Annotated in this window: 47 protein-coding genes and 1 rRNA gene; 22 read left to right on the top strand and 26 right to left on the bottom strand. The window is 74.3% G+C overall.

Annotated features, from left to right (window positions below; genetic code table 11):
- Positions 1-558, top strand: a 558-nt coding sequence (locus ACFRQN_RS11260) for a PAS domain-containing protein (RefSeq protein WP_380739867.1), incomplete at its 5' end; no start/stop codon positions are given.
- Between the two features lie 91 nt (positions 559-649).
- On the opposite strand, the gene ACFRQN_RS11255 is transcribed toward ACFRQN_RS11260, so the two are convergent.
- Complete coding sequence (locus ACFRQN_RS11255; protein WP_380739865.1) at positions 650-2,131, bottom strand: hypothetical protein; 1,482 nt, start codon at positions 2,129-2,131, stop codon at positions 650-652.
- Positions 2,132-2,655: 524 nt separating this feature from the next.
- Between ACFRQN_RS11255 and ACFRQN_RS11250 the strand changes: the two genes are divergently transcribed.
- Positions 2,656-3,900 (top strand): phosphotransferase, encoded by a 1,245-nt coding sequence (locus ACFRQN_RS11250; protein ID WP_380739863.1) that lies wholly within the window; start codon positions 2,656-2,658, stop codon positions 3,898-3,900.
- A gap of 65 nt (positions 3,901-3,965) precedes the next feature.
- Here the strand turns inward: ACFRQN_RS11250 and ACFRQN_RS11245 are convergent, their stop codons facing one another.
- The 4 genes from ACFRQN_RS11245 to ACFRQN_RS11230 form a co-directional block, all read right to left on the bottom strand.
- Positions 3,966-5,348 (bottom strand): acyl-CoA dehydrogenase family protein, encoded by a 1,383-nt coding sequence (locus tag ACFRQN_RS11245; protein ID WP_082345991.1) that lies wholly within the window; start codon positions 5,346-5,348, stop codon positions 3,966-3,968.
- Between the two features lie 168 nt (positions 5,349-5,516).
- Positions 5,517-5,600 carry a putative leader peptide gene (locus tag ACFRQN_RS11240; protein ID WP_350526312.1) on the bottom strand — a complete coding sequence of 28 codons (84 nt, stop codon included), beginning with the start codon at positions 5,598-5,600 and terminating at the stop codon, positions 5,517-5,519.
- 80 nt (positions 5,601-5,680) lie between these two features.
- Positions 5,681-6,175 (bottom strand): hypothetical protein, encoded by a 495-nt coding sequence (locus ACFRQN_RS11235; protein WP_049656052.1) that lies wholly within the window; start codon positions 6,173-6,175, stop codon positions 5,681-5,683.
- A gap of 759 nt (positions 6,176-6,934) precedes the next feature.
- Positions 6,935-7,162 carry a DUF397 domain-containing protein gene (locus ACFRQN_RS11230; RefSeq protein WP_234348556.1) on the bottom strand — a complete coding sequence of 76 codons (228 nt, stop codon included), beginning with the start codon at positions 7,160-7,162 and terminating at the stop codon, positions 6,935-6,937.
- Positions 7,163-7,517: 355 nt separating this feature from the next.
- On the opposite strand from ACFRQN_RS11230, the gene ACFRQN_RS11225 reads away from it, so the two are divergent.
- The gene (locus ACFRQN_RS11225) at positions 7,518-8,057 is read left to right on the top strand and encodes a PTS-dependent dihydroxyacetone kinase phosphotransferase subunit DhaM (RefSeq protein ID WP_082345992.1); all 540 of its coding nucleotides are present in this window, start codon (positions 7,518-7,520) and stop codon (positions 8,055-8,057) included.
- A gap of 58 nt (positions 8,058-8,115) precedes the next feature.
- On the opposite strand, the gene ACFRQN_RS11220 is transcribed toward ACFRQN_RS11225, so the two are convergent.
- The 3 genes from ACFRQN_RS11220 to ACFRQN_RS11210 all read right to left on the bottom strand — a co-directional run bounded on the left by ACFRQN_RS11220 (position 8,116) and on the right by ACFRQN_RS11210 (position 9,719).
- Positions 8,116-8,604, bottom strand: a complete 489-nt coding sequence (locus tag ACFRQN_RS11220) for an NUDIX domain-containing protein (protein WP_049656056.1) — start codon at positions 8,602-8,604, stop codon at positions 8,116-8,118.
- Between the two features lie 10 nt (positions 8,605-8,614).
- Positions 8,615-9,166: a sugar transferase gene (locus tag ACFRQN_RS11215; RefSeq protein ID WP_380739860.1), complete on the bottom strand. Its 552-nt coding sequence runs from the start codon at positions 9,164-9,166 to the stop codon at positions 8,615-8,617.
- Positions 9,167-9,446: 280 nt separating this feature from the next.
- Positions 9,447-9,719 (bottom strand): hypothetical protein, encoded by a 273-nt coding sequence (locus ACFRQN_RS11210; RefSeq protein ID WP_143204765.1) that lies wholly within the window; start codon positions 9,717-9,719, stop codon positions 9,447-9,449.
- Positions 9,720-10,090: 371 nt separating this feature from the next.
- On the opposite strand from ACFRQN_RS11210, the gene ACFRQN_RS11205 reads away from it, so the two are divergent.
- Positions 10,091-11,266 carry a polysaccharide deacetylase family protein gene (locus tag ACFRQN_RS11205; protein ID WP_380739858.1) on the top strand — a complete coding sequence of 392 codons (1,176 nt, stop codon included), beginning with the start codon at positions 10,091-10,093 and terminating at the stop codon, positions 11,264-11,266.
- Positions 11,267-12,275: 1,009 nt separating this feature from the next.
- Here ACFRQN_RS11205 and ACFRQN_RS11200 read toward each other — a convergent pair.
- The gene (locus tag ACFRQN_RS11200) at positions 12,276-13,046 is read right to left on the bottom strand and encodes a glutamate racemase (RefSeq protein WP_380739856.1); all 771 of its coding nucleotides are present in this window, start codon (positions 13,044-13,046) and stop codon (positions 12,276-12,278) included.
- A gap of 57 nt (positions 13,047-13,103) precedes the next feature.
- Between ACFRQN_RS11200 and ACFRQN_RS11195 the strand changes: the two genes are divergently transcribed.
- A complete protein-coding gene (locus ACFRQN_RS11195; protein WP_380739854.1) occupies positions 13,104-14,252 on the top strand; it encodes a glycosyltransferase in 1,149 nt (382 codons plus the stop codon).
- Positions 14,253-14,295: 43 nt separating this feature from the next.
- Positions 14,296-15,042 carry an SAM-dependent methyltransferase gene (locus ACFRQN_RS11190; RefSeq protein WP_380739852.1) on the top strand — a complete coding sequence of 249 codons (747 nt, stop codon included), beginning with the start codon at positions 14,296-14,298 and terminating at the stop codon, positions 15,040-15,042.
- A 72-nt stretch (positions 15,043-15,114) separates the two neighbouring features.
- Here the strand turns inward: ACFRQN_RS11190 and ACFRQN_RS11185 are convergent, their stop codons facing one another.
- From ACFRQN_RS11185 to ACFRQN_RS11175, 3 genes are all read right to left on the bottom strand, one after another.
- Complete coding sequence (locus ACFRQN_RS11185) at positions 15,115-15,990, bottom strand: alpha/beta fold hydrolase (RefSeq protein WP_380739850.1); 876 nt, start codon at positions 15,988-15,990, stop codon at positions 15,115-15,117.
- Between the two features lie 117 nt (positions 15,991-16,107).
- Positions 16,108-16,782, bottom strand: a complete 675-nt coding sequence (locus ACFRQN_RS11180; RefSeq protein WP_380739848.1) for a thiol:disulfide interchange protein DsbA/DsbL — start codon at positions 16,780-16,782, stop codon at positions 16,108-16,110.
- 173 nt (positions 16,783-16,955) lie between these two features.
- Positions 16,956-18,218 carry a glycosyltransferase family 4 protein gene (locus ACFRQN_RS11175; protein ID WP_380739846.1) on the bottom strand — a complete coding sequence of 421 codons (1,263 nt, stop codon included), beginning with the start codon at positions 18,216-18,218 and terminating at the stop codon, positions 16,956-16,958.
- 479 nt (positions 18,219-18,697) lie between these two features.
- Here ACFRQN_RS11175 and mscL point away from each other — a divergent pair, with 479 nt between their 5' ends.
- From mscL to ACFRQN_RS11150, 5 genes are all read left to right on the top strand, one after another.
- Positions 18,698-19,144, top strand: a complete 447-nt coding sequence (gene mscL / locus ACFRQN_RS11170) for a large conductance mechanosensitive channel protein MscL (RefSeq protein WP_049650971.1) — start codon at positions 18,698-18,700, stop codon at positions 19,142-19,144.
- Positions 19,145-19,570: 426 nt separating this feature from the next.
- On the top strand, positions 19,571-20,350 hold the full coding sequence (locus ACFRQN_RS11165; protein ID WP_074006368.1) for a DUF6643 family protein: 780 nt from the start codon (positions 19,571-19,573) through the stop codon (positions 20,348-20,350).
- A gap of 200 nt (positions 20,351-20,550) precedes the next feature.
- Positions 20,551-21,426 carry an MOSC domain-containing protein gene (locus tag ACFRQN_RS11160; protein WP_380739844.1) on the top strand — a complete coding sequence of 292 codons (876 nt, stop codon included), beginning with the start codon at positions 20,551-20,553 and terminating at the stop codon, positions 21,424-21,426.
- 390 nt (positions 21,427-21,816) lie between these two features.
- A complete protein-coding gene (locus ACFRQN_RS11155; RefSeq protein WP_380739842.1) occupies positions 21,817-24,306 on the top strand; it encodes a right-handed parallel beta-helix repeat-containing protein in 2,490 nt (829 codons plus the stop codon).
- A 79-nt stretch (positions 24,307-24,385) separates the two neighbouring features.
- Positions 24,386-24,724, top strand: a complete 339-nt coding sequence (locus tag ACFRQN_RS11150) for a DUF6191 domain-containing protein (RefSeq protein WP_380739840.1) — start codon at positions 24,386-24,388, stop codon at positions 24,722-24,724.
- Between the two features lie 95 nt (positions 24,725-24,819).
- On the opposite strand, the gene ACFRQN_RS11145 is transcribed toward ACFRQN_RS11150, so the two are convergent.
- Complete coding sequence (locus ACFRQN_RS11145) at positions 24,820-25,938, bottom strand: PLP-dependent cysteine synthase family protein (protein WP_380739838.1); 1,119 nt, start codon at positions 25,936-25,938, stop codon at positions 24,820-24,822.
- A 163-nt stretch (positions 25,939-26,101) separates the two neighbouring features.
- Positions 26,102-27,382 (bottom strand): ROK family protein, encoded by a 1,281-nt coding sequence (locus ACFRQN_RS11140; RefSeq protein WP_079272930.1) that lies wholly within the window; start codon positions 27,380-27,382, stop codon positions 26,102-26,104.
- Between the two features lie 122 nt (positions 27,383-27,504).
- Here ACFRQN_RS11140 and ACFRQN_RS11135 point away from each other — a divergent pair, with 122 nt between their 5' ends.
- Positions 27,505-28,689, top strand: a complete 1,185-nt coding sequence (locus ACFRQN_RS11135) for an MFS transporter (RefSeq protein ID WP_380739870.1) — start codon at positions 27,505-27,507, stop codon at positions 28,687-28,689.
- A gap of 108 nt (positions 28,690-28,797) precedes the next feature.
- On the top strand, positions 28,798-29,415 hold the full coding sequence (locus ACFRQN_RS11130; RefSeq protein WP_380739836.1) for a HutD family protein: 618 nt from the start codon (positions 28,798-28,800) through the stop codon (positions 29,413-29,415).
- Positions 29,416-29,497: 82 nt separating this feature from the next.
- Here the strand turns inward: ACFRQN_RS11130 and ACFRQN_RS11125 are convergent, their stop codons facing one another.
- Positions 29,498-30,409 (bottom strand): esterase/lipase family protein, encoded by a 912-nt coding sequence (locus ACFRQN_RS11125; RefSeq protein WP_375876713.1) that lies wholly within the window; start codon positions 30,407-30,409, stop codon positions 29,498-29,500.
- A 182-nt stretch (positions 30,410-30,591) separates the two neighbouring features.
- Between ACFRQN_RS11125 and ACFRQN_RS11120 the strand changes: the two genes are divergently transcribed.
- Positions 30,592-31,905: a PucR family transcriptional regulator gene (locus tag ACFRQN_RS11120; protein WP_380739834.1), complete on the top strand. Its 1,314-nt coding sequence runs from the start codon at positions 30,592-30,594 to the stop codon at positions 31,903-31,905.
- A 44-nt stretch (positions 31,906-31,949) separates the two neighbouring features.
- On the opposite strand, the gene ACFRQN_RS11115 is transcribed toward ACFRQN_RS11120, so the two are convergent.
- Entirely contained in the window at positions 31,950-32,705 is a 756-nt protein-coding gene (locus tag ACFRQN_RS11115; RefSeq protein WP_049650964.1) for a DapH/DapD/GlmU-related protein, read from the bottom strand.
- A 107-nt stretch (positions 32,706-32,812) separates the two neighbouring features.
- On the opposite strand from ACFRQN_RS11115, the gene ACFRQN_RS11110 reads away from it, so the two are divergent.
- Positions 32,813-33,577: a maleylpyruvate isomerase family mycothiol-dependent enzyme gene (locus ACFRQN_RS11110; protein ID WP_049650963.1), complete on the top strand. Its 765-nt coding sequence runs from the start codon at positions 32,813-32,815 to the stop codon at positions 33,575-33,577.
- An 88-nt stretch (positions 33,578-33,665) separates the two neighbouring features.
- Here the strand turns inward: ACFRQN_RS11110 and ACFRQN_RS11105 are convergent, their stop codons facing one another.
- Complete coding sequence (locus ACFRQN_RS11105; protein WP_380739832.1) at positions 33,666-34,439, bottom strand: enoyl-CoA hydratase family protein; 774 nt, start codon at positions 34,437-34,439, stop codon at positions 33,666-33,668.
- A gap of 175 nt (positions 34,440-34,614) precedes the next feature.
- Between ACFRQN_RS11105 and ACFRQN_RS11100 the strand changes: the two genes are divergently transcribed.
- Positions 34,615-35,019: a RidA family protein gene (locus tag ACFRQN_RS11100; RefSeq protein WP_049650961.1), complete on the top strand. Its 405-nt coding sequence runs from the start codon at positions 34,615-34,617 to the stop codon at positions 35,017-35,019.
- Positions 35,020-35,252: 233 nt separating this feature from the next.
- Positions 35,253-37,556, top strand: a complete 2,304-nt coding sequence (locus ACFRQN_RS11095; RefSeq protein WP_380739830.1) for a glycosyl hydrolase family 18 protein — start codon at positions 35,253-35,255, stop codon at positions 37,554-37,556.
- Between the two features lie 101 nt (positions 37,557-37,657).
- Here ACFRQN_RS11095 and ACFRQN_RS11090 read toward each other — a convergent pair whose 3' ends face one another.
- Positions 37,658-38,914 (bottom strand): geranylgeranyl reductase family protein, encoded by a 1,257-nt coding sequence (locus ACFRQN_RS11090; RefSeq protein WP_079272936.1) that lies wholly within the window; start codon positions 38,912-38,914, stop codon positions 37,658-37,660.
- 224 nt (positions 38,915-39,138) lie between these two features.
- Between ACFRQN_RS11090 and ACFRQN_RS11085 the strand changes: the two genes are divergently transcribed.
- Entirely contained in the window at positions 39,139-40,503 is a 1,365-nt protein-coding gene (locus tag ACFRQN_RS11085) for a dipeptidase (protein WP_380739828.1), read from the top strand.
- On the opposite strand, the gene ACFRQN_RS11080 is transcribed toward ACFRQN_RS11085, so the two are convergent.
- Together ACFRQN_RS11080 and ACFRQN_RS11075 are read right to left on the bottom strand one after the other, a co-directional pair.
- The gene (locus tag ACFRQN_RS11080; protein ID WP_380739826.1) at positions 40,479-41,339 is read right to left on the bottom strand and encodes a DUF4184 family protein; all 861 of its coding nucleotides are present in this window, start codon (positions 41,337-41,339) and stop codon (positions 40,479-40,481) included. The two genes, ACFRQN_RS11085 and ACFRQN_RS11080, sit on opposite strands and share 25 nt — an antisense overlap.
- A 94-nt stretch (positions 41,340-41,433) precedes the next feature.
- Positions 41,434-42,501 carry an NUDIX domain-containing protein gene (locus tag ACFRQN_RS11075; RefSeq protein ID WP_380739824.1) on the bottom strand — a complete coding sequence of 356 codons (1,068 nt, stop codon included), beginning with the start codon at positions 42,499-42,501 and terminating at the stop codon, positions 41,434-41,436.
- Between the two features lie 419 nt (positions 42,502-42,920).
- On the opposite strand from ACFRQN_RS11075, the gene ACFRQN_RS11070 reads away from it, so the two are divergent.
- Complete coding sequence (locus ACFRQN_RS11070) at positions 42,921-43,835, top strand: PfkB family carbohydrate kinase (RefSeq protein ID WP_117492486.1); 915 nt, start codon at positions 42,921-42,923, stop codon at positions 43,833-43,835.
- Between the two features lie 117 nt (positions 43,836-43,952).
- On the opposite strand, the gene ACFRQN_RS11065 is transcribed toward ACFRQN_RS11070, so the two are convergent.
- The 5 genes from ACFRQN_RS11065 to ACFRQN_RS11045 form a co-directional block, all read right to left on the bottom strand.
- A complete protein-coding gene (locus ACFRQN_RS11065; RefSeq protein ID WP_375876709.1) occupies positions 43,953-44,816 on the bottom strand; it encodes a C40 family peptidase in 864 nt (287 codons plus the stop codon).
- Between the two features lie 311 nt (positions 44,817-45,127).
- Positions 45,128-46,549: an acyl-CoA synthetase gene (locus ACFRQN_RS11060; protein WP_074006381.1), complete on the bottom strand. Its 1,422-nt coding sequence runs from the start codon at positions 46,547-46,549 to the stop codon at positions 45,128-45,130.
- A gap of 218 nt (positions 46,550-46,767) precedes the next feature.
- A complete protein-coding gene (locus ACFRQN_RS11055) occupies positions 46,768-47,730 on the bottom strand; it encodes an electron transfer flavoprotein subunit alpha/FixB family protein (RefSeq protein ID WP_380739821.1) in 963 nt (320 codons plus the stop codon).
- Positions 47,731-47,775: 45 nt separating this feature from the next.
- The gene (locus tag ACFRQN_RS11050; RefSeq protein ID WP_380739819.1) at positions 47,776-48,561 is read right to left on the bottom strand and encodes an electron transfer flavoprotein subunit beta/FixA family protein; all 786 of its coding nucleotides are present in this window, start codon (positions 48,559-48,561) and stop codon (positions 47,776-47,778) included.
- 252 nt (positions 48,562-48,813) lie between these two features.
- Positions 48,814-49,164 carry a thioredoxin family protein gene (locus ACFRQN_RS11045; RefSeq protein WP_049656479.1) on the bottom strand — a complete coding sequence of 117 codons (351 nt, stop codon included), beginning with the start codon at positions 49,162-49,164 and terminating at the stop codon, positions 48,814-48,816.
- 304 nt (positions 49,165-49,468) lie between these two features.
- Here ACFRQN_RS11045 and ACFRQN_RS11040 point away from each other — a divergent pair, with 304 nt between their 5' ends.
- The 3 genes from ACFRQN_RS11040 to ACFRQN_RS11030 all read left to right on the top strand — a co-directional run bounded on the left by ACFRQN_RS11040 (position 49,469) and on the right by ACFRQN_RS11030 (position 52,445).
- Complete coding sequence (locus ACFRQN_RS11040; protein WP_049656482.1) at positions 49,469-49,894, top strand: DUF4395 domain-containing protein; 426 nt, start codon at positions 49,469-49,471, stop codon at positions 49,892-49,894.
- Between the two features lie 222 nt (positions 49,895-50,116).
- Positions 50,117-50,887 carry a 1-acyl-sn-glycerol-3-phosphate acyltransferase gene (locus tag ACFRQN_RS11035; RefSeq protein WP_049656484.1) on the top strand — a complete coding sequence of 257 codons (771 nt, stop codon included), beginning with the start codon at positions 50,117-50,119 and terminating at the stop codon, positions 50,885-50,887.
- Positions 50,888-51,083: 196 nt separating this feature from the next.
- Entirely contained in the window at positions 51,084-52,445 is a 1,362-nt protein-coding gene (locus ACFRQN_RS11030; RefSeq protein ID WP_380739816.1) for a hypothetical protein, read from the top strand.
- 69 nt (positions 52,446-52,514) lie between these two features.
- Here the strand turns inward: ACFRQN_RS11030 and rrf are convergent.
- A 5S ribosomal RNA gene (rrf, locus tag ACFRQN_RS11025) occupies positions 52,515-52,595 on the bottom strand; the annotation flags it as partial.

The following is a 52,595-nucleotide window of genomic DNA, read 5'->3' as shown; positions in this document are numbered from 1 at the left end:
GGCGCCGCCCACGTGGACGGCGCCCCGGCGGGCGGGGGCGGTACGGCGAGCGCCGGGAGCGGCACGGCGAACGGCGTCACGGTCGGCGCCGGCGGCCCGGGCGGACACGGCACGGGCGACGGTACGGGCGACGCCGACAGCGGAACGGACGGCAGAGTGGACGGCACGGCCCAGGAGCCGACCGGCCCGTACCTCGGCGCCGGCGGCGACCACGACGCGATCACCGACGACGGCCCGATCGGCTCCGCGGAATGGGATCTGCTGACCGACGGGATCCAGTGGAGCCCGGAGGCCTACCTCCTCCTCGGCTGCGAGCCGGGCCACGGCCCGCTCAGCCTCGACCGGCTGCCCGACCGCCTCCCCGAGGCGGACCGGCCGCTGCTGCGGCGGATGATGACCGACGCCCTGGTGCACGGCCGCTGCGCCGCCGGCACCCTGCGGGTCCGCCGGCCCGACGGGCGCTACGACGGCGTCGAGTGCGCGGGCGAGCCCGTCCTCGGCACCGACGGCACGGTCGTCGCGCTGCGCATGCTGCTCCGCCCGGCCCCGCCGCACTGAGCGCACGGCCCCTCTCACCCCGAGCCCACAACCCCCGCCCCGCCGCACCGCGCCCGAAGGCCCGGCCCGGGCCCGTACGTCCGCGGGCCCGTCAGGTCAACCGGCGCCGGTTCTTGGCGTCCGCCGCCCGCAGCGCCCGGCCCAGCTCCTCCCGCAGCTCGTCCACCACGGGCAGCCCCCGGTACTGCGCGGTCAGCCGGTACATCTCGCGCAGCCGGTCCCAGGTCCGGTGCGAGGAGTTCTGGCCGATCAGGTTCATCACCATCTTGGCCTGGAACCGCGCCGCGTCCGGCTCGCCGGTGAGCAGGTGCACCGAGGCCAGGGTGATCCGGTCGAACAGCGCCGACCGCAGCTGCCCGGTCCCCTCCCGCAGGGTGATCACCCGCTCCGCGTGCCGACGGGCCTCGGGGGCCGCCCCCGGGTCGTGCTCGGAGAGCGTGCGCAGCACCAGGGCCTGCATGCCGCGCAGTTCGGCCTCGTCGAACACCTGCATCCACGAGGGCGGTGGCTCCGGCGCCTCCTCGGTGAACAGGTCCTCGGCCTCCCCGAGCAGACGGTAGGTGTCCTGGGAGTGCCCGATCGAGGCGTGCGCCCACGCCTCGACGGTGTTGAGCATGGCGCGCGTTCTGGGCAGCAGCCGTCCGCCGGCCGCCTTGGCCGCCGACATCAGGTCCAGCGCCTCGTCGGCCCGGCCCAGGTGCACCATCTGCCGCGCGGCCCGGGAGATCGCCTCGCCGGCCCGTGGCCGGTCGCCGGCCTCCTTGGCCGCGTCGGCCGCGATCATGAAGTACTTCTGGGCGGTGGGCTCCAGCCCCACGTCGTGCGACATCCAGCCCGCCAGCACCGCCAGGTTGGCCGCGACCAGCCACAGCCGCTGCTCCACCGCCGGTGCGTGCCGGTGCGTCAACAGGCCGCCGACCTCGTTCAGTTGACCGACCACCGCCTTGCGCTGCAACCCGCCGCCGCGGGCCGCGTCCCAGGCCCGGAACACCTGTACCGAGTGCTCCAGCGACTCCACCTCGTCGAGCCCGACCGGGCCCGCGTCGTACATGTCCGCCGCCGGGTGCGCTCCGCCCCCGGCGACCGCCTGTCGAGGCCCTGGGACGGAGGCCGCGTACGCGACCGCGTCCCCGCCCAGCCAGCCCTTCAGCGAGTCGGCGATGACCGCCCCGGCCGTGAGCGCGGCTCCGGCGCCCACCAATCCACGTCGGTTCAGCATGAGGTCCATTCCCGTGAACTCGGTGAGGACCGCGGCTGTTCGATCCGGCGACCACGGCACTGCTGCGGACGCGTCCGCTCCGGACCTGGTGGGCCGGTGTCGTTCCAGACCGAGGTCCTCAGTGGTGACGACACGGCCGAGCCGCTCCGTGAACACGGCCGCCAGCACCCTCGGCACCGGATCGCGCGGGATCTCCCCCTGCTCGATCCAACGCCGTACCCTCGACGTGTCGGTGGACAGCTGCAGCTGCCCCATCGCGGCACCCCGACGGTTGACCAGCCGCGCCAGCTCGCCCTTCGACCATCCGGTCAGGACGAACAGGTCGGCCAGTCGGGTGTTGGGTTCCCTGCTCAACGAAGCCCCCAGGTTCCTCGGCTGATCCGAGGCTAGAGGCTTGGGCAAGTGCCGGGCGAGCATTCGCCACCGTTCGCCAGGGCCCGCCAGACTACTAAGCCAGTGCCCGACGGGTGTGTTGTAGGGGTGCGCCACCTCGCCCCCCGGGTCGGGCGGTGTCCCACCAGCGTCGGGGCTGTCCCCCGACGGTGGCACGGGGCGCTCCCGGTCCTCACCCGAGGGGGTGGCGCGGCCGGGTGGCGCGGGAGCGCCGGGCACGGCCACGGCAGTCCGGCCGACCGCATTCCCCAGGGTGCGGACGGCCGGAGCACCGCCGACCAGGGGTTCCTGACCCCGCGTCCGTGCCCGGCGCCCGCGCACCACCGACCGCACCGCTACGGGGTACCGCGCGGAGCAGCGCACCGCACGACGTACCGCACCACCCGCAGGGCCGCCGTCACGCCAGGAAGCACACGGCACCGGCCCTCCCCCGCCCCCGCGGGGCAAGCACCCGCCGACGGACCGGAAGGGACCTCCCTCAGCCCATGTACTCCTCAGCGACGACCCCCACGCCCACCGCGACCCGCCCAGCGCTGCGCCCCCCCACCGCAGCCGCCGGCCGCACCGGCCCCAGGGCCGTGCCCCCGGCGAGCCGTCCCGCGGTCCCGCGCGGCGCCGAGGGCCGGGCCACGGACACCCGGGTCGTCCCGACCGGCCGTACGGCGCTGGGCCCCGCCGGCCGTACCGCGCTGGGCCTGCGCGCCCCCGAGACCGCCCTGCCGGGCGGCGGCCGGATGCCGCTGGCCCGGCAGGCCGACGGCCAGGTGCTGCGGGCCCGGCGGCCCGGCCTGCCCGTCGGCGGCGGCCCGGAGCGGATCGACCCGTCGGCGCTCCAGACCCCGGCGGTCCGGGCGGCGCTCGCGGGCGTCTCGCGGATATGTCCCGCGTTCACCCCGCGCCAGGTCCTGCGCGAGGGCAGCCGCCACATCCTGGTGGCGGGCACCATCGGGCGGGCTCCGGTGGTCGCCAAGTGCCTGGCGCCGCAGGCGGTGCGGAGTGAGTACTTCGAGCAGCTGGTGGCCGACTTCCACCACGAGGTGGCGGTCTACCGGGCGTTCGTCCGGCACCGTCCGCCGGTGCGGCTGCCCCGGCTGGTGGCGGCCGACCACGACCGGTGCGTGCTGGTCATGGAGCGTGTCCCGGGGCGCCCGGCGGCCCGCGAGCGCCACCCGGTCAACGCGCCCACCCCGGGCGAGGTGCGGGCGCTGCTCACCGCGGTCCGCACGCTGAACCTGTGGCGGCCGCCGACCGACGTCTTCCAGCCGCGCCTGGACTACCAGTTGGAGATCTCCCGCTACCACTCGGTGGGCCAGCTCACCGACCGGGACGCCGGCGACGTCCGCGGCCTGCTGCACGGCCTCGGCAGCACCCCGCTCCAGCTCTGCCACGGCGACGCCCTGCTCAGCAACATGCTGCTGGCGCCGTCCGGACCGGTGCTGGTCGACTGGGAGCAGGCCGGCTGGTACCTGCCCGGCTACGACCTGGCGGTGCTCTGGAGCGTCCTGTCCGGGGACACCGCGGCACGCCGCCAGATCAGCCAACTCGCCCAGAGCGGCGGCACGCTGGCCCGGGACGCGTTCCTGGTGAACCTGGTGCTGGTGCTGATGCGGGAGATCCGGCTGTACGACGTTCCGGGCGCCGGCGAGGAGCAGCGGATCATGATCCGCCGGCTCTACGACGACGCGGCGCTCGCCCGCCGGGCCGTCCGCGCCGCGGTCGGGACCCGCTGAGCCACCGCCGGGGCCCGTCGGACCGCCGTCAGGACCCGCCGGGCCCGGGAGTTCGACGACGGGCCCTACGGCCGGGCGCCCCGCTCCAGGGCGGCCCGGCCGGCGGCCTCCAGGACGGTCTCGTCGGGGGCCAGGTGCACCCGGCTGCTGAGCACGTCCCGCAGGTAGCGCTCCAGCGGGTGACGCCGGCTCAGGCCGGGGTTGCCGGTGAGGGCGACGGCCTGCTGGACCACCGCCGTCGCGGCCCGGGTGGCCAGCAGGTGGGCCGGACCGGTCCGGGCGACGGCCTCCTGGTCGCCCCGGTCCACCCGGGAGGCCAGGCCCTCGACCAGTTCCTCGGCCCCGATCAGCTGGGCCTCGATCTCGCCGAGGGCGGTCCGGTAGCGGGGCAGGGTGCCGAGCGGCTCGGTCAGATTGGCCGGGGTGCGCTGGTTGAGGAAGCGGATCAGCCACGCCTCGGCGGCCCGGGCGACCCCGATCGCCACGGCGGAGAGGGCCAGGTCGTGCCAGGCCGACGAGAGCTCGGCGTCGGCGTCGGCACTCTGACGGGCCGTCCGGCGACCGTTCGTCAGGCCGAGCGCGAGGTCGCCCGGCACCCGGACCCCGTCCAGCACCACGTCGTGGCTGGCGCTGGCCCGCAGCCCGAGCTGGTCCCAGGTCGGGTCGATCTCCAGGCCCTCGCTCTCGCCGCGGACCAGGAAGGTGCCGATCCGCGGCTCCTCCTCGTCGGTCCGCGCGGTCACCGCCATCCAGGCGAGCGCCTCGGCTCCCGTGCAGTACGTCTTCCGGCCCGTCAGCAGCCAGCCGTCACCGTCCCGTCGGGCGACCGTGCCGGGCAGCTCGCCCGCCCCGGCACCGGGCTCCGCCCGCAGCGTGTTGACCAGCGCCGGGCCGCGCCGGGACTCGGTGAGCAGCCGCCGGTAGCCGGCCGTCGGCCAGTCGGCCCGGCGGGCCTGCTCGGCGTGCTGGAGCAGGGTGAAGGCGGTGACCACGGCCACCGAGGCGTCGCCGCGGCCGAGTCGGGACAGCACCCGGACGGTGTCGGCGAGCGTTCCGCCCGGACCGCCGTACCGCTCGGAGACGGTGAGGGTGAGCAGTCCGGCCTCGTGGACGGCCTCGATCCCCTGGTACGGGAAGGTCGCGTCGCGGTCGTGCTCCTCGGCGCGGGCAGCCAGCAGGTCGACCACCCGGGGCAGTCCGGCGAGGGCGGTCTCGACCGCGCTCCGGTCGGGTGCCGCGCCGCCGGGGGCCGAACTTGTGGGTGTGGAACCGGTGGATTCGAGATGGCCGGAACCCGTCGGTTCGGAACCCGCCGCCGGAGCGGCGGTCCGCGAACGGCGTCCGGCGGACGCGCTCCTGGGCGAACGGTTGTCGGCGGGGCGGTCGTCGGACGCGTGGTCCTCGGACGAACGCTCGGCGGTCGAACGGTTGGCGGCGCGAGTGGTCATGATGCTGTGCCTCCGGGCGGCAACGTGGGCTCGGCAGGTGCGGGCGGCACGCCGTACGGGCGCGCGGTGGCGATCGGCGGCCCCGGAGGCCGGCTCACGGCCCGCCCCTGGTCCCGGCGCCGACCGGACACCCGGCCGATCGCCCGCCGCCGGGGGACGAATCCCCCCTCAGCGGCCCGGACACGCCGCGCTGGCGGTGCGCCGCAGGTCCAGATGCCTGCGACGGGTCAGCAACGGAAGGCGGCACGGCATGTTCGCGACTGTACGAACCGTTGATCGATACCGTCAAGCAGCGTCCGACCCCCGGGCGGAGCCGGCCGGCCCCGGCGGGATCAGCCCTGCTGGAACATGTCCGCGGGGAGCGGCTTCAGCAGCTGATACAGGTCGTCCGAAATCGGTCGGTCCCAGGACGCGACGGTGACCAGGACGCCGTCGCTGCGGCCGAACTGGGCGCAGAACACGCGCTCCTCGCTGACCTTGACCTTCTTCACGATCAGCAGGTCGTCCCCGAGCATCACCGGGAAGTCCTCGGCCGAGACGAACTCGACCGGCTCGTCGTTCTCCAGCGCCGCGAGCAGCTGCCGCACCTCGAAGGGCACCTCGTCGCCGGTCTCCCGGGCGGGCGAACCCTCGGGGAGGTTGCCGATGAACATCGCCGGACCTCTGCCGCCGAACAGGTCGTAGCGCAGGAAAATCCCCTGGCAGGAGCCGTCCGGGCCGGTCATCATGGCCGCACCGAAGTCACCGGGCCAGTCGCCCGGGTCCATCGCGAGCACGTCGAAGTCCGGGCCGGCGGGCTGTCCGGAGCGACGGCGGAGAAAAGACATGGGAACATCGTACGTGTCCGGCACACCGCGTTCGCGAGGTGGGTGGGGCACCGCCGGGGGGTGGCCGGGAGATCGACGCTCAGAGACCAATGTTGACTCTGAGCAACCGTCCGGGCTACGTTCGGTTCAGCACGACAGCCGTTCTGGGTTTCACCCTCCGGGGGGACGGCATGTCGCAACGCGGCCCTACACGCGTTTCCCTCACTGTGCACTTGTCGTGCCGAACCGCCGAGCACCCAGCTTCGTCGTCGCACACAGCACGAACACACAAGCCAACAGTTCCAAGTTTCACAAGCCAGATCCGCGGGGCCCCGGCCCGTCGCTCCCGTGGATCTGCTCGGGACGCCGCCGCGTGGGGGCGTGCGGGTCCCGAGCACCGGTGCCGTCATCCGAGTCGCTCTCGGCTTCGGCGCCAACCTCCCGGCGACTGCCGGCCCCATCTCGGGGCCGGGACCGGCCGACGCACCCCGGTGCGCAGGGGATGACTGGGAGGATGGCCTGGCAGTACTGCCGGGCCGCACAGCAGGCGCCGTGTCTGGCCGCGTGGGGGCGGTGGGCACGGCGTCTGCCCGTGCTCTTACTCTGAGCTGCGTTTGTCTAACAGTCAACAGAAATTCTGACGGGGCACGCTCAATGGATCATCAGTTGTGATGTTTCGGACCCGAAAGATCGTCTACGGAGCGGACCCCCGTCGACCGGGGGTCCGCTCCCGTGCTGCCGGGCGCCGGCTCGGCGCCGACGGGCTCCGCGCGCCTCGGCTCAGGTGAGGTCGAACTCGCCGTCCCGGGCGCCGAGCACGAAGGCCCGCCACTCGCCCGGCGTGAAGACCAGGACCGGCCCGTCCTCCTGGCGGCCGTCCCGCATCCCGATGTAGCCGTCCACGAAGGCGATCTGCACGTCGCCGACACCCTGGCTGCTGCACAGCCACTCCGCCCCGGTGAAGTCCACCCTGGGCTTCCCGTTCGGCGCCAGATCCGGCTGCACCACGCTGACCTCCGTGTCCGTCCCGCTGTTGGATCCCACTGACCGATCTCCTCCCGACGGCGTTCCTGGGCCAGCCTAGCCACACCGCCCGGCCCCGGTCAGCGGGTTGACGAGGACTCCTCCGGGCGGGGACGGGCGCGACCGGAGGACGGGTCGAGGCGTGTCCCGACCGGCGGGGGCGGCGGGCAGCTGCCAGAGTGCTGCCAGGGCGCCGTACGACCGCTTCCCCGGCCCGGCCCGGGAGGTGCCGGGGCCCGGGCCGCTCCGCCGCACCGCCCTGACCGACCGGGATGACCGGTTCGACCGAGCGCGCCTTGCCAGAACGATCCACCGACCGACCCGTTCGAGGGAGCAGCCGATGAGCCGCCGGGACGGCACCCGCGCCGACGTCATCCCCATCTCCGACGCCCCCTCGGCCCATCCCCCGGCACCCCGGACGCCCCCCTCACCCACCCAGCTGCCCCGGCCGACCCCCGCCCGGACCGCCACCCACGGGCGGGTCGGGATCGTCCTGGTCTCGCACAGCCAGGAACTGGCCACCGCCGTACGCTCCCTCGCGCTCGCGTTGACCGGATCCGACTCCCCCGCGCCGGTCGCGGCGACCGGCGGCGACCCGTCGGACGGACCGGGCATCAGCGCCGTCCTGGTGGCCGCCGCGACCCGGCGGGTGGACCAGGGCCACGGCGTGGTGGTGCTCGCCGACCTCGGCGGGGCGGTCACCACCGTCCGCGCGCTGCTGGCCGACGCGGACGAGCACGGGCTGCCCTTCCCGGTCCGGTTCGCCAACGCCCCGTTCGTCGAGGGCGCGGTGGCCGCGACCGCCACCGCCACGGCGGGCGGGGACCTGGCCGCGGTGCTGGACGCGGCGGAGGAGGCCTACCGGCAGTACAAGGGCTGACCCGGCGGGGAGGGTGGTTGAGGACCTGCGGCGGGCCGTGATGGGCCCGCCCCCGGGCTCAGGGGCGCTCCTTGCCCTCCCAGGTGAAGACCGCCGGACCCTCGCACTCCAGCGCGTGGCGCAGCCGCTCGTGCTCGCTCTCGATCATCGGCGGCAGCTCGTCCAGCCCGAACCAGCCGACGTCCAGCGACTCGTCGTCGTTCACCCGCGCCTCGCCGCCGACCGCGCGGCAGCGGAAGGTCAGCACCAGGTACTGCGTCACATCGCCGTTCGGGTACGTGACCTGCGGCGAGACCGTGACCGAGGCGAGCAGCTCGGGCACGACCACCACCCCCGTCTCCTCCTCGCACTCGCGCACCACGCCGTCGGCGGGCTGCTCCCCGGGGTCGAGGATGCCGCCGACCGGCGCCCACCGGCCGTCGTCGGCCCGGCGGGCGAGCAGCACCCGGTCGCGGTCGTCCAGCACGACGGCGACGACGGCGCTCAGCCAGAGCGGGCGGGTTCCCACGATGGCGCGGAGCTCGGCGAGGAAGGGGGGAATAGCCATGGGCCGCAGCCTATCGGGGCGGCTCCGGGCCGACCCGGTGCGCCCGGCCGGTGTCGGGCCGCAGCAGGGCGAGCACGGTGAGGCCGAGGATGCGCAGGTCGAGCCCGAACGAACGGTGCTCGACGTACCAGAGGTCGAGCTCCGCCCACTCGGGGCGGCTGAGCGGGCGGGGCGTCCGGCCGCGGCTCAGGGCGTGCAGCTGGGCCCAGCCGGTGAGGCCGGGCCGGACGGCGAGCCGGCGGCGCTCCCGGCGGGAGTAGTGCGCCGCCTGGTCCGGGCCGACCGGCAGGGGCCCGATCACCCCCATGTCGCCGCGCGCCACGTTCCACAGCCGCGGCAGCTCGTCCAGACCGGACTGCCGCAGCAGGGCGGTGAGCCGGCCGTCCCCTCCGGTCCGGAAGCGCAGGAGCTGGAACTCGCGGCCGTGCCGGCCGGTCCGGATCTGCCGCTGGAGGACCGGGCCGCCGGTGCCGCAGCGGAGCAGGACGGCGATCAGCAGGGCCAGCGGCAGTGCGACGACCGCGGCCAGGGCGGCGACGGCGAGGTCGCCGGCGCGTCTCACGAGACGGCCGCGGCGCGATCCGGTCTACCGCTCATCGCTCCACCTCCACGGCGCTTCGAGCCGGAAGAACGCCTTCACAGTAGAGGCGGGATGAAGCTGTCGTCCGGGAATGGTGAAAGAAGAGGGCCTGAGATTGTCCGACTGGACGATATTCAGTCGGTCTGACCAATTTCGCTCGATCGGCCGTTTCGGAATTCCGAGAGCGATCGACGTTACGGGTGGGGGCAACGCCCGGACGGAACCCGCCGACCGTACGGCCGGTACGCCGGCCGGGGCGCCGTCAGAGCGCGGCGCGGCGCCGGTCGCGGAACACGCCGAAGGCGATCCGGCCGAGCAGCAGGACGCCCGCGGCCAGACAACCGGCCACCGCCATCGCCCAGGCCGGCCCGTCACTGTCCGGCACGAACACGGCCACGACGATGCCGAGCGCCAGGCAGGCCAGGCCCACCACCGTCAGCGGGACCTGGTGGGTGACCAGGGCTCCGCCGCTGCACGCGCGAGCCATCCGGGAGGCCCCGTGGAGGTGGAAGGGGTCACGGTCCGCATCTGCCATGAGCCCAAGGTACCCCGGGGCGGCGCGGGTGGCAGCCCGCAGGGAGTGAAGGTCCGGACACGCTGCGCAACCGGGGGATCCGGGCTGGTCAGCGGCACGCCGGGCCCGCCCCGAAGTGTGTCCGAGGCGTCCGGGCGTGCATTCCGGCTCCACAATCAGTCCACGAAAAATCCTCGTCCCCCCGGTACAACCATCCGTCCGGTGCAGCGGTCTCAATGGCATTGAGTGATCCAGGAGCCGTTCGAGGGACGGGTGTGAACCCCCCACCGAGAACAGGAATATCCAGGAGCGGAGCCGCCGCCCCTGGAGTCGGAGGCCGGGCTCCGTCCTCCGGCGGTACCGCCACGCCGCTCGGCGAACGAGGGGGAACCGTGCCGCAGTCCCAGTCCAGTACATCGATCTCCATGGCCCGCGCCCGGCCGGCACCCCGCATGCGCGCGCTGCCCCTGACCGTCGGGTGGTCGGCGGACCGGCACGGCACCGGCCGGCCCACCGACCGTCCGCACGGCGATCACCTTCGCGGCGATCAGCTCGGCGGCGATCTCCTGCACGGCGACCGTCGGCGCGAGGAGCACCGCCACGGCACGCACCTGGACGGCGGGGGCCGTCACCGGGCGGCCGTCGACACGGAACAGCAGGACGCTCGGGGCGAATGGCTGCGGTTCGCCCCCGTCCAGCCGCTGTTCCGGGCCCTGGCCGCCCAACGGCTCGCGGTGCTCGCGTACCACGGGGTGACCGACCACCGCTCGTTCGGCGCCCAGCTCGACCGGCTCCAGCGGCTCGCCACGCCGGTCTCGCTCGGCGCGGTCCTCCAGGCCGTGACCGAACGGCGGCCGCTGCCGCCCCGGAGCGTCCTGGTCACCTTCGACGACGCCGACCGGAGCGTCCTCACCCACGCCCTGCCCGCCCTCGACGCCCGGGGCATTCCGGCCACCGCGTTCGTCATCTCGGAGCTCATCGGCACCGAACGGCCGTTCTGGTGGCACGAGGCCGACTTCCTCGCCCGGCACGGGGGCCGGGCCCGCTCGCTCGACTGCGGACACCCGTCCCAGCTGCTCCGGCGGCTCAAGGCCATGCCGGACCCGGACCGGCGGCGCAGTCTGCACGAACTGCGGGTCAGCGCCGACCGTCGGCCACCCCGCCAGGAGCAGCTGACCCCGGCCGACCTGCTCGCCCTGCGGGACGGGGGCGTCGCGATCGGCAACCACACCCAGGGGCACCCGTGCCTCGGGCGCTGCGACGACGACACCGTGCGCGCCGAGATCACCGGCGCCCACGAGGCCCTCACCCGCTGGCTGGGCGAACCGCCGATCGCCTTCGCCTACCCGGACGGCGGCCACGACGTCCGCGCCGAAACCGTCCTGCAGGAGCTCGGCTACCGACTCGGCTTCCTCTCCGACCACCGCCTGGGCCCCCGGCTCCCCTCCCATCCCCTCCAGATCAGCCGCCTCCAGGTCGACTCCACCACCAGCACCCGCCGCTTCGACACCATCCTCTCCGGCCTCGAACCCGCCTACCGCCGCTGGCGCCGCCAGGCCGTCGCCTAGCAACGGGCGCCATCACGCCGCACAGGAAGTCGGCCGGGTCGACTTCCTGTGCGGCGCGCACCCCGGCAGCCCATCCCCAAAGCAACCAATCACTCGAGCCAATCCCGCACCAAAAGTCGGCCGGGCCGACTTCTCGCGCGCCCAGCCAAGTCATTTCGGGCGCCCGGAATGCCACCCCCGCCCCCGCAAAAAGTCGACTCCACGCACTCAACTTCCGGCACAAACCCACCCCAGAAGTCGGCCCGCCCGACTTCCGGCGTGCCCCAAGAGGCCACAGCAAGCGCACGCTCAACGGGCTTGGCGAGCGCGGCCGCCACACAGGAAGTCGGCCTGGCCGACTTCTCGCGCGCGCAGGCGGGACCTGGGCTCGCAATCAGCAGCCTCGGGGCCGCGAGCCGTCTAGCTGCAGCATCTCAGCGCGGCACCGACGCTCGACCGGACGAACCTCCCGTATGCCGCCGGGAAGCCCGGAACGCTCGCTGCACGAAAAGTCGGGCCGGCCGACTTTCTGCGCGATTCGAAGCGGCGACTCCGCGAAAAGTCGGCCGGGCCGACTTCCTGTGCACCAGCAAGCCCAGGGCTAGCGACCAACAGACTCCAGGAGCCGGGCTGCCCAGCCGTTGCATCCGGGCATGGCGCAGGAAGTCGACTGGGCCGACTTCCCATGCAAGCAAGCCGGGCACGAGCCCGCATCCGGGGACTCTATGCGCGTAGAGGCCAGGGGCGATTGGCCGCTTGAGTCGGGGGTGGTGCCGCTCGAAGCGGTCGTTGCGCGAGAAGTCGGCCAGATCGACTTCCCGTGCGCCGACTGTCGGCGGGCCGGATCCCATGCCCAGCGGCTCTATGCGCGTAGAGGCCCTGGCGACCAGACGCTCACCCTGGGGAGGCGGGGCGGTTCGGGGCAGTCGTTGCACCAGAAGTCGGCCGGGTCGACTTCCCGTGCGACCGACCAGAAGGGCTTCAGGGAGCGGGCTGCGTGGGAAGTCGGCCGGGCCGACTTCTCGCGCGGTCAGCCGATGAGGGTGGCGAGGGCGTTGCCCTGGGGGTAGAGGGCGGCGGCCGGGGGGAGGTGGGCAGGGGTGCCGGCGTGGAGGACGGTGAGGGTGCCGGAGCCGGTGCGGGTGGGGTCGGCGACGCGGCGGATGGCCTGGGCGGCGACGGCGTCGGCCGAGCCGTGCAGGGTGAGCCCCGGGGCGGCGGTCGGGGCGACGGCGGCGCGGATGCGGTCGTCGACGAGTTCGTAGTGGGTGCAGCCGAGCACGATGGCGTCGGTGCCGGCCGGCGTCCGGGCGGCGGCGTCGGCGATGGCGGCCGTGACGGCTTCGTCGTCGCCGTGCTCGACCGCGTCCGCGAGGCCCGGGCAGGCGACCTCGGTGATGTCCGCCGAACCGCCGAAGTCGCGGATCAGCCCGCGTTGGTACGCGCTGCCGGTGGTGGCCGGGGTGGCCCAGATGGCGACCCGGCCGCCCCGCACGGCGGCGGGCTTGATCGCCGGGACGGTGCCGACCACCGGCAGCCCGGGCTCCAGCTCGGCCCGCAGGGTGGCGAGCGCATGGACGGAGGCGGTGTTGCAGGCGATCACCAGCGCGTCGGGTTCGAGCGCGGCGGCGGCCCGGCAGCAGCCGAGGGCCAGCTCGGTGACCTCTTCCGGCGTACGGGGCCCCCACGGCATCGAGGCCGGGTTGGAAGAGAGCACCAGATCCACGTCCGGGCGCTGCTTCCGAAGGGCGGCGGCGGCGGCCAGCAGGCCGATTCCGGAGTCCATCAGTGCGATCTTCACGGCTCAAGACTTTAGTCGATCCGCCCGTCGGGCCCGGTTCTGCGGCAGACTGCCGGGGTGACCGTCCTGCTGTGGATCGCCGCGTTCTCCCTGCTGGTCTGGCTCTGGCTGGCGTGCTGCCACGGCTCGTTCTGGCGCACCGACATTCGGTTGCCGCCGCGTCGCCCGCCGGTCCGCTGGCCGCAGGTGGCGGTCGTGGTGCCGGCCCGGGACGAGGCCTCGGTGGTCCCGGTGAGCCTGCCGACGCTGCTGGCGCAGAAGTACCCGGGGCGGGCCCGGGTGATCCTGGTGGACGACCACAGTTCGGACGACACCGGCGCGCTGGCGGCGGAGCTGCGGACGATCGACGGGCTGGAGCTCACCGTCACCACCCCTCCCCCGCTGCCGCCGGGCTGGACCGGCAAGCTGTGGGCGCTGCGGCACGGCGTGGAGCTGGCCGGTCCGGACGCCGAGTACCTGCTGCTGACGGACGCCGACATCGCGCACGGCCCGGACTCGCTGGCCGAGCTGGTGGCCGCCGCCGAGAGCAACGGCCTGGACCTGGTGTCCCAGATGGCCCGGCTGCGGGTGGAGACCGGCTGGGAACGGCTGATCGTGCCGGCCTTCGTGTACTTCTTCGCCCAGCTGTACCCGTTCCGCCGGAGCAACCGTCCGGGTGCCCGGACCGCGGCCGCGGCCGGCGGCTGTTCGCTGGTGCGGCGGGAGGCACTGGAGCGGGCGGGCGGGGTGGCGGCGATCCGTGGCGCGGTGATCGACGACGTGTCGCTGGCCCGGGCGGTGAAGTCGACCGGCGGCCGGACCTGGCTGGGTCTGGCCGACGACGTGGACAGCGTGCGTCCGTACCCGCGGCTGGAGCAGCTGTGGCGGATGGTGTCGCGCAGCGCGTACGCCCAGCTCAGGCATTCGCCGGCGCTGCTGCTCGGGACGGTGCTGGGGCTGGCGCTGGTGTACCTGGTGCCGCCGGTGGCGACGGTGGCCGGGCTGGTGGCGGGCGCGCCGGCGGTGGCCGCGGCGGGTGGGGCGGCGTGGGCGCTGATGGCGGGCACGTACCTGCCGATGGTCCGGTACTACGGGCAGCCGGCCGCGGCCGTGCTGCTGCTGCCGTTCACCGCGGGGCTGTACCTGCTGATGACGGTGGATTCGGCCGTACAGCACTGGCGCGGCCGGGGCTCGGCGTGGAAGGGGCGGACGTACTCCCGGGCCTGAGAAACCCGCTGCGCGCCGCACCGCCCCGATCCATACTGCTCGGATGGACCGTCAGCAGATCTCCCGCCTCGCCCATGCCCACCACCCGATCGCGGCCCCGCTGGCGGACGGCTCGGTGGCCCGGTTGCTGGACCGTGCCATGGCCGGGACGGAGCAGGGCCGGGCCCTGGACCTGGGCTGCGGCGAGGGCGCCTGGCTGCTCCGGGCGCTGGCCGCCGGCCCGGGCTGGCGGGCGACGGGCATGGACCTGGACGCGGCGGCGCTGACCCGGGCCCGGGAGTCCGCGGCCGCGCTGGGCGTGGCCCGCCGGATCGGCCTGCACCACCTGGACGCACGGGAGTTCACCGCGGAGGAGCCCTTCGACCTGGTGTTGTGCGTCGGCGCCACCCACGCGTTCGGCGGCCTGCTGCCGACGCTCGCCGCGGCCCGCGAACTCCTGGCCCCGGGCGGCCGGTTGCTGGTCGGCGAGGGGTTCTGGCAGCGCGAGCCGTCCCGGGCGGCGCTGGACGGACTGGGCGCGGCACGGGAGGACTTCGCGGATCTCGCGACGACCACCGGGCGGGTCCTCGCGGAGGGCTGGACGCCGGTGTTCGGGCTTGTCAGCACCGAACAGGAGTGGGACGAGTACGAGTTCGCCTGGACGGGATCGCTGGCCGAGTGGGCGCTGGACCACCCGGACCACCCGGACGCGGCGGCCGCCCGGGAGGCGGCGGACCGGCACCGCACCGGGTGGCTGCACGGCTACCGGGGGACGCTCGGCTTCGTCACCTACCTGCTGCGCCGCGACTGAAGCACGCCGAAGGGCTCTGAACACGCCCGAACCGCCTGAGCCTCCCGCCCCCGAACGCCCCGCACCGGTCGGCTACTTCTCGATCCGCGCGAGGAAGTCGTCGATCAGCGGGGCGATTTCGGGCAGCTTCTCCTCCAGCGCGAAGTGCCCGGTGTCGAACAGGTGCAGCTCGGCCCCGGGCAGGTCACGCAGGTAGGCGCGCGCACCGGCCTCGGTGAAGAACGGGTCTCCCACTCCCCAGAGCACCAGCGTGGGCGGCTGGTCGGCGCGCAGCCAGGCCTGCCAGGCGGGGTAGAGCTCGACGTTGGAGAAGTAGTCGAGGGCGAGTTCGACCTGGATGTCCTTGCGGCCGGGCAGGTCGAGGAAGTGCTGGTCGAGCGTCCAGCCGTCGGGGGCGACCAGGCTCGGGTCACCGGTGCCGCCCTCGTACTGGCCGCGGGTGACGTCCGGGGTGAGGATCGAGCGGGCGGCCAGCTCCGCGCCCGGCACGCCGCGCCTGTTCGCGATGAACTCCCTTGCCTGGTCGGAGAGTCCCTCCTCGTAGGCGTTGCCGTTCTGGACCACCAGGCCGGTGATCCACTCCGGGTGCCGGGTGGCCAGGCGCAGGCCGACGGGGGCGCCGAAGTCGAAGACGTACAGCGCGAAGCGGTCCAGGCCGAGGGCGAGGCAGAAGCCCTCGATCACGTCGGCGAGGGCGTCGAAGCGGTACGTGAAGGCGTCGGGCGCGGGGCTGTCGCTGTGGCCGAAGCCCGGGTAGTCGGGGGCTATCAGGCGGTAGCGGGTGCCGAGCGCGTCGAGCAGCCGGGCGTACTGGTGGAAGGAGGACGGGAAGCCGTGCAGCAGCAGGAGCACGGGGGCGCCGAGCGGGCCGGTTTCGCGGTAGAAGACGCGCAGGCCGTCGACGTCGACGTGGCGGTGGTGGACGTGAGGGATCATCAGCTCGCTCATGCTAACCATTAAACAGCATGTGAATGGTTAGGCAAGGTGCTGTTCGGACAAGACGCCTGCCGGGCAGGGCACATGAGCGAGCTGATCCGCTGTCACCGCGAGGGCCGGAGCACCGGCTCAGTGACCCCGCGCCTGCTCCTGCTGCACCAGGTGGTCGAGCACCTCGGGCATCGCCTCGACCCCGCCGGCCTGGGTCGGCGAGGTGCGGTACTCACCCTGGACGACGACCGTCGGCAGCTCGTTGACGCCGTAGCGGGTGAAGTCGGCGGCGGCCTCCTCGACCGACCGCGTCACCTCGGCGGAGCGGTACGTCTCACCGAACGCCTTGGCGTCGACGCCCTGCCGCGCGGCCCAGTCGGTGGCGGCGGCCTCGGTGGTGAGGTCGACCCGCTCGGTGTGCACGGCGCGGAAGACGCTGACCTGGAGGCGGTCGACCTGGCCGAGGCGCTCCAGCGTGTAGAAGATCCGGGCGTGGCTCCGTTGCGCGGCCTCGTCCGGACTGCCGGGCCAGACGGCCGGGATGCGGCGCAGCGCGACATCGGCGCGGTGCTTCTCCGCCCAGGCCCGCAGGGGCTGTTCGAGCGCCTGGGAGTGGCTGCAGTCGTACCAGAAGAACTCGACCGCCTCGGTCCGGACGCTCTCACGGACCGGCTGCGGATGGTCGAGCTTGACGAACTGGGTGCCCCCGAACGGGATTTGGTGGGTGATCGCGCCGGCCTGGACGGGGGACGCGGCAATCCCGACGGCGACGGCGAGCAGGACGGTGGACCGCAGCAGCGACTTCGATTTCACACCGGGCAGTGTGCTGGCGGCGGTTCGCTACCGGCCGGTTGCTGCGCACGGGCCGCGCCGGATTCGCCCGGACGGCGTAGCCGGGCCGGGCGCGCGGACGGGCCGGCCACCCGACGGGGTCGGCCCGGCCACCCCGGTCGGCATGGCACCCCTGGCCCACCTGGCCACCCCGGTCAGCGGGCGGCCTCCGGACCCGCCGTCCATACCTCGGCGACCAGTTGCTGCCAGGCGTCCACGACGGCGCCCAGCTCGAAGTGCTCCAGCGCGTGCGCCCGGGCCGCCGCGCCGAGGCCCGCCCGGTTGACCGCGAGCACCTTGCCCAGCGCCTCGGCGAGGGCGAGCGGGTCCCCGGGGGCGACCAGCGCGCCGGTGGCACCGTCCCGGACCACCTCGCGCACCCAGCCGACGTCGGTGGCCACGGCGGGCACCCCGGCCAGCGCCGCCTCGATCAGCGCGCCGGGCACGCCCTCGCTGTCGCTGGTCAGCAGCAGCGCGTCGGCGGCGCGGTAGAGCGGGGCCGGGTCGGGCAGCGGGCCGAGGAAGTGGGCGCGGGCGGCGGCCGGGTGGCGGGCCAGCGACTCGCGCAGCGGTCCGTCCCCGGCGACGGCGAGCCGGACGTCGGGCAGCCGGTCGAGCACGTCGAGGGCCAGGTCGAGCCGCTTCTCCGGGGCTATCGCCCCGATCCAGGCGACCAGCAGCACGTCGGCCGGCAGGCCCAGCGCGTGCCGAGCGGCGCGCCGGTCGTCCCGGCCGTCGGCGGGTGGATAGCTCTCGGCGGCACGGGAGTTGGGGATCACGTGCACCTTCCCGTCGGGCAGCCGGAACTGCTCCTCCAGGACGACGCGCGCCTCGTCGGTGAGCGTGGTGACGGCGGCCGCGCGGTGCATCAGCGCGCCGCCGCGCACCCGGCGCAACCGGTTGGCGGTCCAGTAGCGCGGGTGGCCGACCGAGACGTAGACGAAGGGCGTACGGGTCCCGGCCAGGGCGAGGGCGCAGGCGGCCAGGGTGTCCGAGCCGTGGGCGAGCACCACGTCGGCGGCGCGGGAGGCGGAGCGCAGCGCCCTCAGGGTGCTCGGGTGCAGCCGGCCGGGGCCCAGCACGGCGGCGGAGCGCAGCCCGGCGGCGGCGGAGCAGTCGACGGCGGCCCGGCCGGCGGCCTCGGGGTCCGGGCTCGCGGCCCCGGAGCCCGGACCTGCGGAATCGGGGCTCCGGCCCGCGGAACCGGGGCCGGTGGAGTCCCGGCCCGCCCCGCCGGGGCCGGAGGGGACGGCCGGGTGCGGGGCGAGGGCGCACAGCGCGGAGGACTGCCCCCGACGGCCCAGTTCCCGGTGGAGGTCACGGGCGAAGTTCTGCGCGCCGCCCCGGCGTGAGTCGCTGATCAGGTGCAGGACACGCGGACGGTTTCCGGCCGGATCGGCCGACAAATGGTCGGGCATGGACCGACCTTGGCACAGTGCTCCGCCCGGTACATCCCCTTCGCGCAACCTGATGGTGGCCCATCCGCCCGCGCTTGTACACCGGATGTGCGCCACGGGGCCGCCGTCGTGCGCCGTACGCGACCGCTGTACGCCCCGTCTCGCCCCCTGCCGCGCTCTGGTCCACCCTGTCGCGCCGGGTCGGCGCCGCCCCGGACCGGCGCGTGCCGGTGTCACATGCGGCGCCACACGCGGTGCCACAGGGGCGAGTTGGAGCGGCCGACCAATCGGCTGGCTCGGCTGTTCGACCGGGGAAAGGCCGGTACGCGGAGCGTCCCCGCCCCGCAGGGCCCACGGACGCGGGGCGCTGCGGCGGTTACCCGATTCGGGTGAACGCGGTTGGACCTCGGCCCGGCCCGCTCGGCAGGATGTCCGGCCTGGGGCGGCACCCGCCGTGCCGCCCCATCTCCCCCTCCCCCGTACGGATTTGGAGTCACCCGGTGTTCAAGGGATTCCGCAGCTTCCTGCTGCGCGGAAACGTGGTGGACCTCGCGGTCGGCATCGTGATCGGCGCTGCCTTCACCGCCGTCGTCACCGGGTTCGTCAGCGCCTTCCTCACCCCGCTGGTCGGCGTCGCGTCCGGCGCCGTCGGCGACTTCACCCAGAAGACCTTCGACGTGGCCGGCACCCGGTTCCCGTACGGCCTCTTCGTCAACGCGGTCATCGGCTTCGTCCTGACCGCCGCCGTCATCTACTTCGCCGTGGTGCTGCCGGTCGGCAAGCTCCAGTCCCGCTTCGAATCGGCCAAGCCCGCGCCGGCCGCGAAGGTGGACTGCCCGGAGTGCCTGAGCAGCATCCCGGCCGCCGCGACCCGGTGCTCCTTCTGCACCTCCGAGATCGGCAAGCCGGCCCTGCCCGCACAGGCCCAGGCCCTGCAGTCGCACTGAGCGCCGACACCCGGACCAGCGACGGGCCGCCGCCTGATCAGCGGCCGGCCATCGGGCCGACGGCCCAGGTCGCGGGCCTGAACCGGGCCCCGGAGAGCTGACGGGAATTTTATTCCCGAAACATTCACGAGCCCCCGTCGCCTGCTCGGCGGGGGCTCGAATGCGCCCGCGCACGCCCTGTCCGGGAAAAGTTTCTCCGCAGGGCCCCCGACCGTCCACCGGCCGGTCACCACAAGGCCTTCCGGGGCCTCCGTCCGGCCGCCGTTCGACCACTGACGGGGTGCCAAGGTTGTCCGGAACCGGTCGCCGGAATGTCCGTCTTTCCTACTTTCGAAACCTTTGTGCGAGCGAAGACTGTGTAAACACTCGAACTGCTCCCCCTCCCGCTCTCCTCAGCAGGCGCGTTGTGGGCTTACCGTATGCCCCATGACCTCGCCCCGCTCCTACGACGGAGTCGGCTACCCCTCTCCGTCCTACTCCTCCGGCACGCCGATCTACGACAGCCTCGTGGCTGAGCGCGGCGTCCCCCAGATCGCGCCCATCAACGTGCCGGCCGCCCTGCCGCCGGCACTGTCGTCCGGTTACGGATCCGGCCTCGGCCCGTCCTACGAGAACCGGTACGCCAACGGGTACGAAAGCGCCGGCAGCAACCTCCCCGCGCTGCCGCCCGCCCGCCTCGCCCTGGGCCCCGGCCCGAGCAGCGGCCCCTCCGCCGGCCCCGCCACGGCGTACATCCCCGCGCAGCCCGCGCCGGCGTACGCCGCCCCCCAGCCTCCGGTCCCCGGCTACGGCGCCCCCCAGCCGTACCAGCGACCGCAGCCCGGCACCCCCGCCTTCAGCCAGACCGCCGGAGGCGGCTACCAGCCGACCGGCGGCCAGAGCTTCGGCGGCCAGAACACCTTCATCGGCGCCCAGGGCGGCCAGCAGACCTTCGGCGCGCAGCCGGCCGGCGGACCGGGCGGTTTCGGCCAGGGCCAGCCCGCCGCTCCGCAGGGCTTCGGCGGCCAGCAGTCGTTCGGCGGTCCGGCCGCCGGCGGCCCCGGCTTCCAGGGCCAGGGCGGCGACCAGTCCTTCGGCGGTGCCCAGCTGCGCCCGGCCATGGCGCCGGTCGCGCCGGTCCGCCCGACGCAGCCGCAGCGCCCGGGCCCGTACGGCGAGTCCGGCCAGTTCCAGGGCGGCTACCAGCAGCAGGGCCAGGGCTACTGAGCCGCTGACACCCCGAGGCCGTCCCCCCACGCGGCCCGCACCCGCACCACCTGAGCAGCACCCGGCGCCCCCCGTACGCCGGGCGAACGGAGAAACGGGTCATCCACGGACCGCCCGGAACGCCCCCCACGGCGTCCGGGCGGTCCGTGCGCATTAGAGGGCATTCCCGGCGAACCCCCGCAGGCTGGCAGGATGGAGGAATGCACCTCACCGGACTCCACGTCTACCCCGTCAAGTCGATGTACCGCCTGAGCCCGGACACCGCCGTGGTTCAACCCTGGGGTCTGGCCGGAGACCGTCGCTGGATGCTCGCCGACGCGAACGGACGCTTCGTCAGCCAGCGTGAGGACGCGGCCCTCGCACGGGTGCGGACCGGACTGCTGCCCGACGGCGCCCTCACCCTGACCACCCCCGACGGCTCCCGGATCGAGGTCCCCGCCCCCGCCGTCGCGGCCGGCGACCCGCTCGCCGACGTCGAGGTCTGGGGAACGCGCTTCCGTGCCGCGGAGGCCGACAAGGAGACGCACCGGTGGATCGCCGAACACCTCGGCGACTACCGCCTGGTGCACCTTGACGACCCGCGCGCCCGGCCGGTCGACCCCGAGTACAGCGCGCCCGGCGACAGCGTCTCGATGGCCGACGGCTATCCGCTGCTGCTCACCACCACCGCCTCGCTGGACCGCCTCAACGAGCTGATCGCCGCCGAGAACCCGGACGGCCACGAGACCCTGCCGATGGAGCGCTTCCGTCCGAGCGTGGTGATCGGCGGCACCGAACCGTGGGCCGAGGACACCTGGCGCCGGATCCGGATCGGCTCGGTCACCTTCAAGGTGGTCAAGCCGTGCGGCCGCTGCATGATCACCACCACCGACCAGGAGACCGGCGAGCGGCGCGGCAAGGAGCCGCTGCGCACCCTGGCCCGGCACCACCGGCTGTTGCGCAAGGCCGCGTTCGGGCAGAACCTGATCCCCGAGCGGCCGGCCGGCGTCGAGGGGGACGAGCTCGGCACGCTGCGGCTGGGCGACGAGCTCGAGGTGCTCGAGGACGGGGCGCACTGGCCCGCCGACGGGCGCTGAGCGCTCGGGCCGGTTCTCCGGGAGGGTGGGCCGCTCCCGCCGACCCTCCGCGCCGGCTGCCGACGGTCGAGTACTGACCACCGACCATCGGATGCCGACCGCCGACCGCCGACCGCCCGTGCCGGAGGGCGGGGCGCATCGGCCCGTGGACCGGCGCCGGGCACGCGCCGCACTCCGAAACCGGCGCGCCCGGACGGAACCACCGCTGTGCGCGCTCGTTGAAACAAGTGGTCGGAACCTGTGGCGGCGCTGAGCGCTACCGGTGTCCGCGCGACCGCGGGCGGCCGGACCACCCACGTGGGCGCGCTACGGTGGGCGGACGGCCCGCGCACCCCCGCGCGTTCGGCCCGTTGATCGCCGGCTCGACGAAGGTGGGGACGACAGACCGTCATGGCTGAGCACAGGGTCCGGGTCACCCAGGACAGCGCATCCCGCTGGCGTCGCCGCGCGGGCGAGTACGACACGCTCGCGGAGGCCCTGGCCGCCGCCGAACCGGGCGACACGGTGACCGTCCGCCCGGGCACCTTCCGGGAGAACGTGCTGCTGGACAAGCCGGTGACGATCGTCCCGGCCCAGGGCCCGGGGACGGTCCGGATCGACCCGCCCTCCGGGGTGGCGCTCACCGTGACCGCCGCCGCCACCGTACGCGACCTGGTGGTCGAGGGCGGCGACAGCACCACCCCGGCCGTGCTGGTCACCGGGCCGGAGGCGACCCCCTCCTTCAGCGGCTGCCGGGTGGAGACCCGCTCGGCCACCGGCATCGAGGTCACCGGCGGCGCCCGGCCGACCCTGCGCGGCTGCGTGGTCACCAACCCGGGCGGGCTCGGGCTGCGGCTGCGCGGCCCGGACACCGCCGCCGCCTTCGAGGACTGCGAGGTCGCCGCCGCCGGCCAGGCCGGACTGGCCGTCCTCGGCGGCGCCACCGCGGCCCTGGACCGCTGCCGCGTCCACCACGCCTCCGGCGCCGGCGTCCTGCTCTCCGACCCCGGCAGCGCCGCCGAACTGACCGGCTGCGAGATCTACGAGATCCGCGGCAGCGGCGTGCAGGCCGAGGCGCAGGCGGGCGGGCGGCTGGTCGACTGCGAGATCCACCGGGTCACCGGCAACGGTCTCACCCTGGACGGCGAGGCCGAACTGGTGCTCACCGGCTGCCGGGTGCACGACCTGCCCGAGAACGGCGCCGACCTGCGCGGACGCGCCCGGCTGAGCCTCGCCAACAGCACCGTCCGGGACTTCGGGCGCGGGGCGCTGTCGGTCTGGGACCAGGGCACCGAGGCGGTCGCCGAGTCCTGCGAGATCCACGGCTCGACCGGCGAGTACCCGGCGCTCTGGGTCAGCGACGGTGCCCGGCTGACCCTCACCGACTGCTCGCTGCACGACCTGCCGGACGCCCTGTTCGTCCTCGACCGGGACTCCGCCGCCACCGCCGAGGGCTGCTCGTTCAGCCGGATCCGCAGCTCGGCGGTCTCGGTCAGCGGCGGGGCCACCGTCTCCCTGGCCTCCTGCCGGGTGCAGGAGGCGGGCACCGGGCTCTGGTTCCGCGACCACGGCAGCGGCGGACTGCTCACCGACTGCGAGATCTCCGACGTGGCCACCGGCGTGATCGTCACCAAGGGCGCCGACCCGGTGCTGCGCGCCTGCACCGTACGGGCCAGCACGGACGCCGGGGTGTACGTCTCGGCCCAGGGGCGGGGCACCTTCGAGGACTGCCGGGTCTCGCAGGGCAAGGGCTTCGGCTTCCACATCATCGACGGCTGCCGGACCCAGCTCACCCGTTGCCGGGCGGAGCACAACCAGCGGGCCGGGTTCGAGTTCTCCGAGCCGGGTCCGGTCACCGAGGGGTGCATCTCGGACGACGTCGGGGCGGCTCCGGTGCCGTCCGCTCCCGCCCCGCCCGGCGGCGGGGCGGGGCCGGGATCCGCAGGTGGGCGCGGTCCGGGGCTGGGGTCGTCGTACGGGTCCACCGACGTGCCCGCGCCGCGGACCGCCCAACTGACCACGGTGGCCCCGCTGTTGGCGTCGGCCGCAGCCGGTTCGGCGGCGATCTCGCCGATCCCGGACTGCCGGCCGGCCGAGGAGGCGCTCGCCGAACTGGACTCGCTGGTCGGGCTGGCCACGGTGAAGCAGGAGGTGCGCACGCTGATCGACCTGATCTCGGTCGGCCGGCGCCGCCGCCAGGCCGGGCTCAAGGCGCCCTCGCTGCGCCGCCACCTGGTCTTCACCGGCGCACCCGGCACCGGAAAGACCACCGTCGCCCGGCTGTACGGCGAGATCCTCGCCTCGCTCGGGGTGCTCCAGCGCGGACACCTGGTCGAGGTGGCACGGGTGGACCTGGTCGGCGAACACATCGGCTCCACCGCGATCCGCACCGCGGCCGCCTTCGACCGGGCGCGCGGCGGGGTGCTCTTCATCGACGAGGCGTACGCGCTCGCACCCGAGGACGGGGCGCGGGACTTCGGGCGCGAGGCGATCGACACCCTGGTCAAGCTGATGGAGGACCACCGGGACGAGGTGGTCGTCATCGTGGCCGGCTACACCGCCGAGATGGAGCGCTTCCTCTCCGCCAACCCCGGTGTCTCCTCCCGTTTCTCACGCACCATCGACTTCCCCGACTACACGGCGGACGAGCTGCTGGAGATCGCCCGGTCGCAGTGCGCCGAGCACGAGTACGCGCTCTCCGAGGAGACGGAGGAGGCGCTGCTGGAACACTTCGGCGGGATGGAGCGCGGCCCCAACTTCGGCAACGGGCGCACCGCGCGACAGGTCTTCGAGACCATGGTCGAGCGGCACGCGGTACGGATCGCCCACCTCGCGGACCCGTCCACGGAGGAGCTCCAGCTGCTCGTCCCGGCCGACCTGCCCACGGCGCCGCTGCCGTAGGGCCCACTGCCGTAGGGCCGGCGGCCGGGGAACTAGTCGCCGGGGAACTCGTCGGCCGCGCCGGGCCGTTGAGGCGGGCATGGGTGTGCTGTTGACGGGCGCGGCGGGCGGGTTGCTGCTGCCGGCCGGACTGGTCGTGGTGTTCTTCCTCGGTGCGGTGGTGCGGCGGCTGCGCGCCCGGCCGGCGGTGGGACCCGACGGTGGGCACGGCGGCGGGCACGGCGGTGGGCGCGGCGCGGGTGCGACCGCGACGGAGGAGCTGCACGCGCTGCTCTACCCGAGCAAGCGGGTGCAGCTGGAGCAGCGACGGGTCGAGCTGGTGCTGCGGGACGACGAGCACGACGGCGCGCCGAAGCGGACGGGGATCGACCTTGCGGGCGGTCGGGCGGTGATCCGGCGGGTGGCGGGCACCGGCTGACGGCTGACGACGAACAGGCGACAGCGAACAGATAACAGACGACAGCTGACAGAGTTTGAAATCTGTCAGCTGTCACCCGTCCGCCGCCCGGCGCGTCAGCCCGTCCAGGCGCCGCCGGCCAGGAAGGACTCCAGGGCCGCCCGGTAGGGCGCGATGTCGATCCGCTCGCCCGCCAGCCAGTCGTCCGAGTAGTACTTGTCCAGGTAGCGGTCCCCCGGGTCGCAGATCAGGCCGACCACGCTGCCCGTCCGCCCGGCCGCCCGCATCTCGGCGACGATCCGCAGCGCGCTCCACAGGCCCGTCCCGGTGGAGGCCCCCGCCTTCTTGCCGAGCACCTGCTCCAACATCCGGACGGCGGCGATCGACGCGGCGTCCGGCACCTTCATCATCCGGTCGATCGCCCCGGGGACGAAGCTCGGCTCCATCCGCGGCCGTCCGATGCCCTCGATCCGCGAGCCGCTCTCGCAGACGGCCTCCGGATCGTGGCGCACCCAGCCGTCGAAGAAGCAGGAGTTCTCCGGGTCCGCGACGCAGATCCGGGTGTCGTACTGCATGTAGTGCACGAACCGGGCGATGGTCGCCGAGGTGCCGCCGGTCCCGGCGGTGGCCACGATCCAGGCCGGCTCGGGGTGCGGCTCCAGGCGCAGCTGGGCGAAGACCGACTCGGCGATGTTGTTGTTGCCGCGCCAGTCGGTGGCCCGCTCGGCGTAGGTGAACTGGTCCATGTAGTGCCCGCCGGTCTCCTCGGCGAGCCGGGCGGAGGCCTCGTACACCTCGTCCGAACGCTCGACCAGGTGACACTCGCCGCCGTGGAACTGGATCAGGTCGATCTTGGACTGGCTGGTGCTCTTGGCCATCACGGCGATGAACGGCACGCCAACGAGCTGGGCGAAGTACGCCTCGGAGACGGCGGTGGAGCCGCTGGAGGCCTCGATCACCGGCTTGCCGGGCCGGATCCAGCCGTTGCAGAGCCCGTAGAGGAAGAGCGAGCGGGCCAGGCGGTGCTTGAGCGAGCCGGTCGGGTGGGTGGACTCGTCCTTGAGGTAGAGGTCGATCCCCCACTCCGCGGGCAGCGGGAAGCGCAGCAGATGGGTGTCGGCGGAGCGGTTGGCGTCGGCCTGGACCTTGCGCACCGCCTCCTTGAGCCAGGCGCGGTACTCCGGGTCGGAGCGGTCGACGTCGGCGGTCGGCTCGATGCCGGACTGGGTGCTCATGGTCGCTGTCTCCCTCGTGGTGGCCCCCCAATGCTCACTACGAGTGTATGAGAGTCACGATAAGTGACCGTTTTCGAAGAGCCAGCTTCCGCTTATCGCCGTCAGGGCAGATCTGGTCACCGTCGGGGGCGGAACTCATCGACCAGGGCAGACCCGATCGCCGTCAGGGCAGCACCGGCACCGACTGCGGGTCCGCCAGGTACGGTCCCCAGCCCAGCTCGGCCGCGCCCGCGAGCGCGCCGTGCGCCAGCTCCGCGCCGACGATCGGCACCCGGCCGCTGCGCCCCCACAGGCTGCGCTCGGCGACCACCGACCGCAGCCGGTCGGGCGCGGCCTCCAGCAGGTGGAGGTGCAGCCCGCTGAGGACCACCCGGTCGGGGTTGAGGATGTTGGCGACGCCGGCCAGGCCGAGTCCGAGCCGGTCGATGACGTGCTCCACCGCCGCCCGCGCCCGGTCGTCCGTCGCGGCGGCCCGGCACAGCTCGCGCGCCTGGTCGAGCAGCGGGCGTCCCGGTTCCGGGGTGAGCCCGGCGGCCGTGAACAGCGCGTCGGGGTCGGTCTCGGAGTTCAGGCAGCCCCGGTTGCCGCACATGCAGGGCCGTCCCTGCGGGTCGACGGTGAGGTGGCCGACCTCCAGGGCGAGGCCGGCGCTGCCGGTGTGCAGGTGCCCGTCGATGACCAGCGCGCCACCGACGCCGCGGTGGCCGGAGGTGACGAAGAGCAGGTGTCGGGCGCCGCGGCCGGCGCCGTGCCGGTACTCGGCGAGCGCGGCCAGGTTGGCGTCGTTGGCGATCGCGGTGGGCAGCGGGCGCAGCGCCTTCGGGCCGTGGTCGGCGCGTCCGACCTCGACGTCGTACAGGTCGGCGACCGGGGTGCCGCTGGGCCAGGCGAAGTGCAGCGCGGCGAGGGCGGTGCCGTCCGGCTCGGTGACCGGGTTGGGCAGCGCGAGCGCGGCGCCCAGGCAGCGGCGGTCGGTCGCGCGGGCGAGCTCGGCACCGGCCACGGCGACGGCGCGCAGCATCCGGACCGGGTCGGTGGCGGCGGGCAGCGGCAGGTGGACGGGCGGGTCGAGCAGTCCGCCGAGGCCGGCCAGGGTGACGCTCAGTCCGTCGGCGTGGATCTGCCCGGCGACCACGACCGGGCCGTTCGGGTCGATCGCGAGCCGGTGCGACGGGCGGCCGCGGCCGCCGCCGGCCGGTCGGGAGTCGACGGTGATCAGGCCGAGCGCCTCGAGTTCGGCGGTGACCGCGCCGGCGGTGGCCCGGGTGACGTCCAGCGCGCGGGTGAGCGCCGAGCGGGTCGGCGTCTGGCCGGTGTGGATCAGGGAGAGCGCTGGGCCGAGCAGCGTCCGGCCCCGGTCGGGAGCCGCGCGGCGGTGGTTGTCGCGCTGCGCGTCGGAGTCGTTCCCGGTACCGGGCCTCGGGCTTGATGGTGAGAGCTGCACGCCCCTATTGTGACTTTGTGTCGCTTTGAAACAAAATCGGTTCACACACCCGGCCCGATCGCCCCTCCTCCCAGTCTCGCAGCACACCCCCGGTGACGGACAGCCCCTGAGGTCCTGCACGCATCGCCCTCACCGCGTTCTTCGCCGTCGACGGCTTCCTCTTCGCCTCCTGGGTCGTCCGCATCCCGGACATCCGCAGTCAGGTCAGCGCCTCGCACAGCGCCCTCGGGCTCGCCCTGCTCTGCCTGTCCATCGGCGCCGTCCTCACCATGCCCGTGATCGGCCGGCTCTGCCTGCGGTACGGCTCCCGGCCGGTGACCGTCGGCTCGCTCGCCCTGCTCAGCCTCGCCGTGCTGCTGCCCGCGCACGCCCACTCGGCCACCGCGCTCGGCGGGGTGCTGCTGCTGTTCGGCGCGGGGTACGGCGGGGCCAACGTCGCGATGAACAGCGCCGCCGTCGACCTGGTCGCGCAGCTGCGGCGGCCCGTGATGCCCAGCTTCCACGCCGGGTACAGCTTCGGCGGGCTGGTCGGCACCGGCGTCAGCGGACTGCTCGCCGGCCCGCTGAGCACCGCATGGGCACTCGCGCTCAGCGCGGCGCTGGGCATGGCCGTCACCGTCGGCGCGGGCGTCGTCCTGCTGCGCAGCCCGGCGGCGGCAGCGGTCGCACCGGGCCATACGGACCGTACGAGCCACACGGGCCGCACGGCGGAACCGTCCGGGACCGCCCGGCCGGACGCGGGCTCGACCCGCCCCCGCACCCGCCTGCTCGTCCTGCTGCTCGGCCTCACCGCACTCTGCACCGCGTACGGCGAGGGCGCGATCGCCGACTGGGCCACGCTCCACCTCACCGACGACGTCCGGGCGAGTTCCGTGGTGGCCGCCACCGGCTACGGCGCGTACGCGTTCGCGATGGCCGGTGGGCGGGTCGGCGGCACCTGGCTGTCCATCAGGCTCGGCCAGACCCGGCTGATGCTGTTCGGCGGGCTGACGGCGGCGGTCGGCATGCTGGTCGCCGCCCTGGCGCCGGTGGTGCCGGTGGCGATCTGCGGGTTCGTGCTGGTCGGCCTCGGCCTGGCCAACCTCTTCCCGCTCGCCATCGCCCGGGCCGGTGCGGCGGGCGGGCCGCAGGGCGTCGCGTTCGCCTCCTCGCTCGGCTACGGGGGGATGCTGATCGGCCCGGTGGTGATCGGCTTCCTCGCCGACGCGGCCGGACTGCCGCTGGCCCTCACCACGGTCACGCTCGCGGCCACGGTGGCGGCGCTCCTGCCGCTGTCGGTCGGACGGCGGGTGACGGACGACCGGTGACGGTCGACAGGCAACGGATGACAGGGAACAGCGAACAGATAACAGCTGACAGATAACAGACACTGAAATCTGTCACCTGTCATCCGCCGTGTGACAGGATGCGAGGCCATGACGACCAGCGAACGCTTCCAGGTACTGCGGGCGGGCGAGCGCCCGGCGACGGCGTGGCTCAACGGGGGCGGGGTGACCAGGGAGGTCGCCGGGTTCCCGGTCGGCGCCGGACTGGACGCCTTCGACTGGCGGGTCAGCCTCGCGGACGTCGCCTCGGCGGGGCCGTTCTCCCCGTTCCCCGGGATCGACCGGGTGATCACCCTGGTCGAGGGCGCCGGCATGGCGCTCACCGTCGACGGTACCGAGCAGCTGGTCGACGCGCCGTTCCGGCCGTTCGCCTTCTCTGGCGACGCCACCACCGACTGTCGGCTGCTGGCCGGCCCGGTAGTGGACTTCAACGTGATGACGCGCCGCGGGCGGGTCGAGGCCGCGGTCGACCTGGCCACCGCGACCACCACGGTCGACGTCCCGGACGGGAGCACCGCCCTCCTGGTCTGCCTCGTCGGCACCGCCACCATCCACGACGCCTCCATCCACGGCGCCTCCGTCGACGGCGGCACCGTCGACGGCGTCGAACTCGCCCGCTACGACGCCGCGTTGCTCGACACCCCGGGCACGTACGAGCTGCACCCGGACGGCACCACCGCCGTCATCGCCTTCCACACCGCGCCCTGAGAGCCGGCCAAGGGCCGCACCACCGAACAGCGGCGCTCCCACCTCCCGGGACCACCCCGGGGGCAGGAGCGCCGCCGCCGCTTCACCCGCAGAACACCGGCGTGGCGTGCCCCGGATCCAGCGCGTTGGTGACCAGGTGCAGCGCCGTCGGCGAGAACGCGATCCCGACGTGCTCCACCAGCGAGACCGGGCAGTGTTCCTGCACCACCTGGTTGTCGACGTCCGGGCCGCTCAGGAACTGGGTCCGCCACGGGGTGACGACTTCATCGAGGACCGTCGAGATCACCGTGTAGCGCACGCCCGGTACGGTGTCGGGCCGGGAGGCCATCACCGTGTTGAAGTCGGAGCCCACCGCCTGGTCCCGGCAGGCCTTGCAGACCGTGTAGATCAGGTCCGCGACGCCCGGGAAGTACGGCACCAGGTTGGTGATCCCGTCGAGCGTCGTGCCGTGGTTGGACGGCGCCAGCCCGACCAGCCTGCCGACCTTGGACCCGCCACCGAGGAACTTGAGGTAGTAGTTCGGCAGCATGCCGCCCTGCGAGTGCCCGACGATGTCGACCTTGGCCGCGCCGGTCGCGGTCCGCACCAGGTCCACGAACCGGCCGAGTTGGGCCGCCGACTCCGGCACCGGCCCGAGGCCGCCGATCGGCAGCAGCAGGCCGCTGCCGCTGGAGGTGACGCCGGGGATCATCCCGTAGTCGAGGGCGAAGACGCAGTACCCGAGGCTCTTCAGCAGCGGGGAGAGCGCCAGCCAGTTCTCGTAGCGGTTGGCGAAGGTGCCGTGCACCAGGACGACCGGGTCGGGGTGCGCGGTGGTCGGCCGGCAGGTCCAGTCGTTGGCGCCGGGCGGCGAGGCCACCGTGTCGCCGTCCGGCGGCAGTTCGGCGGACGAGGCGGACGCTGCGGCCGCGACGGCCGAGGCGCTCGCGACGGGCACGGCAGCGCTCGCCGGCGACACCGTCGCACCGGCCAGCACCGCCCCCGCCAGCAGCAGCGCACCCAGCGCGCCTGCGCCCCTGCGGCGCACCGGAGTTGCGGAGAAGCGGAGAAGTGGGGTTCTCAACTGTTGCCTCCACAGCGGAAGTTTGTTACCAACAGGTAACCCGAGGGCACCATCATGCGGTCGCCCCTCCGGCCCGGCCCTTGGGCGTCCCCCAGACCTGGACGGTGTTCTCTGTGACCGGTCACAACGCACCCCACCCCGCACCCCCGAACACCTCCGACCGGACGCCGGACTGGCGCGTCCCGGTGATCGGCGGGCTCCCGGCCGACCAGCGACTGCTCGGCGGCGTACGGGAGCTGGCCGAGACCGTGGTCGCCGCCCTGCTGGAGCGGGTGCCGGTCTACCGCCGGCTGCCCCGCGAACAGCTCACCGGCGAGCTGACCCGGGACACCGAGCGCCGCATCCGCGCCCTCGCCCACACCGTACGGACCGGACTCCCCGCCCCCGCCGAGGAGTTCACCGCCGTCCGGGAGGCCGCCGCCCGGCGGGCCGAGGAGGGCCTGCCGCTGGACGCCGTCCTGCTCGCCCACCACCTCGGACTGGAGGTCTGCTGGGAGTTCGCCACCCGGCACGCCCGGGACGACGACGCCGCCGACCTGCTCGCCCTCAACCGGCTGCTGCTCGACCAGCTCCGCCAGGCCGTCACCGCCGCCGGGGCGGGCTACCTGGACGGCCGCCGCCCGGCCACCGGCCGACGGGACTCGGCCCGGCACTCCCTGCTCGGCGCGCTGCTCGCGGGCACCCCCGCCGACGCGGCCGCCGAGCGCGCCGGGCTCCGTCTGCCCACCGGGTACGCCGTGCTCTGCCTGTCCCTCGCCGACCACCCCGACGAGCACTCCCCCGGTGTCGATCCGGGCATCGCCGCCCTCCGCAAGCTCCGCCGGTTCGAGGCCGAACTCGACCACCGCACCCGGCAGTCGGCGCTCACCGCGCTCACCCCCACGGGCGGCCTGGTGCTCGTCCCGTTCGGACCGTCACCCGGTCCGGACGAGGACGGGGCCTGCGAGGCGCCGTGGCCGCTGCTCGCCGCCGCCCTCGCCGCGGCGGCCCGGGCGGCCGGCGTTCCCGTCCTGGCCGGGGCCGCGCCCGCCACCCCCGCCGAGGTGCCCGGCGCGGCCGCTCTCGCCTACGAAGTCCTCGACGTGGCAAGGGCGTTCGGCCGACCGCCGGGGCTGCACCGGCTGGACGACGTCCTGCTGGAGTACCAGCTCACCCGCCCCAGCCAGGCCCGCTCCCGGCTCGCCGCCCTGCTCGAACCGCTCGCCGACGCCGGGGAGTTGCTCATCACCCTGCACACCCACCTGGCCGGCGGCCTGAGCCGCCGCCACACCGCGAGCGCCCTGCACCTGCACCCGAACACCGTCGACTACCGGCTGCGCCGGATCGCCGCACTGACCGGCCTGGATCCGGCCCGCCCCGCCGACCTCTCGCGGATCGCCGCCGCCATCGCCGCCCGCACCGCCGAACAGGCCTCCCTCGCCGGGTAGTTCGGGACGACTGCCAGCACCGGGCCGGTGCCCGGCGACCGACCTCAGCCCTGCTCCCCCGGCAGCCGCAGGTCCCAGCCGACCAGGGCGCGCAGCTGCTCCGCGGTCACGCCGTCCGGCACCGGCTGCGGAGCGTCGTGGCGCAGCGGCGGCTGCCAGCCCTCCTCCTCCGTCCAGCGGCGCACCACCTTGGCCGGCGCCCCGGCGACCACGCTGTGGTCGGGAACGTCGCCGCGCACCACGGCGCCCGCCGCGACCACCACGTTGCGGCCGATCCGCGCCCCCGGCAGGATCACCGCGCCGGTGCCGATCCAGCTGCCCGTGCCGATCTCCACCGGTTCGTTGCGCGGCCACTGCTTGCCGATCGGCAGCTCGGTGTCCCGGTACTCGTGCGACTGGTCGCTGATGTACACGCCGGGGCCGGTCCACACGTCGTCGCCGATGACGATCGACTGGTGGCCGACGATGTGGCTGTCCCGGCCGATCACGCAGCCGCCGCCGATCCGCACGATCGGCTCCGGCCCGAGGTCGAGCCCGGGCAGGAAGCCCGCGCTGATGGTGACCCGCTCGCCGATGATCGAGAACGGCCCGATGGTGATCCACTGCTCGTTGAACACCGCCCCGAGCGGGAAGCTGAGCGTCGTACCGTCCCCCAGCTCGCCGAACCGGTACGGGCCGGGGTTGCGGCTGGTGACCGCTCCGGTCCGCTGCACCCAGCGCCAGCCCCGGTGGACGAGGCGCCCGGCGGCGCGGCGGCCACCGGTCCGGACGGCTGAGACGAGCGAACGGGTTATCGGCATGCGCTCACGTTACCGGCCCGTAGCATCCGCCCGTCCGCCGGGAGGCAACCGGAGGAATGTCCGAAATCCGCGACCGGCGGACCGGCCGCGATGGAAGACTCCGTCCCATGGAGATCACCGAGCACATCGACGCGCTGCGCCGCGAGGGCACCAGGCTCGCCGAGGCCGCGGCCCGTACCGAGTTGTCCGCCCCCGTACCGACCTGTCCGGACTGGCAGCTGACGAAGCTGCTGCAGCACATCGGCTCCGTCCACCGCTGGGCCGCCGCGATCGTGTCCGGAGGCGCGCCGACGCCGCCGGACGAGGCGGACGCGCAGGCCGCCGTCGGGCCGCTGCCCTCGGACGCCGCGCTGCTCGACTGGTACCGCGAGGGCCACGCCGCCCTGGTGGACACCCTCACCGCGGCGCCCGCCGACCTCGAGTGCTGGACCTTCCTGTCCTCGCCCAGCCCGCTGGCGTTCTGGGCCCGGCGCCAGGCGCACGAGACCGCCGTCCACCGCCGCGACGCCGACGCGGCCGCCGGGGTGCCCGGTCCGGTCGTGGACACCGCGCTCGCCCTCGACGGCATCGACGAACTGGTGAGCGGCTTCACGACCCTCGGCCGGTCCAAGCTGCGCAGCGACCGGCCGCGCACCCTGCTGGTCCGGGCCACCGACGGCCCCGGCTCCTGGCACCTGACGATCACCCGGGAAGCGCCGGTCGTCACCACCGGCGAGGGCCCCGAGCCGGCCGATCTGACCCTCGCCGGCCCGGCCCACGAGCTCTACCTGCTGCTGTGGAACCGGCTGTCCGCCCAGCAGGCCGGGGAGGTCAAGGCGATCGGCGACCAGAGCCTGCTCGCCCTCTGGAGCGAGACGGCGGCGGTCCTCTGACCGTGCCGGCCGCGACCCCTGCGCACGGGTCGTCACGCCCGGGGGCGGCGACGCCCCCGGGCGAACGGGCACCCGGGAAACCCGGCCCTCAGCGCACCCAGCGCGCGGGCCGCTTCTCCAGGAACGAGCGCATCCCCTCCTGCGCCTCCGCCGAGCCGAAGAGCCGCGCCGACAGCTCCACCAGCTCCTCCGCGTCCCGCTCGAAGGAGCGCACCACCTCGGCGTTGGCCAGCCGCTTCGACTCCGCCAGGCCCTGCGGGGAGCCCAGGCGCAGCGCGTCCAGCAGGCCCTTGAGCGCCACGTCGGTGGCCTCGGCGGAGTCGGTGGCGCTGGTGATCAGCCCGATCCGGGCGGCCTCGGCGGCGTCGAAGACCTCGCCGGTGAGGTAGTAGCGGGAGACGGCGCGCGGGTCCAGCTTCGGGCGCAGCGGCAGCGAGATGACGGCGGGCGCGAGGCCGAGCCGCACCTCGGTGAAGGCGAAGGTCGAGGCCGGTCCGGCGACGGCGAGGTCCGCCGCGCCGACCAGGCCGAGGCCGCCGGCCCGGACGTGGCCGTGGATGACGGCGATCACCGGCTTGGCGCAGTCCACGATCGCCCGCTGGAGCTCGACCAGGCCGCGCGGGCCGACCGTCGGGTCCGCGCCGGTCGCCTCGGAGAGGTCCGCGCCCGCGCAGAACACCTTGCCGGTGTGCCCGAGCACCACGGCGCGGACCTCCGGGTCGGCCGCGGCGGAGGCCAGTCCGGCGTGCAGCTCGGCCATCAGCCGGGTGGAGAGCGCGTTGCGGTTGTGCGGCGAGTCGAGGGTGAGCGTGGTGACGGCGTCGGCGGTGCTGACGTGGACGAGGGGCGCTGCGCTGGTCATCGGCGGGGCCTGCCTTCCGGCTGAGGGTGGGTCGGACTGCGGACGCGGTCCGGGAGGTGCCCGGACGACGCCCGGACGACTCTGGCACGCCCACCCGCCCCTCGGCCAGAGCGAGCCGGAGCCCCCGGGCCGTCGGGCTTGCCTGCCCGAGGGGGCATGGATCAGGATCCGTCCCATGACCACCTCTCACCTCACCCGCATCACGGAGCCGCCCGGAGTCGCGCCCGGCACCGGCTACACCCAGGTCGTCGCCGGAAGCGGCCGACTGGTCCAGGTGTCCGGGCAGGTCCCGTTCGACGAGAACCGGGACCTGGTCGGCCCGGGGGATCCGAAGGCGCAGGCGCGGCAGGTCTTCGAGAACCTCCGCCGCTGCCTGGCCGCCGCCGGGGCCGGGTTCGAGGACGTCGTGAAGTTCACCTACTTCATGACCGACATCGCCCACCTCGCCGTGGTCCGCGAGATCCGCGACGAGTACCTGGGCTCCGTTCCGCCGCCCGCCTCCTCCGCCGTGCAGGTCTCGGCGCTGTTCCGGCCCGACGTGCTGATGGAGATCGAGGCGATGGCGATCGTCCGCGAGTAGCGGGAGCGGCGGGAGCAGCAGGGAATTGCGGAGCGACGGGGGCGGCGAGACGGCGGGAGAATCGGGGACAACTCCCAAGTGGTACAGACCTGTTGACGCATTGGTCCAGTCCTCCTACAGTTCCCATGCCTTGCCTCCCCACGGCACAGGCATCGATCGCACACGGATCAACCGCACGGATCAACCAAGGTTCTACGTCACCCTGTTCAACCCCCACAGTCACAGGGAGAACCATGTCCGCTCGATCCCGGGCCGGGCGCCCGCGCGTGCGCAGCAGACTGCTGGCACTGCTCTCCGTCCTGCTCCTGCCCCTCGCCGCGCTCACCGCGCTGGCCGCCCCGGCGCACGCCGCCGGAAAGCTCACCGCCACCTTCACCACGGCCGACAACGGCTCCTGGTGGCAGGGCACCTACATCGTCCACAACGACAACGCGACCGCGGTGAGCGGCTGGACCCTGGAGTTCGACCTCCCGGCCGGCGTCACCATCGGCAACAGTTACAACGGCACCGCCACCGTGAACGGCCGGCACGTCACCGCCACCGCGGCGTTCTACAACTCCACCGTCAACGCCCACGGCACCACCGAGCCGTACAGCTTCTGGTTCGTCGGCAACGGCCCGGTCGCCGCCCCGCTCAACTGCCGTGTCAACGGCGACAAGTGCGACGGCAGCGCGGACGTCCCGCCGTCCGCGCCGGGCACCCCGACGGTCACCGAGTCCACCGCGCACACGCTCGCCCTGAGCTGGCCGGCCGCCACCGGCGGGGACTTCCCGGTCGCCTCCTACGACGTGCTGAGCGGTAGCACGGTGCTCGCCTCCAGCCCGTCCACCGGCGTGCTGGTCACCGGCCTCACCCCGGCCACCTCGTACACCCTGACCGTCCGCGCCAAGGACAGCCGCGGGAACACCGGCCCGCTCAGCGCGGGCGTCACCGCGTCCACCTTCGATCCGTCCACCGACACCTCGCCGCCCACCGCACCGGCCAACCTCCGGGCCACCGCGGTCGGTTCGACGGACGTGACGCTCGCCTGGAACGCCGCCACCGACAACGTCCGGGTGGCCGCGTACGACGTCTACCAGGGCGGCACCCTGGTGGCCACGGTCACCGGCAGCACGCTCGGCGCGACCGTCGGCAGCCTCTCCCCGTCCACCGCCTACACGTTCACCGTGAAGGCCCGGGACGCCGCCGACAACGTCTCGCCCGCCTCCGCCCCGCTCACCGTGACCACCTCGGACCTGGTCGGCGCCGGGAAGTACGCCCGGGTCGGCTACTTCGTCCAGTGGGGCATCTACGGCCGCCAGTACTTCGTCAAGAACCTGGACACCTCCGGCGCCGCCGCCAAGCTCGACGTCGTCAACTACGCCTTCGAGAACATCGATCCGGTCAACCTGACCTGCCAGGCCGGCGTCACCAAGGGCACCACCGCCAACCCTGAGGACCCGGACCAGGGCACCGGCGCCGGTGACGCCGACGCGGACTACGGCCGGGCGATGAGCGCCGACCAGTCGGTGGACGGCGTGGCCGACGACGGCTGGGGCAAACTCCGCGGCAACCTCAACCAGTTGAAGAAGCTGAAGGCCAAGTACCCCAACCTGAAGGTGGTCGTCTCGCTCGGCGGCTGGACCTACTCCAAGTACTTCTCCGACGCCGCCGCCACCGACGCGTCCCGCCAGAAGTTCGTCAAGTCCTGCGTCGACACCTGGATCAAGGGCAACCTGCCGGCCTACAACGGCGCCGGCGGCGACGGCGTGGCAGCGGGCATCTTCGACGGCATCGACCTCGACTGGGAGTGGCCCGGCTCCGCCGACGGCCACCCGGGCAACCACTGGAGCGCCAACGACAAGGGCAACCTGACCCTGCTGCTGGCCGAATTCCGCAAGCAGTTGGACGCGTTGGGCGGCTCGCACAAGCTGCTCACCGCCTTCACCCCGGCCGACCCGGCGAAGGTCGCGGCCGGCTGGGACCTCTCGAAGATCTTCGGCTCGCTGGACATCGCCAACGTCCAGGGCTACGACTTCCACGGCTCCGGCAGCGACAACTCCTGGGAGCCGAACCGCACCGGCCACGCCTCCAACCTCTACCAGGACCCGAACGACCCCTACGCCACCCACTTCAGCGTGGACACGGCCGTCCAGACGTACCTGAACGCCGGGGTCAACCCGCGCAAGCTGACCATCGGCTTCCCGTTCTACGGGCGCGGCTGGCAGACCGTCGCGGACGGCGGCGCGAACGGCGCCTGGCAGTCCGCGAACGGCGCCGCACCCGGCCAGTTCAGCGACGAGGCCGGCACCCGCGGGTACAACAACCTGATCACCAGCCTCTCCGGTCTCAAGGTCTACCACGACCCCAAGTCCGTTGCGACGTACGGCTACACGGGAGCCGGCGGGCAGTGGTGGACCTTCGACGACGCCTGGTCGATCTCGCAGAAGACCGCCTACCTCAAGTCGAAGAACCTGCTCGGCGGCATGATCTGGGAGATGTCCGGCGACACCCCGTCCGGCACCCTGATGTCCGCACTGGACACCGGGCTCAAGTAGCGCTCCCCGCAAGGGAAGCGGGGCCGGTGCCCCTCCCGCGCACGGAGGGACACCGGCCCCGCTCCACAGCGTCACGAGCTCACGACGCCACGGCGGCCGCCCTACCGCGAGGCCATCGACGCCAGCCGCCGCGCGGCCCGGTACTGCCGCAGCACCTGGGCGAAGGAGGTGTGCCCCTGGGTGGTCCGGGCGAAGGCCCGCCAGGCCGGCGGCACCAGGCAGACCGCCGCGTGGAACAGGTACGGCCGCCGCTCGAAGGCGCCCAGCAGCTGCTTGCCCGCGCGCATCTCCACGCCCAGCCCGGCCTTGACCGCGAACGCGTAGTTCAGCGCCTCGCGCCGCACCGCCGCCGCGTTGCCCGCCTCGGCGACCTGCACCGCCCACTCACCGGCCAGCCGGCCCGAGCGCAGCGCGTACGAGATGCCCTCGCGGGTCCACGGCTCCAGCAGTCCGGCCGCGTCCCCGGCGACCAGCACCCGGCCGCGGGAGAGCGGCGAGTCCTCGGTCCGGCAGCGGGTCAGGTGCCCGGACTCGACCTGCGGGGTGAACCCGGACAGGCCCAGCCGGCGGATGTAGTCGGCGAGGTACTGCTTGGTCCGCTCGCCGTCGCCGCGCGCCGAGATGACGCCGACGGTCAGGCTGCTGGTCTCGGTCTTCGGGAACACCCAGCCGTAACTGCCGGGCAGCGGACCCCAGTCGAGGTGGATCCGGCCCGCCCAGTCGGCCGCGACCTGGGCCGGCACCGGGATCTCGGCCTCCAGGCCGAGGTCGATCTGGTCGAAGGTGACGCCGACGTGCCGGCCGATCCGGCTCGCGCTGCCGTCCGCGCCGACCACCGCGCGGGCCTCGAAGGTGCGCCCGTCGGCGGCCGTCACCAGGGCCGTCCGGTGCTCCCCGCCGCGCTGCTCGACGCCGGTGACGGTCACTCCGGTGACCAGCACCGCCCCGGCCTGCTTGGCCGCCTGCACCAGGCGCAGGTCGAACTCGTCCCGGTTGACCAGGCCGAACAGCATCCGCTTGGACCGCCGCGTACGGGTGTACCTCCCGTTGTAGGCGAAGGTGACGGCGTGCACCCGGTCCTGCAGCGGCAGCCGGAAGTCCGGCGGCAGGCTGTCCCGGGAGGGGCCGATGATGCCGCCGCCGCAGGTCTTGTACCGGGGGTGTTCGGCCTTGTCGAGCAGCAGCACCCGGCGGCCCTGGGCCGCGGCGGCGTGCGCGGCCGAGGAGCCCGCCGGTCCGGCGCCGACCACCACGACGTCCCAGACGCCGTCCAGCGGCGCGGCCGCGTCGTCGGTCGGACCGCCCTCGGCCGGGCTGTCGAGCGGGCTACGGGAATCGGAGCTTCCGGAGTCAGTCACGTCGAGCAATCCTATGCGTCCGGCCGCGCCGTTCGAGCGCGCCGCCCCCGCACCGGCGCCACCCGGTCGTACGGCCCGCCCGACGGCGGCCCCTCCCCCTCGGAGGCCCGGTCCGCGGCCCACCCGCGGAACTCCCTGTTCCGCTCCACCTATGATCGGCACTACCGCAAACCGTCTCCTCCGCCCGCACCACCCCAAGGGCGGACCGTCCCCCCGGAGCCCCGATGTCACAGCCCCTGGCCGACGCCGTCCGATCCCTGATGGACCGTGCCCGCACCGACCTCGCCGAGCTGGTCGCCTTCCCGTCGGTCGCCGACCCGCGCCAGTTCCCGGTCGAGGAGTGCGAGAAGGCCGCGCGCTGGGTCGCCGACGCCTTCGCCGCCGAGGGCCTGACCGGCATCCGGCTGCTGGACACCCCGGACGGCACCCAGTCCGTCTACGGCGAGCTGCCCGGCCCCGAGGGCACGCCGACCGTCCTGCTCTACTCCCACTACGACGTCCAGCCCCCGCTGGACGAGAACGCCTGGCACAGCCCCGCCTTCGAGCTGACCGAGCGCGACGGCCGCTGGTACGGGCGCGGCGCCGCCGACTGCAAGGGCAACATCCTGATGCACCTGACGGCGCTGCGGGCGCTGCGTCAGGTCCACGGCGACGCCTACCCGGTCGGTCTGAAGATCATCGTCGAGGGCTCCGAGGAGCAGGGCACCGGCGGCCTGGAGCGCTACGCCGAGGCCCACCCCGAGCTGCTCGCCGCCGACGCCATCATCATCGGCGACACCGGCAACTTCGCCCCCGGCCTGCCCACCGTGACCACCTCGCTGCGCGGCATGACGATCGTCGAGGCCACCGTCACCACGCTGGCCGGCAACCTGCACTCCGGGGCCTTCGGCGGCGCCGCCCCCGACGCGCTCCAGTCCCTGGTCCGGATGCTGGCCTCGCTGCACGACGAGAACGGCGACGTCGCGGTGGCCGGCCTGACCGCCGACCAGACCTGGACCGGCGTCCAGTACCCGGAGGAGCAGTTCCGCTCCGACGCCAAGGTGCTCGACGGCGTCGCCCTGACCGGCACCGGCACCCTCGCGGACCGCCTCTGGGCCCGCCCGGCCGTCACCGTCCTCGGCATCGACGCCCCGCCGGTGATCGGCGCCACCTCCTCCGTCCAGGCCACCGCCAAGGCCCTGATCAGCCTGCGCGTCGCGCCGGGCACGGACGCGGGCGCCGCCCAGGACGCCCTGGTCGCCCACCTGGAGGCGCAGGTCCCGCTCGGCGCCCGGCTCACCGTCGAGCGCCAGGGCAACGGCGCCCCGTTCCGCGCCGACACCAGCGGCCCGGCGTACGAGGCGATGGGCGAGGCGATGGCCGAGGCCTTCGGGACGGCCATGGTCGCCTCCGGCGAGGGCGGCTCGATCCCGCTCTGCAACACGCTGCGCTCGCTCTACCCGCAGGCCGAGATCGTGCTGATCGGTGTCGAGGAGCCGACCACCCAGATCCACGCGGTCAACGAGAGCGTCGACCCGCGGGAGCTGGAGCAGATGGCCCTCACCGAGGCGCTCTTCCTCCGCCGCTACGCCGAACTGCGCTCCGTCTGACGGACCTTCGCAGCGACGTCCCGAGGCTCTTCCCGGAGGACGTCCGGCCGCCCGCCGCGCAACCGGCGGGCGGCCGCCAGCACCGCCGCGTAACCGACCGCGCCCACCGCGAGCCCGGCCCCGGCGCCGAAGCAGACCTCCGGCACCAGGTTCCGCCGCAGCGGAGCGAGCCGGTGCAGCACCCCGGCGGCCGTCGCCGCGCCCAGCGTCGCGACGGCCGCCCGCCGGGCCCGGGGCGCCAGCCGCACGGCCGGCCGCACCGGCTCGACGGCCCGCACCGCCCGCGCCGCCCAACCGCCCAGCGCCGCCAGGGCGAGCGCCGAACTGCCGTACTGCAGCGCCTCGTACAGCGGGACCCCGGCTACCGGGCGGTCCAGGACGGGCAGCAGCCGCACCCCCAGCCGGCCCCCGTGGGTGAACGCGTCCCAGCCGACGTGGGTGGCCGCCCCGATCGCCGCCGAGGCCGCGAACCACGCCGCGCCACCGACCGTACCGGCGTCTGCGGGGCCTGCGGCGTCCCCGGCCCGCCGGACGGTCAACGCCTCGGCGCCGCCCGCCCACCGCTCGGGCAGCAGCGCCACCAGCGGCCCGCGCAGCAGCCCGTGCCAGCCGGCCACCAGCGCGCCGGCGATCGCCACGTCCACCGTCGGCACCGCCCACCAGCGGTGCGTGAGCCCGCCCTGGCCGTACACCCCGGGCAGCAGGGACTCGGCGAAGAACGGCACGTCCGGCGCCATCGACCCGGCGACCAGCGCCGACGCCACCAAGGGCCCACGCGCCCCGGCGGCGCGCAGCAGGGGCAGGACGGCGGCGGGGTGGCTCAACGTGAAGGGCATGCCCCCCATCCTGCCGCCCGGGACCGCGGCGCGGCGCGCCGGGAGGCGCACCATGCTCCCCCCACTCGCCCCGCGGCCCCGCGCCGACCGGCCGCTACGCCGCGTCCGCCGTGCTCGCCAGCCCCACGGCCACCCGGCTCCCCGCCTCCAGGTACCGCAGCTCGCCGCTCCGCCGCGCGTCCAGCGCCGCCGCCAGCCGCCGGTAGCGTCCCGGGGGCAGCAGCTCCCCGGCCTCGTCCAGGGTGACGAAGCGACAACCGCGCAGCTCCTCCTGCTGGAGCAGCAGGTGCTGCCGGCCCTCCTCGTCCAGCAGCCCGCCGTCGTACATCAGCCGCAGGCCGCCACGGCGCGGGCCGGTGCGCGGCTCCCAGTCGACGGCGAGCAGGCGCAGCGCGGACGGGTCCAGGCGCAGGCCCAGCTCCTCGGCGGTCTCGCGCAGGGCGGCGTCGGTGGGGGCCTCGCCGCGCTCGACCACGCCGCCGGGGAAGTCCCAGTCGGGCTTGTAGACCGGGTCCACCAGCAGCACGCGGTCCTGCTCGTCGAAGAACAGGACGGCGGAGGCGACGGTGTCGCCGGTCGGGTCCGGGGTCTGGACGATGGGGCAGCGGGCGGCGCCGACCCGGACCAGCTCGGCGATCCGGTGCGCGGTCTCCCGGGGGGAGATCCCGCTGGTGTCGATCATCCGGGCGTCCCCGATCAGCCAGCGGCGGGCGGCGCGGTAGCGGGGCAGGTGCTCGAGGCACCAGGCGCGGACCCGCTCGCTGCCCTCCGGGTCGCCCGGGCACTCGTCGCGGTGGGCTATGCGGTCGCGCAGGATCGTTTCTTCAGGGTCCAGCACGAAGTGGTGCACCGTGATCCCGTGCGAGGCCAGGTCCCCGAAGATCTCGTCCCGGTAGTCCTCCCTGAGCAGGGTCATCGGGACCACCAGCGGGCCCCCGACCTCACCGAGCAGCGCCGCCGCCGTCTCGGGGACGAGCCGGCGCCAGGCCGCCAGGTCCTGGAAGTCGGACACCGTCGCCAGCCGGTCGGCCGGGAGCATCCGACGCAGGCCGAAGCCCACCAGCTCGGGATCGAAGAGCACGCTCCCGGGCAGCAGTTCCACCAGCTCGCGGCAGGCGCTCGTCTTGCCCGCCCCGAATGTGCCATTGACCCAGACGATCACAACGTCCCCTGCCCTCGACTTCCCCCGATGCCGTTCGCACCGGGCAGCGCCCCCGTTGGTCGAACCAGCGCCACCCGTGGTGGTACCCGCGCCACGCCGCTCCCCATGCCTCCCCGGCGCGCCCGCCCGCACGCCCCGATCTGCCCCGTGACAGCGGCATGTGCCCAGGTCAGACGCCCGTACGCGGAAATATGCAGACCGGTCTACATCAAAATTGCACCCCTTCGCCACTGCTAGGGCACAGGATGCCTGGTGGGTCGACCCGCTACGCACGCCCCACGCGCACGCTCCGCACGCCCCCCCACTCGTACGCCCCTGTGCGCCGCGCGCGCCCCGGGCTCGGCCCGTACGCGCCCTGCGCTCGACCACCACCGCCCGCCTCCTTGCGCCGCCCGCACCCCACCACGTACAGAGGAACGATGAAGCTGCTTCCCGCCGGTCGGGTCGTCGTCATCGGCTCGGTCAACACCGACCGCATCCTCCGCTGCCCCGTGCTGCCCTCCCCTGGCGAGACCGTCCTCGCCACCGCCGCCACCCGGGGCTTCGGCGGCAAGGGGGCCAACCAGGCGGTGGCGGCGGCCCGGATGGGGGCGGCGACGCACCTGGTCGCCAAGGTCGGACGGGACGCCGAGGGCGAGGCGGCGCGTGCCGACCTGCGGGGCGCGCAGGTCGAGACGGGCGCCGTGCTCACCCACCCGGACGCGCCCACCGGTCAGGCGATCGTCATGGTCGACCCGGCCGGCGAGAACAGCATCGTCGTCCTCCCCGGCGCCAACGCCCACCTGACCCCGGAGGAGGTCACCGCCGCGCTCGCCCGCCTCCGGCTGCTCCCCGTCGACGTGGTCCTGACCAGCAACGAGGTCCCCGCGGAGTGCGTCCGCGCGACCGCCGCCGCACTGCCCGCCGCGGGCCCCTCGGGCGGCACCCGCTGGCTGCACAACACCGCCCCGGCCGGCACCCTGCCGGAGGCCGGCCCCACCGGACGCCGCCCGCTGGTCGTCGCGAACGCCGTCGAGGCCCGCCAGCTCACCGGCGCCGCCGACGTCACCGGGGCCGCCCGGGCGCTGGCCGAACACGCCGAGGGCGCCGTGGTCACCCTCGGCGGCGAGGGCGCGCTGGTCGTCGTGGACGGAACGCCGACCCGGCTGCCCGCCCCGACCGTCCGAGTGGTCGACACCACCGGCGCCGGCGACGCCTTCTGCGGCGCCCTCGCCGCCGCACTCGCCCGCGGCGCCGCGCTGCCCGACGCAGCCGCCACCGCCGTCGCCGCCGGGGCCTTCGCCGTCACCGGCCTCGGCGCCCGCGGCGCGCTGCCCCGCCCGACGGACCTCTGACCGGGCGTCGGGCCGAGCGGGCGTCGCGCGCCCCGGGCTCGGCCCGGACCGACGAGGACACCCCCGTCGGGGGCACCGGGCGGACCCGGCACCCCCGACGGGCGGACGGCGGCCCCGCTACGGGCGCCCCATGTACGACGGGTAGTAGCCGCTGCTGATCCCCGAGATCCTGATGTTGGTCCCGGGCCGCGCGGCCTCGACGTACCTGTTGTCGCCCAGGTAGATGGCCACGTGCTGGATACCCCGGGCGGTCCCGTCCGGCGACCAGAACAGCAGGTCGCCGCGGCGCAGCTGGCCGGCCCCGATCGGCGTGGTCGCCGCGTACTGGTCGTTGGCCACCCGCGGCAGGCTGATCCCGCCGCGCCGGAAGGACTGCTGCACCAGGCCCGAGCAGTCGTAGCCGTCCGGCCCGTTGCCGGCCCGGCGGAACGGCACGCCCAGCTGGGAGAGCGCGAACTGCACGGCGGTCTCGACGTCCCGGTCCTCGGCGACCGAGTCGTCGAAGTAGCCCGGGGAGTCCGAGGAGGAGCCGCCTCCGGTGCGCTCCAGGTAGATGTCGTAGTGCGAGGTCCAGCGCCACTCGCCCCTGCTGTTGCGGAACCAGTAGCGCGAGCCGTCCCAGCCCTGGGTGATCCCGCCGGAGGACGTGGTCGTGGTCCTGGCGGCGGACGAGGAGCCGCCTCCGGTGCGCTGCACGTAGACGTCGTAGTGCGAGGTCCAGCGCCACTGCCCCTGGCTGTTCTTGAACCAGTACCGGGAGCCGTCCCAGCCGGCGTGCGCCGGGGCGGGCTCGGCGGCCGCGGGGCTGACACCGGTGCCGAGGCCGATCAGGCCCGCACTGGTCGCGATCACGGCCACCATGCCTATCCCCCGACGGAGCCGCGCGCCGCGGGACGGACGGGAGGGGCGGACGGTGGCAGCGTCCTGCTGCCCGGTCGGTTCGCCGGCGGCCTCCGGCGCGCCGGTGTTGACGGTGGTCATCGTGCTGACTTCCTTCACTGCTGCGGATCGCTGCGGATCGCTGCGGATTTGCAGCGGGTTGCTGTGACCGGCCAGGACTGGCCGTGCTTGTCGGCAGGGCCCCCGCCCGGCACACCGCGGCTTCCGGTCCTGCGACCGGAAGCCGCCGGCGTGCCGCCCGGGGGGTCGGCCCTGCCTGCGTGTCACGTTAGGCACGCGTCCGCTCACTGCGCGCAGTGGAGTGCGCCAATGGAAGGGTCACGGGTGGTGAGCACCGACGGCGCATCAGGGTGAACACCCGTCATCCGAGGGGGCGTCCGACCACCCTCTCCTCAGCGGCCGCCGGCCTCCGCCAGCAGCTGCTTCTTCAGCACCTTTCCCAGGGCGTTCCTGGGCAGTTCGGGCACCAGGACGACCCGGCGCGGCCGCTTGTGCACCGAGAGCCGCTCCGCCACGAAGGCCGTCAGCTGCTCCCCCGTCACGGCGCCGTCCGGGATGACGTACGCGACGATCGCCTGTCCGAGGTCCTCGTCCGGCACGCCGACCACCGCCGCGTCGGCGACCGCCGGGTGGTCGCGCAGCGCGGCCTCCACCTCGCCCGCGCCGATCCGGTAGCCGCCGCTCTTGATCAGGTCCACCGAGGCGCGGCCGACGATCCGGTGGAAGCCGTCCGCCCCGATCACCGCGACGTCGCCGGTGCGGAACCAGCCGTCCGCCGTCCACGCCTCGGCGTCCGCGTCCGGCCGGTTGAGGTAACCGCTGAACAGCGTCGGCCCGGAGACCTGGAGTTCGCCGACGCTCTCCCCGTCGCTGGGCACCGGCGCGCCGTCCTCGCCGACCAGCCGGGTGCGGACCCCCTCCACCGGCAGCCCGACGCTGCCGGGGCGCCGCTCGCCGTCCGCCCGGGTGCTGACGGTGATCAGCGACTCGGTCATCCCGTACCGCTCGATCGGGGCGTGCCCGGTGAGCGCCGCGAGCTTCTCGAACACCGGGACGGGCAGCGGCGCGCTGCCGGAGACCAGCAGCCGGGCCGGGGCGAGCCGGGCGGCGGCCTGCGGGTCCGCCGCCAGCCGGGACCACACGGTGGGCACCCCGAAGTACAGGCTGCCGCCCGCCGCCGCGTACCCCTCCGGGGTGGGCCGTCCGGTGTGCACCAGTCCGCTGCCGGTGCGCAGGGCGCCGAGCACGCCGAGCAGCAGCCCGTGCACGTGGAACAGCGGCAGGCCGTGGACGAGGGTGTCCTCGGCGGTCCACTGCCAGGCGGCGGCGAGGGCGTCCAGGTCGGCGGCGATCGCCTCGCGCCGGATCACCACGCCCTTGGGGGCGCCGGTGGTGCCCGAGGTGTAGAGCACGAAGCCGGTCGACCCGGCGGCGGGCTCGGCGTAGCTGGTGGTGGAGCGCCGCGCGGGGTCGACCGGCAGCCCGGCCACCGAGGTGTCCTGCGGCAGCACCTCCCCGACGGCGTGCGCGAGCAGCGCCGCGCCCGAGTCGCGCAGGATGTGCTCGCGCTCCTTGGGCCCCGAGTCGGGCGGCAGCGGCACCACCGGGACGCCCGCCAGCAGGCCGCCGACCACCGCGGTGACGGTCTCGACGGTGGGCCGGGCGAGCACCGCGAGCGCCGGGGCGCCGGCCACCCGGTCGGCGACGGCGGTCGCCGCGCCCAGCAGGTCCTCCCGGGAGAGCGTCCGACCGTCGATCCGCAGCGCGTCCGCCGCGTCGCCGAAACCGCCCTGAAGTGCCGTCAGCAGTGCCATGCCACCGTCCTCGCCTCGTCCATCACCACCGCGCCGCGCCCGTGCGCCACGCGCCGGCGCCGACTCTACGGGCCGCCGTCCGGCCCGCCGCGCGCCGGGGACGGCGAGCGGGGCCGGCGACGGCGGAGAACGACCGGGAAGGCCGGGGAAGGACCGGGGACGACGGAGGGCGCGGCACCGGGCACCCGGCACCACGCCCTCCGAACCTTCCGCGCGGATCAGGCCTTGCGGGCCTTCACCTCGGCGGTGAGCTGCGGCAGCACCTGGAAGAGGTCGCCGACCACGCCGTAGTCGACCAGCTCGAAGATCGGGGCCTCGGGGTCCTTGTTGACGGCCACGATGGTCTTCGAGGTCTGCATGCCGGCCCGGTGCTGGATCGCGCCGGAGATGCCCGCCGCGATGTAGAGCTGCGGGGAGACCTGCTTGCCGGTCTGGCCGACCTGGCTGCTGTGCGGGTACCAGCCGGCGTCCACCGCGGCACGCGAGGCGCCGACGGCCGCGCCCAGCGCGTCCGCGAGCTCCTCGACCACGCCGAAGCCCTCGGCGGCACCGACACCACGGCCACCGGAGACCACGATCGCGGCCTCGGTCAGCTCAGGACGGCCGGAGGACACCCGCGGGGTGCGCGAGACGACCTTGGCGGCGTTGCCGGTGAACGCGACGGCGACGTCCTCCACCGCGCCGGCGGCCGGAGCGGCCTCCGGGGCGACGGCGTTCGGCTTCACGGTGATGACCGGCGCGCCCTTGGTGACCTTGGACTTCACCTGGAAGGACGCGGCGAACACCGACTGGGTGGCGACCGGACCGCCGTCGCCGGCCTCCAGGTCGATGGCGTCGGTGATGATGCCGGAGCCGATCCGCAGCGCGACGCGCGCGGCCACCTCCTTGCCCTCACCGGAGGACGTCACCAGCACCGCGGCCACGTCGTTCGCCTTGGCGATCTGCGCCAGCGCGTCCACCTTCGGGACGACCAGCTGGTCGGCGAACTCCGCACCGTCGGCGACGTACACCTTCGCCGCGCCGTACTCGCCGGCCTTCGCCGCGATGCCGGCCGCGGCCGCACCGGCGCCCAGGACGACGGCGGACGGCTCACCGATACGGCGGGCCAGGGTCAGCAGCTCCAGGGCCGGCTTGCGCACCGCGCCGTCGGCGTGGTCCACCAGAACCAGGATCTCAGCCATGATTCGTTGCTCCTGATCGATCGTTGGGTTCGCGAACGGGTGGGACTAGATGAACTTCTGGTCGGCGAGGAAGGTCGCGAGCGACTTGCCGCCCTCGCCCTCGTCCTTGACGACCGTGCCCGCGGTCCGCGCCGGACGCGCCGCCACCGACTCCACCGCCGTCCACGAACCCGCCAGACCGACCTCGTCCGCCTCGATGCCCAGGTCGTCCAGGTCCCACGACTGCACCGGCTTCTTCTTCGCCGCCATGATCCCCTTGAACGACGGGTACCGGGCCTCACCCGACTGGTCCGTCACCGACACCACCGCCGGCAGCGCCGCCTCCACCAGCTCCGTCGCCGCGTCACCGTCCCGACGACCCTTCACCACGCCGCCCTCGACCGACACCTCCGACAGCAGCGTCACCTGCGGCACACCCAGCCGCTCCGCCAGCAGCGCCGGCAGCACACCCATCGAACCGTCCGTCGACGCCATGCCACCGATCACCAGGTCGAACCCGGCCTTCTCCAGCGCCTTCGCCAGCACCGCCGACGTCCCGACCACATCCGTACCGTGGATGTCGTCGTCGTTCACGTGCACGGCCTTGTCCGCACCCATCGACAGCGCCTTGCGCAGCGCGTCCTTCGCGTCGTCCGGCCCCACCGTCAGCACCGTCACCTCGGCGCCCTCGTTCGCCTCCGCGATCCGCAGCGCCTGCTCCACGCCGTACTCGTCCAGCTCCGACAGGAGGCCGTCCACACCCTCCCGGTCGGTGGTGTGGTCGTCCGCGAAACGACGGTCACCCGTCGCGTCCGGCACGTGCTTCACACAGACAACGATCCTCAAGCTCACGGCCTGTCTCCTGTACTGGTCTCGTCCGGCGGCTGCGGCGGTGCAAGCGGGCGCGAACACGGCACGCACCCGCTCCGGGCAGCGAATTCCCGTGCCGGTCCGGAACTTCCTGGCAGCATACTCGCCGGTAGTGCAGTGGTCACTACTGGCCAGTAGCTTATGCCGTGCGGCTGCTCCCGCCGCCTGTGCCCATCCTGCCCCAGCGCGGGGCCGACTCCACCCGCCGGGGCGGAACACCTGCGGCCGGATTGCTCACACCACGCGACCGAGCGCCGCGATCACGTCCACCCGGCGCGGCTGGCCCGCCGCCCGACGCACCACCCGGCCCTCCCCGTCCAGCACCAGGACGGTCGGCGTCCGCCGGACCTCCAGCCGGCGGACCAGCTCCAACCGCTCCTCGGCGTCCACCTCTATGTGCTCCACCCCGTCGACCATCCCGGCCACCTCCGAGAGCACCCGCCGGGTGGCCCGGCAGGGCTGGCAGAAGGCCGTCGAGAACTGCACCAGCGTCGCCCGCGCGCCGAGCGGCCCGCCCAGCTCCGCCCCCGACAGCCGTACGGCGTCCGACCGCGGTACCGCGTCCGCCCCGTCCTCGGTGCTCACCCTCGTCCTCCCGTCACTCCCGGCCCTTCACCCCGGCCACGGCGGGCCGGGACCGGCCCCGTCGAGGCACGACAACACACGCCGTCGGCCCGGTCATCCCCCCAGTCTGCGGCAGCGCCCGCGGCGCCCGAAACACGGTCGACCGCCAGGGCCGGGACACGTACGATCGGCCGATGGACTCCGACCGCCACCCGATGCCGCCGCCGGTCCGCCGCCGCGTCATCGCCCCGGCCAGGACCACCGTCCACCGACGGCGCTGACGCCCCGCCGCTGCCGCCGCCCGTCGCGACCACCCGGAGCCCCGTTGCAGACCGATCCCCGCGGTCCCCGCTTAGCCGCAGCGCTCACCGCGATCGTCCTGGCCCTCGTCCTGGCCACCGGCAGCTGCCCGCTCCTGGGAGCCCAGACGCTCGTCTTCGCCCTCGGCTCGTTCGGCGGCCTGCGCCTGGCCCCGTACGTCCGGCTGTTCCAGGCGCTCGTGCTGCCCCGGCTCGCACCGCCCTCCGCCACCGAGGACGAACGGCCGCTCCGCCTCGACCAGGGCGTCCTCATGGTCTTCGCCGCGGTCGGCACCCTCGGCTACTGCACCGAGGTGACGTGGCTCGGCGTGATGGGCGCCTCGACCGCCCTCACCGCCGCCTTCGCCAACGCCGTGTTCGGCTACTCCGTGGGCTGCGAGCTCTACCCCTTGGTCCGGCACGCCCAGGGCCGCCTCACCTCCCGCGCCTGATGCGAGCGGCCGAAAAGTTCCCGTTCGAATTCATCACGGAGATCACATCGGCAATATTCACTTGACCGCACGCCTCAGGTGACAGCAGGCACTCGTTCGGGGGATCATCTCCGTGAATCACCCGTGACCGCCGCGGAGTGCCGTACTCCGGTCGGCACCGCCCGCGCAACGGAGCGGGTACCCGCCGAACCGGGCTCCGGCCCGTGGAAGTCAGGACTGACCGTGGCAGAGTTCGTGTACCCGCCGGTGATCGGCGCCGCACTCACCGCCTTCCGCGCGCTCGACGCGCGGATCAAGATCGTGGGCGCCGAACACATCCCCGCCAGGGGGGGAGCGGTACTGGTCAGCAACCACATCAGCTACCTGGACTTCCTCTTCGCGGGCCTCGGCGCGTACCGCGGCGGCAAGCGCAAGACCCGCTTCATGGCCAAGGACGACGTCTTCAAGCACCGGATCTCCGGCCCGCTGATGCGCGGCATGAAGCACATCCCGGTCGACCGCACCGACGGCCAGCCCGCCTACGAGGCCGCCGTGCGCGCCCTCAAGGCCGGCGAGGTGGTCGGGGTCTTCCCCGAGGCGACCATCAGCCGCTCCTTCATGCTCAAGAAGTTCAAGACCGGCGCCGCCCGGATGGCCGCCGACTCCGGCACCCCGCTGCTGCCCGTCGTGCTCTGGGGCACCCAGCAGCTCTGGACCAAGGGCCGCCCGAAGACCCTCACCAAGCGGCACGTCCCGGTCACCATCATGATCGGCGAGCCGATCCACCTCGGGCCGGACGACAAGCCCGTGATGGTCACCCGGCGGCTGCGCGCCGCCATGAGCGAGATGCTCGACCAGGCCCAGCGCGAGTACCCCGGCAAGCCCTCCGGCCCGGACGACACCTGGTGGCTGCCCGCCCAGCTCGGCGGCACCGCGCCCACCCTGGAGGTCGCCGAGGCCGAGGACGAGGCAGAGGCCCTCGCGAAGGCCGAGCGCCGCGCCGCCCGGGGCTGAGGCCCGCTCCGCTCCCCTCTGTTCCTCTCCCCTCCACTCCCCCCTACTCCGTGCGATCGAGCGAGCGCGGTCCGTCGCGTGTCGCCGGACCGCCGACGTCCCCCGTCTGACACAGTGACAGCTCCTTTCAGGGGCCTTCGTCCTGAATCCTCGGCGGGGGCACACGTCGGAGCGGTCGAGAGTCTCGGAGGCGGAGATGGCACGGATCACCACCGGCACACGGCAGTCACCCACGGGCAGGGCCCGCACCCGCGCGAGCGCCGGTGCGGGCCTTCTGCTTCTGGGCGCCCTGCTCACCGGCTGCGGGGCCGAACCCGGGGAGATCCCGCTCTCGGAGATCCGGCCGGAGACCCCCACCGCCACCCCCGAGGCGACACCCGCCGCGACCCCCGGCGTGGTCGGCGCGGCCGTCGGAGCCCCCGCGGCCGCCGCGCACAACGGGCTGATCGTCAGCCGCGCCTACACCGACGCCGCCCGCACCAGCACCGCGATCGTCACCCTCTCCCCCGACGGCACCGGCCAGCACCAGGTCACCCAGCCGCCGGCCCTCGCGCTCGACGACCGCCCGGACTGGTCCCCCGACGGCGCCACCATCGCCTTCGACCGCACCGACCCGCAGACCGGCACCGCCCGGCTCTGGACCGTCCTCACCGCCGGCGGCCCCGAGCACCAGGTCAACCAGCTCTGCGACAGCGGCACCGCCGACTGCGCCAACGAGGACGAACGCGCCCCCGCCTTCTCCCCCGACGGCAAGCAGGTCGCCTTCAGTCGCTCCTGGGGAGCCCTGGACCCGTCCGGCAGCCACCAGATCCAGTACTCCGACCTCTACCTGATGACCCCCGAGGGCACCGACGTCCAGCGGCTCACCTTCCTCACCAACGACAAGCCCTACTCCGGCGCGGTCAGCAACCCCAGCTGGTCCCCCGACGGCAAGCAGCTCACCTTCGAGTACCGCACCAGCGCCACGGGGCAGCCCGCCAACAGCCGCGCCATCTACGTGGTCAGCGCGGACGGCACCGGGCTGCGGCAGCTCACCCCCTGGGAACTGCGCGCCGGCGACCGCGCGGACTGGTCCCCCGACGGCACCCAGATCCTCTTCACCACCTACCCGGCCGACCCCGACAACGCCCCCGGCGGCGGCATCTACACCGTCCACCCCGACGGCAGCGCCGTCGGCGCCCTCACCCCCGCGCCCTCGGACGCCTTCTACGGCGCGGCCGCCTACGCTCCTGACGGCAAGTCCATCGTCTTCGCCCAGGCGCCCGCCGGCACCGGCGCCGACCTCTACAGCATGCGGCCGGACGGTACGGGCGTCGCCCGTCTCACCAACAGCGCGGACAAGTGGCTCAGCCGGCCGGCCTGGGGGACGGCGGAGGCCCCGGCGGCTCCCGCCGACCAGGTCCAGGCGACGGCCCAACCGTCGGATCAGGCCTCGGGTCAGGCGTCGTCGGCTCCTCAGGCACCCCAGGCGCCGCGGCCCGATGCCCAGCAACCCGCCCAGGCCCAGGGGCAGGCGCCCACGGAGAAGCCGCAGCCCGAATCCGACTCCGACGAATAGATTCGCCCCGGCCCTGAAAACGCGAAGAGCCCCCATCCGGGACCCGGATGGGGGCTCTTCTGAAGAATTGTTCGGCGGCGTCCTACTCTCCCACAGGGTCCCCCCTGCAGTACCATCGGCGCTGTAAGGCTTAGCTTCCGGGTTCGGAAT

This window comes from Kitasatospora sp. NPDC056800 (assembly GCF_042789775.1).
Classification (GTDB): Bacteria; Actinomycetota; Actinomycetes; order Streptomycetales; family Streptomycetaceae; genus Kitasatospora.
This window is presented reverse-complemented; position numbering and strand designations above follow the sequence as displayed.

Coding starts and splice junctions, on each gene's coding strand:
- ACFRQN_RS11175 (WP_380739846.1), bottom strand. CDS start 18,218: ATGCCCGACCATTTGTCGGCCGATCCGGCCGGAAACCGTCCGCGTGTC.
- ACFRQN_RS11080 (WP_380739826.1), bottom strand. CDS start 41,339: ATGCCCTTCACGTTGAGCCACCCCGCCGCCGTCCTGCCCCTGCTGCGC.
- ACFRQN_RS11060 (WP_074006381.1), bottom strand. CDS start 46,549: ATGGCACTGCTGACGGCACTTCAGGGCGGTTTCGGCGACGCGGCGGAC.
- ACFRQN_RS11165 (WP_074006368.1), top strand. CDS start 19,571: ATGACCTCGCCCCGCTCCTACGACGGAGTCGGCTACCCCTCTCCGTCC.
- ACFRQN_RS11095 (WP_380739830.1), top strand. CDS start 35,253: ATGTCCGCTCGATCCCGGGCCGGGCGCCCGCGCGTGCGCAGCAGACTG.
- ACFRQN_RS11245 (WP_082345991.1), bottom strand. CDS start 5,348: ATGACCACTCGCGCCGCCAACCGTTCGACCGCCGAGCGTTCGTCCGAG.
- ACFRQN_RS11190 (WP_380739852.1), top strand. CDS start 14,296: ATGGACCGTCAGCAGATCTCCCGCCTCGCCCATGCCCACCACCCGATC.
- ACFRQN_RS11030 (WP_380739816.1), top strand. CDS start 51,084: ATGGCACGGATCACCACCGGCACACGGCAGTCACCCACGGGCAGGGCC.
- ACFRQN_RS11110 (WP_049650963.1), top strand. CDS start 32,813: ATGGAGATCACCGAGCACATCGACGCGCTGCGCCGCGAGGGCACCAGG.
- ACFRQN_RS11185 (WP_380739850.1), bottom strand. CDS start 15,990: ATGAGCGAGCTGATGATCCCTCACGTCCACCACCGCCACGTCGACGTC.
- ACFRQN_RS11240 (WP_350526312.1), bottom strand. CDS start 5,600: ATGCCGTGCCGCCTTCCGTTGCTGACCCGTCGCAGGCATCTGGACCTG.
- ACFRQN_RS11115 (WP_049650964.1), bottom strand. CDS start 32,705: ATGCCGATAACCCGTTCGCTCGTCTCAGCCGTCCGGACCGGTGGCCGC.
- ACFRQN_RS11065 (WP_375876709.1), bottom strand. CDS start 44,816: ATGACCACCGTCAACACCGGCGCGCCGGAGGCCGCCGGCGAACCGACC.
- ACFRQN_RS11235 (WP_049656052.1), bottom strand. CDS start 6,175: ATGTCTTTTCTCCGCCGTCGCTCCGGACAGCCCGCCGGCCCGGACTTC.
- ACFRQN_RS11085 (WP_380739828.1), top strand. CDS start 39,139: ATGTCACAGCCCCTGGCCGACGCCGTCCGATCCCTGATGGACCGTGCC.
- ACFRQN_RS11250 (WP_380739863.1), top strand. CDS start 2,656: ATGTACTCCTCAGCGACGACCCCCACGCCCACCGCGACCCGCCCAGCG.
- ACFRQN_RS11070 (WP_117492486.1), top strand. CDS start 42,921: ATGAAGCTGCTTCCCGCCGGTCGGGTCGTCGTCATCGGCTCGGTCAAC.
- ACFRQN_RS11225 (WP_082345992.1), top strand. CDS start 7,518: ATGAGCCGCCGGGACGGCACCCGCGCCGACGTCATCCCCATCTCCGAC.
- ACFRQN_RS11105 (WP_380739832.1), bottom strand. CDS start 34,439: ATGACCAGCGCAGCGCCCCTCGTCCACGTCAGCACCGCCGACGCCGTC.
- ACFRQN_RS11160 (WP_380739844.1), top strand. CDS start 20,551: ATGCACCTCACCGGACTCCACGTCTACCCCGTCAAGTCGATGTACCGC.
- ACFRQN_RS11100 (WP_049650961.1), top strand. CDS start 34,615: ATGACCACCTCTCACCTCACCCGCATCACGGAGCCGCCCGGAGTCGCG.
- ACFRQN_RS11145 (WP_380739838.1), bottom strand. CDS start 25,938: ATGAGCACCCAGTCCGGCATCGAGCCGACCGCCGACGTCGACCGCTCC.
- ACFRQN_RS11155 (WP_380739842.1), top strand. CDS start 21,817: ATGGCTGAGCACAGGGTCCGGGTCACCCAGGACAGCGCATCCCGCTGG.
- ACFRQN_RS11055 (WP_380739821.1), bottom strand. CDS start 47,730: ATGGCTGAGATCCTGGTTCTGGTGGACCACGCCGACGGCGCGGTGCGC.
- ACFRQN_RS11150 (WP_380739840.1), top strand. CDS start 24,386: ATGGGTGTGCTGTTGACGGGCGCGGCGGGCGGGTTGCTGCTGCCGGCC.
- ACFRQN_RS11210 (WP_143204765.1), bottom strand. CDS start 9,719: ATGGCAGATGCGGACCGTGACCCCTTCCACCTCCACGGGGCCTCCCGG.
- ACFRQN_RS11130 (WP_380739836.1), top strand. CDS start 28,798: ATGACGACCAGCGAACGCTTCCAGGTACTGCGGGCGGGCGAGCGCCCG.
- ACFRQN_RS11220 (WP_049656056.1), bottom strand. CDS start 8,604: ATGGCTATTCCCCCCTTCCTCGCCGAGCTCCGCGCCATCGTGGGAACC.